The following is a 56,527-nucleotide window of genomic DNA, read 5'->3' on the forward strand; positions in this document are numbered from 1 at the left end:
TCAACCGCGCCCGCCGCTTGCCCGTCCGCTACGAACGCCGCGCCGACATCTACGAGGCCTTCACGTTCCTGCAGGCAAGCCTCATCACCCTCCGCCAGATCAGGCGGTTCTGTTAGGCGCTCTAAGCCATAAGATTTCCCGATAGCCTCCCCGGAAAATCCGTCTCGATCCCGGGCGGACCCTCGGCCAGGATGTCGCTCAAGCAAGACAACCCGGGAGGGATCTGATGGCCCGCAAGGCGCGCAGGCGGCGGACCGCCGCTCTCGGACGGGGGCGGCCGTGAACCCCGCCACCGACGGCCCCCTCGCGGGCATCCGGGTGCTCGACCTGTCGCGCCTCGTCGCCGGCAACATGCTGAGCCTGCAACTCGCCGATTTCGGCGCCGACGTGATCAAGCTCGAGCCCGACCGCGGCGACCCGCTCCGGCACTGGCAGGAGAACGGCATCCCGGCCTGGTGGACGGTCTACGGCCGCAACAAGCGCTCGATCCGCCTCGACCTGCGCGAGCCCGACGGCAAGGCGGCGTTGCGCCGGCTGGTGCCGACCGCCCAGGTGCTGGTCGAAGGCTTCCGCCCCGGCGTGATGGAGGCGGCGGGCTTCTCGCCCGAGGCGCTGCTGGCGCTCAATCCGAGGCTGGTGATCGTCCGGGTCAGCGGATTCGGCCAGACCGGGCCTTACGCCCAGCGCCCGGGCTTCGGCTCGTTGATCGAGGCGATGAGCGGGTTCGCCGCCAAGAACGGCTTTGCCGACAAGCCGCCGGCCCTGCCGAACCTCGCGCTCGCCGACATGGTGGCGGGCCTGTCCGGCGCCTTCGCGACGCTCGCGGCGCTGCGGGTGGCGGAGGGGCCGGACGGCGCCGGGCAGGTGGTCGACCTCTCGCTGCTCGAACCGCTCCACGCGACGCTCGGGCCCGACGCGGCGATCCACCGGCTCACCGGCCGCGTGCCCTCGCGCGTCGGCAACCGGGTCAGCATCACCGCGCCGCGCAACGTCTACCGCACCCGCGACGGCGAGTGGCTGGCGCTCTCGGCCTCGACGCAGGGGATGGCCGCCCGGCTGTTCTCGGCCATCGGCCGGCCCGACATGATCGCCGATCCGCGCTTTGCCACCAATTCCGCCCGGCTCGACAACGTCGAGGAGGTCGACGCGATCGTCGGCGGCTTCATCGCGGCGCGGGACCTCGCCGACAACCTGGCCTATTTCGAGGAGGCGGAGGTCACGGTCGGCCCGGTCTACGATCCGGCGGGCTTCGCCGAGGACCCGCATGTGAAGGGCCGCGGCGTCCTCGTCGAGGTCGACGACCCGGAGCACGGCCCGGTGCCGATGCACGCGCCGTTCCCGCGCCTGTCGCGCACGCCCGGCCGGATCCGCCGCCTCGCCCCCGCCCTCGGCCAGGACGAAGCCGAGATCGCCGCCGAACTCAACCAGACGGAGATATCCCGATGAGGCTGCGGTCCCTGCTGTTCGCCCCGGCCGATTCGGCCCGCAAGGCCGAGAAGGCGGTCGCCTCGGGGGCCGATGCCGTCATCCTCGACCTCGAGGACAGCGTCGCCCCCGCCGCCAAGGACGAGGCCCGCGGGCAGGCCGCTTCGATCCTGCGCGACCGGCCGGACGCGCTGATCGTGCGGATCAACCCCCGCGGCACCGCCTGGTATCTCGACGACCTCGCGGCGATCGTCCCGGCCCGGCCGGCCGCGATCCTGCTGCCGAAATGCACGTCGCCGGCCGATCTCGCGATGCTGGCCGGCCAGATCGACGTGCTGGAGGCCGCCGGCGGCGTGCCGGCCGGCTCCGTCGGGGTGCTGCTGCTCGCCACCGAGACGGCGGAATCCTTGCGCGACATGAACTATGCCGGCGTCTCGCCGCGCCTGCGCGCCCTCTGCTTCGGCGCCGAGGATCTGTCGGCCGATCTCGGCATCGTCCCGCGCCGGCCCGACGGCACTCTCGCGGCGCCGGTCGCCGCCGCGCGCGACCGGCTGCTGATCGCGGCCGCCGCCGCCGGGGTCGCGGCGATCGACACGCCGTTCCCCGATCCGCGCGACCCCGCCGGCTTGCAGGCCGAGACCGAGGCCGCCGCGGCGGACGGGTTCTCGGGCAAGCTCTGCATCCATCCGGGCCAGCTGGAGGCGGTGACGGCCGCCTTCACCCCGGCACCCGAGCGCGTCGCCTGGGCGCGCGAGGTGGTGCGGCTTCTGGAAGGCAGCGGGGCGGGGGTCGCTGTGCTCGACGGGCGGATGATCGACATCGCCCACCTGAAGCTTGCGCGCCGCGTGCTCGCGATGGCGCCCGAGGGGTCCCGTCCATGATGCGCTTTCCGAAAACCAGCCGCGCCGCCGTGGTGCGCGCGTTCAAGGCGCCGGTCTGCATCGAGGAGGTGCCGGTGCCGCAGGAGCTGGAGCCCGGCACGATCCTCACCAAGATCGAGACCTGCTCGATCTGCGGCACCGACGTCCATCTCTGGCAGGGCTCGCTCGCCCTCAAGGTCGACCTGCCGGTGATCATCGGCCACGAGATGGTCGGGCGCATCGTCGCGATGGGCGCCGGCACCGACCGCGACTCGGTCGGCCAGCCGCTCCGGGTCGGCGACCGCATCACCTGGACCCATACGGCCTGCGGCCGCTGCTACTTCTGCACCGTCGCCCGCGAGCCGACCCTGTGCCAGTACAGCCGCAAGTACATGTACGAGCGGATGGACGTGGCGCCCTACCTGCTCGGCGGCTTCTCGGAATACGGCTACGTCCTGCCCGATTCCGGCCGGGTGAAGGTGCCGGATTCGGTGCCGAACGAGCTCGCCAGCATGGCGAGCTGCGCCTTCCGCTCGGTGATGAACGCCTTCGATGTCCTCGGCCGCGTCGATCCGACCGACACCGTGGTGGTGCAGGGCGCCGGCCCGCTCGGGCTGCTCGCCACCGCGGTCGCCAAGATCTCGGGCGCCCGCCGGGTCGTGACGCTCGGCGCCCCGGCAGCGCGGCTGGCGCTCGCCCGCGATTTCGGCGCCGACGAGGTGCTGTCGATCGAGGAGACGGGCCACGCGGAGCGCCTCGACCGGGTCCGGGCGCTGACCGACGGGCGCGGCGCCGACGTGGTGATGGAGTTCACCGGCCACCCGGCCGCCTTCGGCGAAGGGCTCGACCTCGCCCGGCGCGGCGGGTCCTACGTCGTGGTCGGCCAGCTCGGTCAGGGCACGACGACGATCGCACCCTCGACCATCGTGGCGAAGAACCTGCGGGTGCTCGGCTCGTTCTCCGGCCAGGCCAAGGCCTACTGGAAGGCGCTGCAATTCGTGGCGGAGCACCAGCACGAGGTGCCGTTCCACACCATGGTCACCAACCGCTACAGCCTCGACCAGGTCGATACGGCGCTGACCCGGATGAAGAACTTCGAGGAGATCAAGCCGATCATCGCGCTGTAGCAGGCCGCCCTGCTTCACCGTCGATGACCTCCACCGCGTCATTCCGGGTCCGGGCTCTCGCCTCCGGCAAGCCCCGGAATGACGACGGACACCGACAATAGGTCTCGGTGCCAGACATAATCCAAGAACAATCCAAGAAAAGACCCAGGCGGATCCCGCCGCCAACCCGAAAACACATCAGGAGGAACGATGTCGCGCGCCCCCCTCTCGCGCCGCGCCGTGGTCGCCGGCACGCTCAGCGCCGGCCTGATCGGCGCCGGCATACCCCTGCGCCACGCCCGCGCCGCCGAGTTCGTGTTCAAGCTCGGCACCGACGTGCCCGACACCCATCCGATCAACATCCACGCCCGCAAGGCCGCGGACGCCATCCGCGAGCAGACCAACGGGCAGGTCGACCTCCAGATCTTCTCCAACAACCAGCTCGGCGGCCAGAGCGACATGCTCTCGCAGTTGCGCTCCGGCGCGCTCGAATGCTTCGCGCTCTCGGGCGTCAACGTGCTCTCGACGATCATCCCGACCTCGTCGATCTACGGCCTCGGCTTCGCCTTCCCGGATTACGACGCGGTCTGGCGCGGCATGGACGGGCCGCTCGGCCAGCACTTGCGCGGCCAGATCGAGAAGGCCGGCTTCGTCGTCATGGAGAGGATCTGGGACAACGGTTTCCGGCAGATCACCAACAGCGTCCGGCCGATCCGCGAGCCGAAGGACCTGCAAGGCCTCAAGATCCGGGTGCCGGTGAGCGCGCTGTGGACCTCGCTGTTCCGCTCGCTCGGCGCCGCGCCGACCAGCCTCAACTTCGCCGAGGTCTATTCCTCGCTGCAGACCAGGGTGGTCGACGGGCAGGAGAACCCGCCGGTGATCATCAACACCGCCAAGATCTACGAGGTGCAGAGATACTGCTCGGTCACGAACCACATGTGGGACGGCTGGTGGTTCCTGATCAACCGCCGCGCCTGGAACCAGCTGCCACCGGAGACGAAGGAGATCTTCGCGCGCAACGTGAACGCCGCCTGCCTGGAGGAGCGCAAGGACGTGGCGCGGTTGAACGCCTCCTTGCGCGAGGAGCTGGTGGCGAAGGGCCTCGCCTTCAACGACGTCGACACCGCGCCGTTCAAGGAGGAGCTGCGCCGGAGCGGCTTCTACGCCGAGTGGCGCAAGCGGTTCGGCGACGAGGCGATGGGCCTGCTCGAGACGGCGGCCGGCAGGCTCGGCTGACAGCCGGTCTGGCACCGGCGCGTCAGGCGAGCAGACCCGAGGATTGCAGTCCGGCGGCGGAGCGACGAGAGAGGCCTGAGCAGTCCTCCTCGCTCCGCCGCAGGACGAACGTCATCGACAGGCCTTGATCGTCGTCTTGCCGCTATGGGCCATCGTATAGCTCTTGTTCTCGGATCTGAACATCATGGTGAGAGTCAGCTCGATCGGATCGCCGACTTTCGGCGACGCGCCGCTGCCTGCCACGACCGTGCCGACCCAGAGCGGCGGCGGCACGGGATAGGTGGACATCTGGACGATCGAGTTGTTCGACACGGCGACCCCGGCCGAGGCGACGAGCTGACAGCTGAACTCGTCGATGCTGGTGTCGCAGAAGCCAGCGCCGAACGTCCCGGCCGTCGCCCGCACGGAGGTGCTGTTGACGACGATGCTGACGTTCAGCGGATCGGCCGTCGCGTTGCCGACATTCGCGACGGTGACCGTGGCGGGCTCCTGCGTGCCGCAGGCTCCGACGACCCGGTCGCCGTCCAGGAAAACCTTCGCTTTCTGATCGAAGTCGTAGAGATTCCCGAGGTTCACGGTGACCGCCTGGACCTGATCCATCACGGTCCGACTCGTCCAGTCCGACTGCGTGAAGGGAGCCAGCGGAATCAGCCTGAAGTCGACCGCGGCGCCGGACAGCGAGAGGAGCGAGACGTGATGCAGATGTCCCGCATTGGCGCTGCCGTCCTTGATGTCGCCGCCCGTCGAACCAACCACCCAGTAGCGGATGCCGCCGAGAGCCGTGTCGGTCTGATTGTAATGGGTGTGGCCGGCGATGACGGCTTTCACCGGATAGCGCGCCAGCAGCTCGTGTACGCGGGACCAGCCCGTCCAGTTGTACCAGAGTGGCTGATGCGTGAAGACGATGATCCCGTCCTTCCCCTGTGCATGCGCTTCCAGATCCCGCTGCAGCCAGGCAAACTGGTTGTCCGAGATCTGCGAGTAGAACACGTTGCCCCAGCGCGGATCAGTGTATAGATGCTCGAGGCTGTCGAGCGCAATAAAATGCCAATTTTTTACATCAAATGAGTAATATAATTTGTCCTTTACCAGCGGGTTGAGGGGCGAGTAAAGTTGCTTGTAGAGGGTTTCGCGCGATCTATCAGTGGAATTCTGAAGATATCTTGTCGGGTTGACGTCGTGGTCGCCGGGCGTCGTGTACCACGGCATGGTCAAGGTCTTCAGGATCGATGTCGCCTGACCAAAGCGCGCGGTGATCTGCTCGGGTGTCTCCGTGCTCTCGATGAGGTCACCGACGTGCAGGACGACGTCCGGTTTCCGGTCCAGGCTGTTGATGGCGGTGACGCCCTGCTTCAGGACTCGATACGATGCGTCGAGATCGGTGGCACCCGTCTGGTCGCCGATCACCCCGATGACGATGGGATCGGCGCGCGCCGCGGTCGCGCCCGGTCCCTGGAGCGCGAGCCATGCGGCCGAGAGCGGACCGAGTGCCGTACAGGCGAGGCGCACGAACGTCGGGATTCCTGCATTCATGACAGCGACTCCCACCACAGGAACTGGACGACGGCATCGTTGTAGTCGCGGTCGACCTGATCTTCCGACAGGACGACTTGGATGTTCATCGTCGCGACGCTGCAGCCGCCCGGCAGGAGGGCGGATTCCTGCCAGGTCCGGCCACCGTCCGAGGAATGCTGGATGTCGACCGTGGCCGAAACATCCTGGCTGCCGGACGGCGTCTGAAAGAAGGTCGAACCAATCTGCTTGTTGTTTTCCCCCGATCCCTGCCAGACGATGGCCTGTCCCCCCGGTGGCGTGATCGTCACGCGTTGGATGTCGCTCGCATTGGTGAACGCCGCCAAGAACACATTGGTGGACGGAGGCAGCAAAATACTGGCAGGCATGGCGTTCCTCTGCATGAAATATCTTGTCTTGCATCAATATCATACAAATTACGGAATTGGTGTAAAGTCGCATTTTGGAAAATGTCTTTTTTGCCGGTGCCGCGCCTGGTGGAAAATATGTTCATGGGCCCATTTGTCTTTGGTGTGGTCTCGATCAATAAAAAATAGGCTATGTGTTTATTTATCTTTCGGCTCTCCAACCTAAAACATCGCAATGCTGTAATCTACAAATAACGATAAGCCGTATTTCGACAATATATGCTAGGAAATATTATGAACGATCTTGGTGCCATGACATGGTGACCGGCAATCGCGCGATGAGTGCGGTGCCGGCAGTCCCTGCGAGACCGGGCCGCGGCCTGCCTCACCCGTGCCGCCGGCTCCAGAACAACCGTTCGGCCCACCGGGTCGCGAGGCGCCGGTCGGAGCCCAGGCAGGGTTTGGTCACGCGCCCGCTCGACGGCATCATCCGGTCGCAGCAGCCCATCGCGGGGAGGCTGTACCGCTCTTGGCCTTCGCGCAGTGACCTTTTCTGGCGAGAGCTTCGGTCGTGCCCCACTGCCTGGTCTGTTCCGCGGGCGACTGCAAGGAACTGGCCCGCGATTTGCACCTTATGCGTCATGTTTGAATTCGCGCCCGAACTGCTCTCGCTTCATTCGAGGGATGTCTTGTTGGGCTATTGCATCATGGGCTCGCTGACGGTTTTACTATGGCGCATATTGAGTACAAAATAAGATTAAATTCTGAATTTTCCAGCACGATCGCGATCGGTCGCGTAGATAGGGATAGCCTTGTGGTGGCTTCGGCCTCGGGGGTGAGCATCGACAAGGCCCGTATCTTCGCTAAGATTAACGACGCTCTCGCTCATCATCGGGTGCGTGAACCGTCGATGCTGCGGGACCTTCGTGCTGTGAGGCCGACCGAGATCGAGACGATCAACAGCGCGATCGTGCAAGTCGTCGAGGCTCAAGATCTGCCGGTCCCGATCGACCGGACGATCACGCCGCTGGTGCGGCTCACGCGAGGCGTGGTCGAGCAGGTCTAACGCGTTCCTGACGTCCCCACGGTTTGAAAATCACCGTCAGTCGTTGATCAGTTCACGCGAACGAGACGAGGTCAGAAACAGGTCTCTCAGACCTCTGGAAAGTCTGTTGTTGGATGCCTGGCGGACGAATAGGTTGCGGGATTGAGCATCCAAAGGTGGCGCTACCCTGCCATCCGGCAACAAGCTACTGAAGCGCCGCTTTCCACGCCGAGCGGTCATTCCAGCGTCCGAACCGCCCATCTGCCGTAGCCTCCATTCAGCCGGGGGCGTGTTACCAGGTATCAGCGGGCATCTGCTCCCCGGACCGATGCGGCCGCGGTAACCGACGGCCGAGGCTCGCTCCGAGTGCGAGGGTGCTCTGGATTACTGAACTCTGCCTTTCCGCATCGGGACCTCCGACAAGCCCGCTCTGCCTCAACCCATATATGTACGCTTGAGCATATATGGGGAAGCGGACGATGCTGGCTGATGGGTCACTCGACGGTGGACGGGCGTCGCGACAGGCTTTCCTTTTCCCTGGAGCGGCGTTGTTCCTCGGTCGGGCTAGGGCGTCTCTGCAAACTCACGTCAGCCAGAGCATGGTCATGCCGAGGGTGACCATGGCGAGGTCGTTGGTGGCGCGCTTCTCGTAGCGGGTGGCGATGCGGCGGAAGTCCTTGAGGCGGCAGAAGACTGCTTCGACCCGCCAGCGATCGCGATAGCGCCGCTTGTCGAGGCGGATCTTGCGCTTGCGGGCGCGAGTGCCGGGAATGACCACGCTGAGGCCCTGCTGGCGCAGGTCCTGGCGCAGCCAGTCGGCGTCGTAGCCCTTGTCGGCGATCAGCCGGCGTACCGGGCCGGGCGCCTGGGCCAGCACGGCGGGCGCGGTCTTCACGTCGCTGGCGTTGCCGGGGGTGAGGTGGATGACGCCCGGGCGGCCGATCACGTCGGTGAGGACATGGATCTCGGTGGTCGGGCCCGCCCGCGAGGGGCCGATCGCCTGGTGGCGGTCCCCCCTTTTGCGCCGTGGGCGGCGCGCTGGGCTTTGACGTCGGTCGCATCGAGGGCGGCGGCCTCGCCCGACCATCCGGCTTTGGCGAGAGCCGCCAGCATGCTGGTCCAGAAGCGCCGGCGCGACCACCTGTTGAAGCGGTTGTAGACGGTGGTGGGAGGACCGTACGCGCTCGGGCAGTCCTTCCAGCGACAGCCGGACTTGATGACGTGCGGGATGCCCGACAGGATGGTGCGGTCGTCCTTGCGATGCGCGCCGGGCTGGTTGGTGGGCATGAACGGCGCGATCGCCTGCCACTGCTCGTCAGACGGCCAGAACAGCTCTGCCATAGCCTCCTCCATCTGGAGACGCTCTGGAATCATATTTTGCTCATCATCTTGATCGGGTTTAGACCCTAGCCCTACGACCGAGATCTCCAGCGCTGCCATATTGCTCCGAATAGGCTTCGGGCCTGGCCGACGAGCGTTCGTTACGAACGACCAGTACAACTGGTGTGTTCTATCTTCGATTGCACCTGAGGCACATCTGTTGCCTTACGGCAACTACCAGCTACTCCTTGATATGATATGGGGATAAAAATCAGATTGTCATAGTTCAAACAAGCAAGATTTTATGTTGAGATGCAATATCATAGAGCGCTGAGAGCGCAGGATCTGTAGCTATTTTAGAGAGGCAGGCATCTTGCGTAAATGCGATTAGTAGCCTTCTTGTCGCTGCTCGATGACGGTCGCGTCTCGTGCCGCACCGGAGGATGTGAGTTTGCTGCTATGTCGGGAGGGTTGATCGACACCCTGTATCGAACCGAAGGGGTCCGACTGCAGCGCTTCCTCCTGCGCATGCTGGGCAATCACGCTGACGCTACCGATGCATCGCAAGAAACCTATCTGCGCCTCGTGAAGGCGCTGTGTGCAACGGACATCGAGCACCCGCGAGTATTCCTGTTCTTCGTGGCGCGCAACGTCGCCATCAATCTTGGCAAGAGACGGCGGTTCGAGGCGAACCTTTTTCGATCTCTGGACGATAGTAATCTCGGTGATCGAGTGGATGACAGCGTCCGAACCGAACAGCAAGTGATCGCACGCCAGCAGCTCCGCTTAGTCGCATCAGCTATCGATGAGTTGCCGCCTCGCTGCCGGGAGACGTTCATACTGAGCGCTTTTGATGGTCTCACGAACGGCGAGATCGCCGCGAAACTGGGTGTCAGCCGCAACATGGTCGAGAAGCACCTCATGAAGGCGCTTCTCCATACCCGCCGCCGCTGCGCAGATTTTTTCTAATTGAGATATCAGGACTCCGTGCGCTCAGCGGTCTCTATGGATGGGACGGCTTCGGGTCGTCCGAGCCGGGTAGATCCACTCATCAGCATGACCGCTCGCACACCGCCTGAAAAATCGGACGAGACCGGGGACAACCCCGTCTATGAGGCTGCAGCCCTCTGGGTCGCCCGGCTCTCCTCCGCCGACGCAACGGACGCGGATCGTGAGGCCTTCGCAGTCTGGCGCGCCACCGATCCAGCCCATGAAGCCGCTTATGCCGAGATGGAGTCCTGGAGGCGGACGATGGGACAGGTGCCCGATCCGCGCCGAAGCAAGCCTAAGGCAGCACCTGGTCTCATCATCGTCGCGGCCCTCGGCCTCGTCGGGATCCTGGGCTGGCAGCTCGGGCTGGTCGATCGACTACGGGCCGACGATTGGACCGACGTCGGCGAGATCAGGAGCACCATCCTCGCGGATGGAAGCCGGGTCGACCTCAACACCGATACGGCGATCGCCTTGCACGACACACCGCGTGAGAGAGGGGTTGAGCTGCTCCGTGGCGAGGCGGTGTTCGACGTCGTACCGGACCCACAGCGTCCCTTCGTGGTGCGCGGACACGGTATTCGTGCCCGGGCTGTCGGGACGCGCTTCTTCGTCCGCGCGGACGGCATTGCCGACCCGGTCGGCGTAGCAGAGGGACGCGTCGACGTCGCGACTGGGTTGGGCCACGTCCTGCTGCAGGCCGGCGAGGTCGCCTCGCAGGACGCGACCGGCCGCCCCGTCGCTCGCACGAGCGACGTAGCGCAAGCAATCGCGTGGCGGGAGGGCAGGCTCGTCTTCTCCGGTCAGCCTCTCTCGCAGGTCCTCGCCGAACTCGGGCGGTATCGCCGGGGCCGCATCCTGCTCACCGATGCGGCGATCGGCGAACGACGGTTCAGCGGTACGCTCGATCCCCGCGACACCGGTGCAGCGCTCGCGATCCTCTCCGCCACGATGGGGATCCGTGTCATCAACCTCACCCCACTCCTGACCCTGGTCCGGTAGCGATCAGACGGCAGCACAAAAACTTCGCCGGAGGAGGTCAGGAGTTCGGCGGCTCCCCTGTCTACCGTTGAAGGGACACGAGACGCGAGACGCGCACCGTCCCTGGTGGATCGATGGGGTCGGCGATGGACGTGCGGAGTCAGGGTATCGTGTCACGGGGGCTGCAGGGTGCAGCCTTGGCAGGGGTGTCACTGCTCGCGCTGAGCAATGCCGCGATGGCACAGGACCGGACCTTCGCGCGTCCACTGCCGGCCTCCGATCGGGTCGACATCATCCCCGTCTCAGCTGGGCAGGAAGCATCCACCATCGCGTCCAGTGCGACACGCGTCCAGGTCTCGATCGCACCGGGCCCATTGGAGCCGGCCCTGACCGCATTGTCCGGCCAGACGCAGCTCAGGCTCGCCTACCGGACCACGATTACTGAGAACCTGGCGACGCAGGGTGCTGAGGGTCTCTTCGCGCCGCTCGAGGCGCTGGCCAAGGTTCTCGAGGGTACCGGCCTGACCTACCAGGCGGCCGGCCCCTCGACGATCACGCTCGTCAACCCGCGCTTCGTCCAGTTGCCCGGCCCGGCCCCGACTCCGGATGTCGCCCTCGACACCATCACGGTCGAAGGCAACGCGTCGGCCATCGCCGCTGTTGGCGGCGATCCGGGTGCGGTCGGCTTCGTCGCCACCCGCACCAGCGCCGGCACAAAGACCAGCACACCCCTGATCGAAGTGCCGCAATCGATCTCCGTGATCACTCGCGCCCAGCTCGACACCCAGAATGTCCAGAGCGTCACCGAAGCTCTGCGCTACGTCCCTGGCGTATCGGTCGAGTCCTACGGCTATGACCCGAAGGGCTTCGACTGGCTGTTCATCCGGGGCTTCAACGCCCAGGCGACGAGCGACTTTCGCGATGGCCTGCGCCAGCTCAACACAAGCTACAGCTTCTTCCGCACCGAGCCCTATGCGCTGGAGCGCATCGAGGTCCTGCGTGGACCGTCCTCGACGCTTTACGGGCAGAGCGACGCCGGCGGCATCATCAACCGGGTCAGCAAGCGCCCGCTGCTCACGCCGATCAATGAGGTCCAGTTCCAGCTCGGGAATTTCGGGCGGGTCGAGGGGATGTTCGACCTCACCGGCCCGGTCAATCCCGAGCGCACCCTGAGCGCCCGGTTGATCGGCGTCGCGCGCTCCAGCGACACCCAGTACCGTTACGGCAACGGCGCGGAAATTCCGGACGACCGGCTCTACCTCGCACCGTCCTTCACCTGGGCTCCCGACGCAGCCACGAGCCTGACGGTGCTCGCCGACGTCCTGCGTGATCGCTCGGGCGGTACCGTCACCTTCTTCACCCCGAACGCCCGGCCGACCAAGCTGCTGATCGGCGATCCGAGCTTCAACCGCTTCGCCCAGGATCAGGCGACGATCGGCTATCAGTTCGAGCACCACTTCGACGATGTCTGGTCCGTCCGGCAGAACCTGCGCTACGGCCATGTCGAGCTCGGGCTCAACAATCTGCTGCTCGGCGGCCTGACATCAACGGGCCTCAGCCGCATCGCGCGCCGCTTCGACGAGCGACTGGATGCCTTGGCGGTCGACAACCAGGTCGAGGCGCGCTTCGCCACCGGCTTCCTCAGGCACGACCTTCTGCTGGGTCTCGACTACACCCGCTCGGACGGCGACGTGCGCCGCTTCACCGGAGCAGCCCCGAGCCTGGACCCGTTCGCGCCGGTCTACGGCCGGTTCGTCCCGACCCCGACGACCCCGCTCCTCAACTACCGCGAGGTGATGAACCAGCTTGGTGTCTACGCTCAGGACCAGATCAAGGTTGGGGACTCCTGGATCCTGACGCTGGGCGGACGCTACGACGACGTCACGCTCGATACGCAGAACCGTCTCACCGCGACCGATACCAAGCTCGATACCGGTGCCTTCAGCGGCCGCGCTGGCCTGACCTACCTCACAGGCTTCGGCCTCGCGCCTTACGTCAGCTTCGCCCAGTCCTTCGTGCCGAATACCGGCGTCTCCGCCCCCGCCGCCGGTGCGCGGCCCTTCGACCCGTCCCGGGGCGAGCAGTGGGAGGTCGGAGTCAAGTATATCCCTCAGGGCTGGAACGCGCTGTTCACCGCTGCCCTGTTCGACATCACCAAGACGAACGTCCTGACCACGGATTTTGCCAATCCGGGTTTCCAGATCGCGACCGGTGCGATCCGCTCGCGTGGCATCGAACTCGAGGGACGGATCGGCCTCACCGAGGGCTGGGATGCCGTTGCGTCCTTCACCTACCTTGATGCCGAAGTCACGAAGGACACCCGGGCGATCATCGGCAACCGCCCCGCCATCGTGCCCAACTACTCAGCCTCGGCCTGGCTCAACTACACGGTCCAGACCGGCTGGCTGCGGGGTCTCAGCCTCGGCGGGGGGGTGCGCTACGTCGGCGATTCCTTCGGCGATGCCGCCAACACGCTGCGGATCAAGGAGCGGACGTTGCTCGACGCAGCCGTCAGCTACACCACCGGCAACTGGCTGTTCTCGGTGAATGCGACCAACCTCGCCGACCGGCAATACATCACCACATGCACCTCGCTGTTCGATTGCTATCCCGGCGTGCGCCGTACGGTGATCGGCCGGGTCAAGTACGTCTTCTGATGCCGATCCAACGTCTGATGACGATCCGCCTGCGGCGGCCGCAGAGCGGGCCACGCCGCCGGCTCTGGTCGCGTATCCATACCTGGAGCAGCGTCGTCAGCACGGCCTTCATGCTGATGCTGTGCCTGACCGGGTTGCCGCTGATCTTCTATCACGAGCTCGACGAGGCGTTCGGCACCGCGCCGGAACTGCCGGTCCTGGCGGCCGGCACACCGCATCTCCCCCTCGACCGGCTCGTTGAGACGGCACAGACGCTGCGACCGAAGGAGGCTCCACAGTTCCTGCTGATCGATCGCGATGAGCCGGACCTCGTCTTCGTCAGCCTCAGCCGGGACCTGCGTACCTCGCCCCCCGAGAGCTTGTTCGCCATGGATTGGCGGGTGGCGCGCGTCGTCCAGGAACCCAAGCTGCGGCCGAGCCCGATCGCCTGGCTGCTGAAGCTGCACGTCGACATGTTCCTGGGCCTCGGCGGCAAACTCTTCCTCGGACTGATCGGCGTGCTGTTCGCCCTTGCGATCGTATCGGGGGTCATTCTGTATGGGCCGGCGATGCGAAAGCTGCCCTACGGCACGGTGCGTCGCGACCGCACCCGGCGGATCTACTGGCTCGACTGGCACAACCTCGTCGGCGTCACCACGCTCGGCTGGGCCATGCTCGTGGCCGGGACCGGGACCGTAAACACCTGGGCCGACCTGATGCTGAAGCTGTGGCAGCGCGACCAGCTCGCCGCGATGACGGCTCACGATCGAAGCTTGCCGGCCACCGGTCGGCGGATACCGGTCGCCGACGCGGCGGCGGTCGCACTGGCCACGACACCGGGCAAGACCCTTCGCTTCATTGCTTACCCGGGAACGGCCGTCAGCAGTGACCGGCATTATGCCGTGTTCCTCGCCGGGGCGACGCCGCTGACCGGACGCTTGCTCGACATCGTCCTGGTGAATGCGCAGACCGGCCGGATCGCGGCTCACGCCGCGATGCCCTGGTACGCGCAGGCCGTGTTCCTGTCGCAGCCGCTCCACTTCGGCAATTACGGCGGCCTCCCGCTCAAGCTGCTCTGGGCGGTCCTGGATCTGGCGACGATTGTGGTGATCGTGACGGGCCTCTATCTCTGGGTCGGCCGTCACGTGACCAGCCGACATCACTTCCGCCTCAAAACGCCCGTCGACGCGAACGGTCGATCGGAGGGGGCGCAATGAAGCCTCGGCCATCCCTGCCACCGGTCTGGCCGGGGCCCGTCGGGATCAATCTCCTGATCGGCGCGTGCCTCGTCGCAGCCCTGGCCACCGACGGCGTCGTCGACCTTGTTGCCAGCGCGGTGATGGCGATCGTTCTGAGCGTTGCAGTTCTTCTTCTACCGATACGTTACCAACGACGACGGGTCGACCGCCATGCTCGAAGAATTTCGATTTCGCTTCCCAAAAACTAAGCAAGCCGCACTGCCAAGCGGAGGATGCAAGGATCTGATTTTTTGGAATGCCAATGCGCATGTCCGCCCTCGGACGGCAGTCCTGTATCCGCCCCTACTGTTCAGCCTTGACACTATCGAACTGCTGCTCCTCAACCCCATGCGACCATTCCGTATCCCAGGCTCTGGTGCACGAAAAACAAGTGTTTGCCGACAGCGGCTACGGCAACCCGGCCGCACGCCAGCCCTCGACGGGGAAAATGCGCGACAAACCCTGTCGGATTGATGCTATGTGCGGAAACGGGTTTGGAGGGGTTTCCGTACATGCTGGTCGGGTACATGCGGGTGTCGACGGCCGACGGGCGCCAGTCGGTCGACCTCCAGCGCGACGCGCTGATGGCCGCCGGCGTCGACGACCGGCACCTCTACCAGGACCACGCTTCCGGATCCCGGGACGACCGGCCCGGGCTGAAGGCCTGCCTCACCTATCTCAAGGCGGGCGACACCCTCGTGGTGTGGAAGCTCGACCGGCTCGGCCGCAGCCTCCCACACCTCCTGGAGGTCATGGGCGACCTGCGGAAGCGCGGGGTCGCCTTCCGCTCGCTCACCGAGGCGATGGACACCGGGACACCGCACGGCGAGCTGCTGTTCTCGCTGTTCGGGGCGCTGGCGCAATTCGAGCGCCAGCTCACCCGGGAGCGTGTGGTCGCCGGGCTCGCAGCAGCCAAGCGCCGAGGGCGCCGTGGCGGCCGACCCCCGACGATCGGCGGTGAGCAGCTCGAGCAGATCACGGCAGCGCTCGACGGTGGCGCCAGCAAGGCCTCGGTCTGTCGGTCGTTCAAGATCGCCCGCTCGACGCTGATCGACACGCTCGAGCGGACCGGGTGGCAGCGGCCGGCCGAGTAGCCTGCGTCGGGGCTGCGCCGTACTGTCCGCTCGGGTGATGTCCGTTTGGTTTCTGTCCGTTGGATTTTCCAACCCTTGCGGACGTATTTGGCGGGTCGTGCCATTGCCACTGCGGTATGCCCCTATGGACGGTCGGAATGACCAACGGACTCCCTGAAGCGTAGCCGGCGTATACGTCGATGAGCTAAGGTCGGTGATGAATGAGGGCTAGTTCCAGCTCATGGACATCGTGATCGAGAGCCTATTGGATGGTGCACGACGCGCTCGCGGGCACGTCGCTATCATCGACGTATTCCGCGCATTCACCACGGCAGCTGTCGCCTTGGCGAAGGGTGCATCCGAGGTCGTCATGGTTGGATCGGCAGACGAGGCTCTGGCTCTCCGTGCACAGGGGCGGGTGCAGCTGTGTATGGGCGAGATCGGCGGGCGGGCGCCGCCTGGCTTTGATTTCGGTAATTCGCCCTACGAGGTATCGGCGGCTGACTTGGCAGGCTGCGCGATCGCGCAGCGGACCGGGGCGGGGACGCAGGGGATCGTTGCGGCTGCGCAAGCGACGCGGCTCTACGCAGCTTCGTTGGTGACCGCGAGCGCGACAGCCCGCGCACTAGTGCGTGGCACGCCCGCCGCTGTGACGCTCGTCGCCATGGGAAACAACGCCGTCGTGCGTACCGATGAGGATGAGATTTGCGCGCTTCACCTGCGCAACCTCATTGAAGGCCGTCCCGGACATGTCGAGGGGGCCAGGCAGATGATCTTAGCGAGCCGCGAGGCATCCTACTTTGGTGATCCGACGCGCCCGCATCTCCCGCGAGCTGATCTTGATATTGCACTGGACATCGACCGTTACGATTTTGCGATCCGGGTTGAGCTTGACGATGGTTACCCTGTTGGCCGCGCTGAGAGGGCGCAGTAGGCTGCTCAGCGCGGCATGCAAGCCGACCCCCTCAAACGAACCGCTTATCCGCGCACAAGCGCGTCGACTGCAGCCAGGGTCCGCAACGAGTGCAGGCTGTGTGAAAACTCGGGCGAATCCGTTAATTTTAGGATAATCTCCTTCGCCGCCGTCGTTCGAGCATCCTGAATAGCAACAGAGAGGCCGTCGGGATGTCTATACCCGCGCTGCTTAAAACGACGCTCAAAATTCGTTAGGGTATGCCCCTATGGACGGCCGGAATAACGAACGGAGCTCGGAGCACCGCGCCTGCGATCCGCTATGGTGGCTCGCCGTCATCGCGTTCTGGTGCTGATCGAGTCCTGACCCTAGCCATTGGGTTAGCCTCCGCTTATGGTAAGCTATGGCTATCACAGCGGCCTCTCTCGCCATCGCCGCGCTCGGCGATCCGACACGGCAAGAGTGTGGTCCGTCATGCGGTGCACCATGGTGGGCGAGCCTCAGCTTCACACGTTCGGCCACACGACCCGATATTGCGAAAATCTGCGTTGGGATCACATATTGCATCTGCGATCTTCACTGAGGCTTGCTCCAGGGTCGACCTGCAAGCGAGGCGCAGCCGCTCTCGCAGTATGCGATTACCAATCCATAATAGCGGAGAGATTGCCAGCTGCGACGTGCAACCGGGGCACGAAAACATCGGCCAGTGTATCGACGCTAATGCGGGCCGTCGATGCGCTCGCATTCAGGGATGCGATGGTGCGGCCGGATTGCCCTACAATCGGCACAGCAACCGACCTGATCCCGATTTCGAGCTCTTCATCAATGATCGCGTATTTCTGGCTTCTTACCCTTGCCAGCTCCTCGTGAAAGCGCGACACTTCCGCGATTGTTTTGGGCGTCATTTTTTTGAGTTCATGCTGGGAGAGCCAGTGCTGAAGCTGCTCATGTGGCAGAGATGCCAACAGTATGCGTCCCAGGGAGCTGCAATGGGCCGGCAGCCGCGTGCCGACATCGATCCCGGACGAGTACAGCCTGCGAACCTCGAAGCGGGCGACGTATACTACGTCCGGTCCGTCGAGAACGCCGACTGACGACGACTCGTTCAACGCGTTGGTCACGTCACGGATGATGGCCTTGGCCGCATCGCCGAGGCCCAACGGGTTTAGATAGGCATTACTGAACTGCAGCACCTTCGGCGTGAGCCAGAAGAAGCGACCATCTGTATCGATGTAGTTCAACGACCGCAGCGTCAAGAGCAGGCGCCGCGCCGTCCCCCGGCTCAACCCGGTGCGCGCCGCCACTTCCGAGAGGATCATCCGTCCGCGGCGCGGCCCTCCATGCTCGGGGCTGAAGCTCGCGAGCACGTTCAGCCCTCGCGCCAGCGCTTCCACGAAATCCGGCTCACGCCGCCCTTCCTCACCGGACACGAGGGGCGGCATCCCTGCGCCGGAGCCTCCCTCCCGTCCTTCGCTTCGCGTTCCTCGTGACATGGTCGTGCGCTTTCGGTCTGCACCCGGATTGACTTCATCCTGCCACTGGCGTTCTATCATACGAACAATTGTCCGTACAGCGGACATTTTGCGATGGCGCTCGATCCTGGGGAGGGCAGCAGCATTGCGAGTCGATGCATTCCATGGGGCATCGTGCCCAGCCGTCCTTGGCACTACGAGGAGCGCGAGCGCCCTCGCGTGCATCGAGCCGGTGGCGTGCCGACATGATCGATAAGTTCGTCGCCTCAGTCGTCGACGCGCTGCACGGCATCGAGGATGGATCGACCATCTTGCTTGGCGGTTTCGGGGCCGTCGGCCAAGCCACCCACCTGATCGAGGGATTAATCGAGACTGGTGCGAAGGATCTAACGGTCGTCGCCAACAATGCCGGCTACGGCCGGGTCGGCCTCGCGCGGCTCCTCGAGGCCGGGCGTGTGCGTAAGCTGATCTGCAGCTTTCCTCGCATCGCTGGCTCTACAATCTTCGAGAGCCTCTACCGGGCAGGTCGGCTAGAGCTAGAACTCGTTCCTCAGGGCACGCTCGCCGAGCGCATGCGCGCGGCCGGAGCAGGCGTGCCGGCCTTCTTCACGCCCACCGGCGTTGGAACGCGCCTCGCCGAGGGTAAGGAAACCCGCGAGGTCGGCGGCCGCATCCACGTGCTCGAATATGCCCTGCCCGGCGATGTCGCGCTGGTTGAGGCCTGGCAGGCGGATCGGTGGGGCAATCTCCGGTACCGGGCGGCAGGGCGCAACTTCAATCCGGTTGTCGCGATGGCAGGCCGCCTCACCATCGTTCAGACCCAGCACGTCGCAAAGCTCGGCGAGCTCGATCCAGAGACGGTCGTGACGCCCGGCATCTTCGTCGACCGCGTCGTGCACCTGCCCCACGGCGACCCGGTTCTCTGACAGCGAGCGTGAGATGTCCCGACCTACCGCAAGCTGGACCCCGTTGAGCCGCACCGAGATGGCGGCGCGCATTGCGCGCGACATCCCGGAAGGCTGGTACGTCAACCTCGGGATCGGCGTGCCGACGCTCGTCGCCGACCACGTCCCGATCGAGCGCGAGGTCATCTTTCACGCCGAGAACGGCATCCTCGGCATTGGACCGGCGCCCGACGCGGCGCATGTCGATCCGTGGCTGATCAATGCCGGCAAGCAATACGTCACCCTGCGCGCGGGCGGCTCCTACATCCATCACGCCGACAGCTTCGGGGTGATCCGGGGGGCCCATCTCGATCTGTGCGTGCTCGGCGCCTACGAGGTGGCCGAGACCGGCGACATCGCGAACTGGGCCACCTCGGAGCACGACACGGCGCCGGCGGTCGGCGGCGCGATGGATCTCGCCGTTGGTGCCCGGCGGCTCTGGGTCGCCATGGAGCACACCACGAAGGAGGGCCGTCCGCGCCTCGTGCGCGCCTGCTCCTACCCGCTCACCGCCATCGGCGCGGTGGCACGGGTCTACACCAACCTCGCGGTCCTCGACGTCACTCCGGGGGGCTTCCGCGTCCTCGACATGGTGCCGGGCCTGACCCTCGACGACCTTCAGGAACTGACCGAGGCGACGCTGTCGCCCGCATCGTGACGCGGGCGGGATCGCGCCACACGATCCCGCCCGGGACTGGGTGAAGCGTCTATGCGTCGCCGGACCGGCGACCGTCCTGGCGGACAAGGCTGGGCAGAGCCGGTCGACACAAAAAACAAGGGGAAATGCTCATGATGAAGCGCCGTACTTTCCTCGCATCGGGCGCCGCGACGCTTGCCGCCTGGCGCGCCTTCGCCCAGACACAGAGCCACATCGTCGGCACCCTGTTTCCGATGTCCGGCAGCAATGCCGAGTTCGGGACGCTCTATACCAACGCGGTCCAGCTCGCCCTCGATCACATCACCGCCGACCGGATGCTGAAGAGCCCGATCGAGCTCCGCAGCCAGGACAGCCAGGCGACGCCGCAGGGCGGAGCGGTCGGCATGACGCGCCTCGCGACCGTGGACAAGGCGTCCTACGTCCTCCTCGGCTTCACCGGCGTATCGAAAGCAGCGGCGCCCATCGGGGGCCGCAACAAGGTCGTCATGATCAATGGTGGCGGGGTCGGCCCCGACCTCGCGACCTTATCGCCCTACTTCGTGAACATCATCCCGCTCGCCAACAAGGAGGTCACGGCCATCCTGCCCTGGCTCGCGAAGGAGGGGCTGAAACGCGTCGCCCTCATCTACGTCGATGATCCTCTCGGGCAGAGCATCAACCAGGAGTTCGCCGCCGGACTGCCGAAGCAGGGCGGCACTCTCGTCGGCGCCTTCAGCGTGCCTCCGACACAGCAGCAATTCGGAGCCATTGCCGCGCGCGTGCGCGACGTCAAACCGGACGCCGTCTATTTCGCGACCCCGATCGGCACGCAGCTCTCGCAGATGGCCAAACAGCTGCGCGACAACGGCATCACGCAGCAATTCGTGACTTACTCCGTCGGCAACCTGCCGTCGATCGTCGCCCAGCCGGAGAGCGAGGGCATGATCTTCACCGGCCAAGCCGCCGACTGGACCTCGAACGAACCGAAGATCAAGCGTTTCGTGGAGGGCTGGCGCACCAAGTACAAGGCCGAGCCGGTCACCTACGCCCTCAACTACTACAATGGATTGATGCTGTTCGCGATGCTGGCGCAGGGCCTGGAACGGGCCGGGACGCCGGTGACGGGCGAGACCCTGCTGGCCGAGCTGATGCGGGTCCGGACGTTCCAACTCGCCGGCGGCGAGGTGACGTTCGACGAGCACGCCAGCGCGTCGAGCGCCATCCAGATCAGCCGGGTGCACGGCGGCCGGAGCGAGAAGATCGGCTGACCCTCTCCTGTGACGGCCCACCGGATCCGACAGGTGAACACCATGATGAGCGCGCCGCTCCATGCCCGCGGAGGTCGCCTGAAGCGATGTTGATCCTGCAACTCCTCGCCTCCGGCATCCAGACCGGTGTCCTCTACGGCCTGACGGCGGCCGGGTTCGCGCTGATCTTCGGCGCCACCCGGGTGTTCCACGTGGCGCATGGAGCGACCTTCGTGCTGGCCGGCTATGCGTTCGTCCTCGGCGCGCAGGCGGGCCTGCCTTGGCCGGTCTCGTGCCTGCTCGCCCTCGTCGTGGCGATCGGCTTCGGTCTGTTCATGGATGCCTTCGTCTACCGGCCGATCCAGCGGCACGAGGGAGCGTTCTTCACGGTCTTCGTCGCCGCCTTCGGGGCGAGCCTCGTGGTGCAGAACCTGATCCAGTTCTGCGTCGGCCGCGGTTCGGTCTCGGTGTCGACGCCGCTCACCCGCGCCAGCGAGATCCTGCCTGGACTCTACGTCGCCCCAGTCTTCTGGATCGCGATCGGGGTCGCCGTCGCCCTCTTCGCGCTCGTGACGATGTTCCTGGACCGGACGGATGCCGGCGTCGCCCTGCGCGGCCTCTCGGAGAACCCGGAGCTGCTGCGCGCCTTCGGCCTCTCCTCCCGCCGTCTGTCGGCCCTCGCCTTCGGCATCGGATCGGCGATGACCGTCCCGGGCGCGATCCTGACGGCGGCGACGAGCGGCATCGAACCGGCCGCCGGCGCCCACGTGGTGCTGATCAGCCTCGCGGCGGCTGTGGTCGGCGGGATCGGCAGCCTGCGCGGGGCGGCCCTGGCCGGCCTGCTGCTCGGCATCACCGAGAACCTCATCATCGCGGTTCTGGACACCCAGTGGAGCGAGGCTGCCGGCTTCCTGGTGCTGTTCGCATTCATTCTCTTCCGCCCGAGCGGGCTCTTCGGGCAGGCGGTGAGACGATGACGGCCTACCTCCTCAACCTGGCGACGCTCGCCACGATCTTCGGGATCCTGGCCGCGAGCCTCAACGTGCTGATCGGCTATGCCGGCATCTTCAGCGTGGCCCACGCCGTGTTCTTCGGCGTCGGCGCCTATGCGGGGGCCCAGGTCGCGCTCAACCTCGTGCCGGACGTTCTGCTCGCCTCCCTGGCGGGGGGACTTCTCTCGGGGCTGTTGTCCCTCTGCCTCGCCCTGCCGGCGCTTCGGGTTCGCGGCGAGTACTTCGTCGCCGCGAGCCTCGGGCTGCAGATGCTGGCGGTCACGGTCTTCAGCGAGGCGCATAGCCTGACCGGCGGCCATGGCGGTCTCGTGGGCATCCCGCCCGCGAGCCTGCTCGGGATCGATGTCTCCTCACCGTGGCGCTTCCTGGCCGTGTGCGTCGGCGCTCTCACCCTCTCCCTTGTCTCGATCGCCATCCTCATGCGCGGTGGCTTCGGCCGCGGCCTGATGGCCATTCGCGACAGCGAGAGCGCGGCAGAGGCCCTCGGCAAGAACGTCCCGGCTCTGAAGACAATCGCGGTCGCGATTGGCTGCAGTCTCGCCGGTGTGGCCGGAACACTCTTCGCGTTCCAGCTCGCCTTCATCAACGTCGAGAGCTTCACGCTCGAGCAGTCCGTGCTGCTCATGGCGATGGTGATCATCGGCGGCGCCGGGACCTTGCTGGGGCCGCTCGTCGGAACGCTGCTACTGCTGCTGCTGCCCGCCGTCCTGTCATTCATCCCGTTCATTCCGGCCACCGAGATCGGGACCGTGCAACAACTCGTCTACGGGCTGGCAATGACGCTCCTCATGATCTTCCGCCCGGCCGGCCTCGCCGCGCCGTCGACGGGACGCCGCTGATGCCCGGGTCGCTGTTGTCGGTCCGCGGGCTCTCCAAAGAGTTCGGCGGGGTCAAGGCCATCCAGTCCGTCGACATGGACCTGGTCGAGGGCGTGGTCACGGCCCTCGTCGGCCCGAACGGCGCGGGCAAGACCACTCTGTTCAACCTGATCTGCGGGCATATCAGCCCGGATGCGGGGGAGGTGCAGCTCGCCGGCCGCCCGATCCGGGGGGAGCGGCCGCATACGATCGCGCGGCTCGGGATCGCGCGCAGCTTCCAGGATCTACGGCTGTTCGGCCGGATGTCGGTGCGGGACAATGTCCTGTCGGCGCTCGAGCCGACCGCTTGGCTCTGGCAGCCCGGCGGCCGCCGCGCCGCGAGGGCCCGGCTCCACAAGACCGAGGCGGCGCTGGAACGCACCGGACTTTCGGCTCTGGCAGGGGCGCGGGCCGTCGACCTGTCTTATGCCGAGACCAAGTTCCTCTCGCTCGCCCGCATTCTGGTAACGGAGGCGCGGATCTGGCTGCTGGACGAGCCGGCCTCCGGCCTCGATCCGGTCTCGCGCGCCCGCTTCGTCGCGCTGCTCAAGGAGGCCGTCGCGGCCGGCGTGACGGTCTGCCTGATCGAGCACAATCTCGACATCGTCACCGAACTCGCCGACCGGATCGCCTTTCTCGACCGGGGTCGCAAGCTGGCCGAGGGCGAGCCGGCCGCGATCCTCCGGGATCCCGAGCTGATCGGCATCTATTTCGGGGAGCCGCGCCGATGAAACCTGCGGTCGATAAAGCCCTCGGCCGGCTTCGAGCGTCCGGTCCCGCTCCGTCGCCCGCTGGCCTCGTGCCGGCGATCGCGGTGGCGGGACTGTCGGCGGGCTATGGCGGCCGCCCGGTCCTGTCGGACTTGAGCCTCTCCGTGCCGGAGAGCGAGGTGCTGTGCCTGATCGGGCATAACGGCGCTGGCAAGTCGACGCTGCTGAAGCTGCTCTTCGGACTGCATCCGCCGACGGGCGGAACGATCCGCCTGCGCGGGACGGAGCTGGTACCGCATCCGAGCGCCATGGCGGCTGCCGGCATCGCCTACGTTCCGGAGGGACGCGGCGTCTTCCCGGGTCTCACCGTCAAGGAGAACTTCCGGCTCGCCCTGTGGTCCGCCGGCCTCAAGGGCGGCGAGGCGGCGGCCCGGACCGAGGAGGTCCTAGTCATCCTCCCGCGCATCAAGGAATTCTGGACCAAGCGCGCGGGCCAGCTCTCCGGCGGCCAGCAGCAGATGGTCTCGATCGGGCGGGCGCTGCTCTCGCGCCCCTCCATCCTGCTGCTCGACGAGCCCTCGATCGGGCTCGCACCGAAGCTGTTCCAGGACCTCATGGCTCCGATCCGCGCGCTGCAGCAGCAGCGCGGCATGACGATCCTGCTGGTCGAGCAGAATGTCGGCGAGGCCTTCGCGATCTCCGACAGCGTCGTGGTGATGAAATCGGGTCAGGTGATCGAGCGCGGCGTGCCGGCCGATTTCGCGGACCATGCCAGGCTCATGGAGCTGTTCTGATGCAACGACATCTTGCGCCGGGGCGTGCCGGGCAGGTGCGGGCGCTCTGCCGCTCCACCGGAACGCGACGCTGCAGCGACGAGAGCAGCCCTGCGGCCGCCTGATCGACAGGAGGGATGACGATGAACTGGATCGAGACCGACGGCGTCGGCCTGCGCTACGAGCTGACGGGATCCGGCGCGGGCACGCTGGTCCTCATCCACGAGATGGGCGGCACGCTCGAGGGTTGGGACCTCGTCCTGCCACTCCTGCAGGGCTCCCGGGCTGTCCTGCGCTACGACACCCGCGGGGCGGGCCTGTCGACGAAGCTGCGCGGCACAGCGAGCCTCGACGCGATGGCCGACGACGTCGTCGCTCTGCTCGACGCGCTCGGCCGGAATGATCCGGTCACGGTCGCAGGTGGCGCAGTCGGCGGCGCCATCGCGCTGCACGTCGCGGCGCGTCACCCTGGGCGAGTCAGAGCCGTGGCCGCTCTCGGTCCCGCCACCGGGATCCCGGAGGAGCGGCGGCCCGCCATCCACGCCCATGCCGACCGGGTCGAGCGGGAGGGCATGATCGGCGTGGCCGACGACGATCTCGCCCGGTCCTATCCGCAGAGCCTGCGGAGCGATGCCTCGCGCTATCGGCGTTTCCGGGCGCGCTGGCTCGCGAACGATCCGGGCAGCTACGCCGCGATCTACCGCATGCTGTCAGGGCTCGACATGGCCGCCGAGATCGCCGCCCTGCGTCTGCCGACGCTCTTCCTCGCCGGCACGCAGGACCCGTTGCGCCCGCCCGCACTCATCGAGCCCTTGTCGCGCACCGTCGCCGGCTCCCGCTTCGAGGCCATCGAGACGGGGCATTTCATGGCGACCCAGACTCCCGAGCGGGTGGCCGCTTCGCTCAACGGCTTCCTGGCCGCGACCGGCGGCTGAGTGACGCCCGGCTCGAACACCACAGGTGAACCGACATGAAGCTGCACTGGTCGCCACGCTCGCCCTATGTCCGCAAGGTGCTGATCGCCGCCCACGAGATGGGTCTCGGGAGCCGCCTCGACTGCGTCCGCACCACCGTCTCGCCCTTCGCGCCGGCCGAGGACCTCTGGGACGACAACCCGCTGAACAAGCTGCCGACGCTCGTCCTCGACGACGGGACGGCGATCTACGACAACCGCGTGATCTGCGAGCACCTCGACACGCTGCACGACGGCCCCAGGCTGTTTCCGCAGGGCGGCCGTGAGCGCCTGATCGCGCTGCGCAACCAGGCCCTCGGCGACGGGCTCCTCGACGTGCTGATGATGCGGCTGATCGAGCGCCTGCGGCCCGAGGAGCGCCGCTCGCCCGAGATCGTCGTGTCGAACGAGCGCAAGACGGCGGCGGCGCTCGACCGGCTCGAGAGCGACGTCGCGCTGCTGACGACCCGCCCGTACGACATCGGCCATGTCGCGATCGGTACGGCCCTCGGCTACGTCGACTTCCGCTTCGCAGACGATGGGTGGCGCGACCGGCGTCCTAAGCTGGCGGCCTGGCATGCGGGCTTCGACGCGCGGCCCGCCGTGTGCGCCTGCCCCGTCCGCGACGACTCCTGACGACACCGTCGCCCCGCCCGGGAGAACCCCATGATCCAGTCCCGCACCATCGGCGACGCTCGCGTCACCCGCGTCCTCGAATATTCCGGGCCGACGCACGACCCGGCCTTCCTGTTCCCCGACCTGCCGCAGGCGGAACTCGACGCCGAGGCGCGCTGGCTCGCGCCCAACCACTACGTGCCGCGCATGAACCGCCTGATCGTCACGATCCAGCTCTGGATCGTGCATGCGGGCGGCAACGTCATCGTGATCGACACCGGCGTCGGCAACGGCAAACCGCGGGGCGCGGCGCGGATGAACAATCTGAATGGCCTCGTCTTGCCCTGGCTCGAGGCCGCAGGTGCGGCCCCCGACCAAGTCACTCACGTGGTCCACACCCACCTGCACAGCGACCATATCGGTTGGAACACGATCGAGGTCGACGGGCGCTGGGTCCCGACTTTCCCGAACGCACGCTACCTGGTGCCGAGGACCGATTTTGACCATTTCCAGGCGGCCCTGGCCAAGGGCCCGGATCCCATCATCGACAATGCCTTCCGCGACAGCCTGCTGCCCCTCGTCGAGACGGGCCTGGTCGACTTCATCGGCGACGACACGCGGGAGGTTGCGGGCTGCCTTGCGGTCGAGCCGGTGCCGGGTCACAGCCCCGGCATGCTGAGCTACCGCCTGCGCTCGAACGGCGAGGAGGGCCTGTTCAGCGCCGACGTGTTCCACAGCCCGCTCCAGATCACCCGGCCGGAGCTGAACACCCGCTACTGCATCTTCCCTGACAAGGCGCGCGAGAGTCGCGCGGCGCTTCTGGCCCGGGCCAGCGAACGCAACGCGCTGATCATGCCGATGCATTTCGGAGCTCCCCACTGCGGCTACGTCCGCCGTGAGGGCGAGGGCTACCGGTTCGAGGGAGCGGACTGGCCCGCGCTGGTGCTGCCGCGCTGAGCGGCGGCGACGACGACTCAACGACGAGCAGAGGAACGCCGCGTGGTCAGAACCCCGAAACCAATCCAGTCGGATATCGCCTGGAGCACGTCCGACCGGATCACCGTCCGCGGTAAAAGCCTGCCGGACGAAATCCTGGGCCACATCAACCTCGGGGACATGGCGTTCCTGCAGCTCACTGGCCGGATGCCGACGCCCCAGCAATCGGCGGTGTTCAACGCCGTCGTCATCACGTTGGTGGAGCACGGCATTACGCCCTCGGCGATCGCGGCCCGGATGACCTATGCGGGGGCGCCGGAGTCGCTTCAGGCCGCCGTCGCGGCCGGTCTGTGCGGCTTGGGAACGGTCTTCGTCGGCAGCATGGAGGGCGCCGCCCGCTTGCTCTACGAGATCATGCCCGAGGAGGCCGATGCGGACCTCGATGCCGTCGCCCGCGAGACCGTCGCCCGGTACCGGGCCGAGAAGCGGATCCTGCCGGGCTTCGGGCACCCAATCCACAAGCCAGTCGACCCGCGCACGCCGCGGCTTTTCGCGATCGCGGCCGAGAACGGCATGGCCGGGCGCTACGTCGACCTCATCCAACGCATCCACGCTGAAGCGGAGCGTGCCTCGGGCAAGCCGCTGACCCTGAACGCAACCGGCGCGCTCGGGGCGCTCTGCTGCGAATTCGGCTTCCCATGGCGGATCGTGCGCGGCTTCGGCGTGATGGCGCGCGCCATCGGCCTCGTCGGCCACATCCTCGAGGAAGCCGAGAACCCCATGGCGATCGAGATTTGGCAGCGGATCGAGGACGAGGCCAGCAGCCACATGCGCCCGGCCTGAGCGCCGTCCGCCATCGGAGCATGATGAGGAGAAGGAAAAACCGGCTCTCCGAAGGCATCGTGCGCTGACAAAGGCACAGAGCACGTTGCTGTTTCCGAAAAAACAACGTGCTTTCGAGAAACAACGACTCCTAGAGGCGAACGTGAACGACATCGCAGACGAACCTGACGACAGTCTCGCGGAGATCCGGGAAGAGGTGCGCAAGCTCTGCGCGCGCTTTCCTGGCGAGTACTGGCGCAAGCTGGACACGGTGCGCGGGTACCCGACCGAGTTCGTTCAGGCGCTGACCGAGGCCGGCTACCTATCGGTTCTCATTCCGGAGGAATACGGCGGATCGGGCCTCGGCCTCTCCGCCGCCGCCGCAATCCTTGAGACCGTGCAGGAAGAGGGCTGCAACGGCGCCGCCTGCCACGCCCAAATGTACATCATGGGGACGATCCTCCGGCACGGCTCGGAGGAGCAGAAGCGCCGCTACCTGCCGAAGATCGCGTCGGGCGAGTTGCGGCTCCAGGCCTTCGGCGTCACCGAGCCGACGAGCGGCACCGACACGACGGCTCTGCGCACCACGGCGCGCCGCGAGGGCGGACATTACGTGGTCAATGGCCAGAAGATCTGGACAAGCCGAGCCGAACACTCGGACCTGATGCTGCTCCTGGCCCGAACCACGCCCAAGGATCAGGCTGCCAAAAAGACCGCCGGCCTATCGACCTTCATCGTCGAGATGCGCGACGCTCTCGGCAACGGCCTCTCCATCCGGCCGATCCGCTCGATGATGAATCACAATTCCTGTGAGGTGTTCTTCGATGGCCTGAAGGTGCCGGCCGAGAACCTGCTTGGTCAGGAGGGCCAGGGCTTCCGCTACATTCTCGACGGGATGAATGCCGAGCGGTTGCTGATCGCCGCCGAGTGCATCGGCGACGCCAAATGGTTCACGAAGCGGTCGGTCGCCTACGCCAAGGAGCGCACCGTCTTCGGGCGGCCGATCGGCCAGAACCAGGGCGTACAGTTCCCGATCGCGCGCGCCTATGCGCAGATGCGGGCGGCCGAGCTAATGGTGCGGGAAGGCTGCCGCCTGTTCGAGGCCGGAAGGACGCCCGGCGAGCAGGCCAACATGGCCAAACTTCTGGCCGCCGAGGCATCCTGGGCCGCCGCCGAGGCCTGCATCCAGACCCATGGCGGCTTCGGCTTCGCCGAGGAATACGACGTCGAGCGCAAGTTCCGTGAGACACGCCTGTACCAAGTCGCCCCGATCTCGACGAACCTCATCCTGGCCTACCTGTCCGAGCACGTGCTCGGTCTGCCGCGCAGCTACTAAAAACACGGTGCTGGCTCAACGCGGACAGCAACAGGCTCTCGCACTGCACCGACACATGAGGAGTGCGGGAAGCCGCTTTTCTTGCTCCGCATCATGCTCCGGGGCCGCATCCGATCACGAAACCACGCCATCCGATCACGAGACCACGCCCGCCGCGGCGCAAAGGGAGGGCGCAATGTCGGAACGCTACGAGACAATCACCTTGGCCCGACCCGCCGATGACGTTCTCCTCGTCACGCTCAACCGGCCGGCCGCGGCAAATGCTCTCAACACCCGAATGGGCCTCGATCTGCTCGACCTCTTCACTGAAATTGCCGCAAGCCCGGAATTCTGCCGTGCGGTCGTCCTCACGGGCGCCGGACAGAAAGCCTTCTGCGCGGGCGGCGACCTCAAGGAACGGAACGGCCTCACCGATGCGGCCTGGCAGGCGCAGCACCTGATCTTCGAGCGCATGGTGAAGGCGCTCATCGATTGCCCGATGCCGCTCATTGCAGCCGTGAACGGTTCGGCCTACGGCGGCGGCTGCGAGATCGCGCTCGCCTGCGACTTCATCTATGCCGCACGGGGCGTGCGCTTCGCCCTTCCGGAAGTGACGCTCGGCATCATGCCGGGGGCGGGCGGGACGCAGACCTTGCCACGCGCTCTCGGCGAGCACCGCGCCAAGGAACTCCTGCTGACGGGACACCCCTTCGCGGCCGAGGATGCCGCCGCCTGGGGAATGGTGAACCGCCTCTGCGATCCTGCCGCCCTCGTGTCCGACGCGATCGAGACCGCTTCGGCCATCGCCGCGAATGCGCCGATCGCGATCCGCCAAGCCAAGCGCGCGATGCACCACGGGCTGGGCCTGAGCCTCGCCGACGGCATGCTGTTCGAGGTGGAGGCCTATAACCGCATGGTTCCTACCGAGGACCGTCGCGAGGGCGTCCGGGCCTTCAACGAGAAGCGCAGGCCCGTCTTCGTCGGGCGCTGACATTCGGATCGTGCCGCGCCTCAGCGAGGCCGGAACACGGGTCCTCAGGAACCGATGGACGGAGGGACCACCTCATGAGCAGCGCCCGCCCCACCTTCAGCATGACACCGCGCTCGCCCCGGCTCACGCTTCCGCCGTTGTCCTGCAATGCCCATTGTCACATCTTCGGTCCTGCCGCGACCTTTCCCTATGCGGTCCCGCGAGACGCCGCCCCGGCGGATGCGCCCAAGGACGTCTTCCTGGCGCTTCAGCGTCATCTCGGCCTCGATCGCGCGGTGATCGTCCAGACCCTCAATCACGGCTACGACCACGCCGCCGCCATCGAGACGATCGAGGCCGATCCAGGCAATCATCGCGGTATTGCCCTCGTGCCGCTAGACGTCGCCGACTCCGAGTTGGCCAGGCTCAACGCTCACGGCTTCCGGGGAGCGCGCTTCCACCTGACGCACACGATGCCGGGGACGGAGACCATCGACGACATCGTGCGGTTCGGGGACCGCCTCGCGCGGTTCGGCTGGCATCTCCAGCTTCATATCAACGGCGAGCAGATCCCGGATTGCGCCGCGGCGATCCATCGTTCGGCCGTGCCCGTCGTGATCGACCACATGGCCTATCCCGATGCCTCGGCCGGGCTGGACCAGCCGGGCTTCATCGCCCTGCTGCGGCTCCTCGAGGACGAGAACGTCTGGGTGAAGATCAGCGGCTGCGACCGCGCCACGCGTGCAGGGCCCCCCTACACTGACACGATCCCTTTCGTGCAATCCCTCGTGGCGCAGGCGGGCGACCGCGCCGTGTGGGGCACGGACTGGCCGCACACCAAGCTCGACGGCCCGATCCCGGATGACGGTCTCCTGGTCGACCTCCTCGGCGACATGGTCCTCGATCCCGCCGAGCGGCACCGCGTGCTCGTCGACAACCCCGGTCAGCTCTACGGCTTCCCGTAAGCACGTCCCAACGCGATACGAGACCTGACAATGACGATCCTCATCACAGGTGCCGGCGGCCATATCGGGCGGCGACTCGTCGACGCGCTCGCGGCCCGGGGAGAGACCGTGGTCGCGGTCGATATCATCGACCTGCATCGCACGATCGACCGACCTGATCTCGTGACGTTCCGGCGCGGCAGCGTCGCCAACATGAGCGAGGTGCTCGACGTCATGAAGACCCACCGCATCGAGCGCATCTTCCATCTCGGCGCGATGCTCAGTGTCGTATCCGAAAGCAATCACTGGGAGTCGCATCAGATCAACGTGCAGGGAACGATGAACGTCCTCGAAGCGTCCCGTATTCTCGGCGTTAAGCAGGTCTTCTTCGCCAGCAGTCGCGGTACTTACGGCCTCGACACCGGCGACGTCGTAGACGATTTCACCGTCCAGCGCCCGACACTATTCTACGGATCCGGCAAGCTTTACGGCGAGGGTGTCGGCCGCTGGTACAGAGCGAAGTTCGGGTTGGATTTCCGGGCTCTGCGCTACCCCACGATGATGGCGCCGGGGGTGCGCACGGCGGGACATTGGGCCCCATTGATGATCGAGGACGCCATCCAAGGCCGCGCTCACGTTGCGCAGGCCTCCCCATCCGATCTCGGAGCCTTCCTCCACGTGTCGGACGCGGTCCGCGGGACCTTGGAAATCATGAACGCACCTGCCGAACGTGTCGGGCGGGTGGTCTACAATTTAGCAGGAATTCAAAATCTAACTTCAGCGCTGGAGATGGAGGCCGCTTTAGTCCGTCGTTTCCCCGAATTCACTGTCAAGTATGAACGAGAGAACGGGCCGCGCGCGACGTACAGCAAATTCAGCGACTCCCAGGCGCGGCACGATTGGGGTTGGCGACCCGAAATTGACGATCTTGATAAGCTGATCTCAGCTTTCGAAAAGATCGTGTCCCGTAGCGTGGTGTAACTGCGTGTGGTCCACCACGATGACCGGCAGGGCCGGACTGGTCGGACTGCGAGGTTTGGCAGGCTGACGGGAGGATCATCGCCGATCGGGGCGATGCTTTCCAGGGTCATGTAGCGGCAACGCTGCACGGCCGATTCGTCGTTTTGCTCCAGCAAGATCGCGCCGACGAGCCTGCGGATCGAGGGCTCGTCGGGGAAGATGTCGACGACCTCGGTGCGCCGCTTGATTTCGCCGTTGAGGCGCTCCAACGGATTGGTCGAGTGCAGCTTGGCCCGATGGGCGGCTGGGAAGCCCATGTAGGCCACCACGTCGGTCTCCGCCGTGTCCATGAGGGCCGCCAGCTTCGGGACCTTGGGCCGGATTGATCGGCGATCCCGACCCGCAAAGATCAGCCGCGTCAGCCCGACTTCGACAAGGCCGCCTACCGGGAACGCAACAAGGTCGAGCGGCTGATCAACCGGCTCAAGCAGTATCGCCGCATCGCCACCCGCTACGAGAAGCGCGCCACCAACGACCTCGCCATGGTCACTCTCGGCATGACCATGCTCTGGCTGACGCGAGTTTGCAGAGACGCCCTAAGGCGCTGTGCGATCGGCCTGCAAAGGCGAAGTTGGTTAGGGGGTTGGTTGGCTGAAGGAGCCAGCGATGACCTCACCCTTGTCCGTCGGTCTGCGTGAGCGCGTCGTGTCTGCCGTCCTGGCAGGCGCGTCCTGCCGCCAAGCTGGCGAGCGGTTCGGCGTCAGCGCCGCCAGCGTCAGTCGCTGGCACGCCCGCCATCTCCAGGACGGCCACGTCCGACCCAAGCCGATGCGCGGAGACCAGCGCTCGCAGGTCATCGAGGCTCACGCCCCGCGGATCCTGAGGCTGTGCAAGGAGCGCGGCAACATCGTGCTGTCGGAGTTGCGCGACGCTTTGGCCGAGCAGCGCGTCACCACCAGCACCCGCAGCCTGTCGCGCTTCCTGGCCCGCCATCGCATCACCCGAAAAAAGGGGCTCTCCACGCCGCCGAGCAGGACCGTCCGGACGTAGCGCAGGCGCGCCAGGCGTGGTTCGAGGGTCAACTCGATCTCGATCCGGACTGTCTGGTATTCATTGATGAGACGGCAGCCTCGACCCGGATGGCACGTCGCTACGGATGGGCCCCGCGCGGCCAGCGCTGTCGCCTGCCGATGCCGTGCGGGCACTACAAGACCACCACCGTCACGGCGGCCTTGCGCACGAGCGGCTTGACCGCGACGGCGATCTTCGAGGGCGCCACCAACGGCCATCGCTTCCTGGATTACATCACCGACACCCTGGTCCCGGTACTCCAGCCCGGCGACACGGTGATCCTCGACACCCTCCAGGCCCACAAGGTAGCGGGCGTGCGCGAGGCCATTGCGGCGGCGGGCGCGCGGGTGGTGTACCTGCCGCCCTACAGCCCGGAATTCAACCCGATCGAGCAGGCCTTCGCCAAACTCAAAACCTTGCTGCGCACCGCAGCCGCGCGCACGGTCGAAGACCTGCATGCTGCGATCCGCCAAGCCTTCGCAGCCTTCACCCCGCAGGAGTGTCGCAGCTACCTTGATACAGAAGGCTACCAGACAGACTGCTACGTTTCAGCCTGATCGGGCAATGCTCTAGGTTGAACCCGTGCTGGTCGTTCTGTGCGAGCACGTGGCTGTAGCGGGAGGCCAGGAGCACGGGGATGTGGGGCATACGCCGCCGCATCTCCCTCGCGAGGGCGAGGCCCCCCATGCCCGGCATCACCACGTCCGAGAACACGACGTCGAAATCCGCCTCTTCGCTTCCCAGCCGGTCGAGCGCGGCATGGAGGTGCCCAGGAGCTGACGGCGGCAGGGCGGCTCCCAAGGCATCGGTTCCATGGGCCGGCGGCCCCGGGCAGCCGGGTCGACGTTGGCTGCGGTCTCGCCGAAGCGTTCTCAGTGTGCAACGTCGCGGTCTCGCATCGCTTCGATGTCGGCGATCAGCCCCGGTCCCGTCGGATGCCAGCCCAATCGGTCCCGCGTCCACGCGCTCGACGCGGACATGTCCATGCCGGCGAAGGCGTCGAGCCACTCGAAATGCCGGGCCGCCTCCTCCGGCGGCACGGACGCGACCGGCAGGTTCAGCCCCCGGCCGAGCGCCTCCGCGATGGCGCGGGTCGGGACGCCCTCCTCGGCGACCGCGTGGTAGCGAGTACCCGCCTCCTGCTGCTCCAGGGCCAACCGGTAGAGGCGGGCGACGTCGAGCACGGGAGCGGCCGACCACCGGTGCGTCCCGTCCCCGACATAGGCCGAGACGCCCTTCCGGCGGGCCAGTTCGGCGAGGTAGGTGACGAGGCCTTGCTTGACCGTATCGTGCACCTGGGGGAGCCGCACCACGGACACCTTGACGCCCGCCTCCGACAACGCGGCGCCCGCCAGTTCTGAGGCGATCCGCGGGTTCGGATACTCGGCGTTGAAGACGTCCTCGGTCGCCGGCAGGCCCGGGGCGGGGCTGCCGAAGCCAGTTCCGGAGGTGATGATCAGAGGTCGATCCGAGCCCTTGAGGGAGGAACCCAAGGCCTCGATGACGCGCCGGTCCTTCGCGCAATTGGCGACGAAGTGCGTGAAGTCGTGGTCGAAGGCGGTGTGGATCACGCCGTCCGCTTCGGCGGCGCCGCTGCGCAGGCTGTCCAGATCCTGCAGGCTCCCGAGGTGCGGCTCGGCCCCCGCGTCGCGGAGCGCCTGGGCGCCCTTCGCCGAGCGGGTCAGCCCGAGGACCTGATGGCCGGCGGCGAGGAGTTCCGGAACGATAGCCGAGCCGATGAAGCCGGTCGCGCCGGTGAGGAATACGCGCATGGAGTGCCTGTCCGAAGTGGCGTGGAACCTCATTGTCGCGCCAGCCCGCATCCGGTTAAAGGAGTGAGCTCATCCCGGTATAATCACCAACAGGATCGCGATGCCGTCCATCTCGGAGAACCTGCTGGGAGACTACCTCCGGGATCGGCGGACAAGGCTCGACCCGGCCGCCTTCGGGTTCTCCGGGCGTCGGCGGACGCCGGGCCTACGCCGGGAGGAGGTCGCCCAGCGCTCGAACATCAGCGCGACCTGGTACACGTGGCTGGAGCAGGGACGCGGCGGGGCCCCCTCCGCGGACGTGCTCAACCGCATCGCCTCCGGACTGATGCTGACGGAGCCGGAACGCGAGCACCTGTTCATGCTAGGGCTCGGGCGCCCGCCCGAGGTCCGCTACCGGCCCGTCGAAGGCGTGACACCGCGCCTGCAGCGCCTCCTGGACACGCTCGAGGCGAGCCCTGCGCTGGTGAAGACTGCGACCTGGGACGTCATCGCCTGGAACGCGGCCGCCGCCGTGGTGCTGACCGACTGGGATGAGGTCCCGTTCCGCGAGCGAAACATCCTGCGCCGCATGTTCGGCGACCCGCGGGTGCGGAGCGCGCAGCACGACTGGGACAGCGTGGCGCGCTTCGTGGTCGGCGCGTTCCGGGCCGACGCGGCGAGGGCCGGCGCCACCTCGGAGGTCGGCCGCTTGGTGGAGGAGCTCTGCCGCACGAGCCCGGAATTCGAGGCGCTCTGGCGGGAGAACGACGTCCGGGTCCACGGTGACGGGGTCAAGCGCCTGCAGCACCCGACCCTGGGCGAGATCGAGCTGGAATACTCGGCCTTCGCGGTGGACGGGCAGCCAGAACTCGGCATGCTCGTCTACAATCCGGTCCATAAGACCGTCGCAGACGGGATCCGCGCCCTGGTCGCCGCACGCCCCTCCGGCCGGCAAGGCCGTTCGTGAGGTTGCCCGGTTAGAATTGGCAGGGTTCAAAACCTCAGTCCAACGTCCACTCTTTCCGCTCGCGATCCCAGCGCAACGGCGGTCGGGCAGCTTTGGCCTCAGCGAGCCAGGCGGCGCGGCGGGCGAGCTCCGCCTGGGTGGCGCGATACCCCATGCCGATCATGGCGCTGGAACTCGAACGCTTCGGATGCGAGGTGACGTTCCTCGATCGTCCGATCGGACGGGATCCGCACGACCAGCTGCTGTTGCAGATCCGCGGTGCCGTGGCAGAGTACGAGCGCACGCTGATCGCGGAACGGATGCGGCGAGGACGCCAGATGCGCCTGCGTGCCGGCAGCCTGCTTCCCTGGACCCGAGCGCACTACGGGTATCGGCTCGATCCCGACCGGCCGCGCGCCCCGGCCGGGGTTCGGCTGGAGCCGGCCGAGGGCGCCATGGTCCAGCAGGTCTTCGCCCGCTACATCGAGGAGGAGGCCAGCCTGTTCGGCCTGGCCAACCATCTGCGGGCTCTCGGCATCGCCTCGCCGACAGGCCGCCCCCGCTGGAGTTCGGCCTCGCTGCGCGGCCTGCTGACGAACCCGGTCTATACCGGCCAGGTCTTCGCCGGCCGGTGGCGCAGCAGACCCCCGCGCATCCGCCGCTCGGCGACGCATCCGATCGGACGCCCCTCGACCACGTCGGTGCCGGTACCGGCGGAGCAGTGGCTGCCGGTCGCCACCGTCCCGGCCCTCGTCAGCCCCGCGCTGTTCGCGCAGGCGCAGGCCAAGCTGGCGCAGAACCGCGCCTTCGCCCGACGCCACAACACCCGGTACAGCTCCCTGCTGCGCGCCCTGGTGAGCTGCGGAGTCTGCCAGTCGAGCTGCCTGTACCGGACGATCCATCCCGGCGACGACGACTATCTATGCCGCGCCAAAGGGCATCCGCGCCGCAGCGGCCGCGCGTAGCCCTGCCCGGCGCGCTACGCACCGGCCCATCAGCTCGATGCGCTGGTCTGGCAGGATCTGTGTGCTCTGCTGAGAGAGCCCGAGCAGATCGCCGCGGCCCTGGCCTGGGCCCATGGCGGCGGCTGGCTGCCGCAGGATCTGCAGGCCCGGCGCGATCAGCTGCGGAAGGGGCGCCGTGGGCTCGAGCAGCAGGTGGATCGTCTGACGGAGGCCTACCTACAGGGGATCATCCCGTTGCCGGAATACCAGCGCCGCCGTCGCGTGGCGGAGGAGCACCCGCAGGCTCTCGCGGCGCAGGCCGAGCAATTGGAAGGCCAAGTCGACAGACAGGCGCAACTGGCCAACTGGGCGGGATCGGCCGAGGCGTTCTGCCGTCGCCTCCAGGATGGTCTGGCCGGCGCCGACTTCGCGCAACGCCGCCGAGTGGTGGAACTGCTCGTCGACCGGGTCGTGGAGGCTGAGGTCGAGATCCGCTACGTGGTACCCGTCGGCCCGGACGGCGAGCGCGGACGCTTTTGCCAATTACGGAAGGACTATTTCGATCCGCCAGCGGTCACGGTAGCGCCGCTTATCGAGGCGGATCTTGCGCTTGCGGGCGCGGGTGCCGGGAATGACCACGCTGATGCCCTGCTCGTGCAGGTGCTGGCGCAGCCAACCGGCATCGTAGCCCTTGTCGGCGATGAGCCGGCGCACGCGACCGGGCGCCTTTTCCAGGACGGCGGGGGCGGTCTTCACGTCGCTGGCGGTGCCGGGCGTGAGGTGGATGACGCTGGGGCGGCCGATCACATCGGTGAGGACGTGGATCTTGGTAGTCGGGCCTGCCCGCGATGGGCCAATCGCCTGTTCGCGGCCCCCCTTGTCCGCCGTGGGCGGCGCGCTGGGCTTTGACGTAGGTTGAGTCGAGACGGCGGCCTCGCCCGACCATCCGGCCTTGGCCAGGGCTTCCAGCATGCCGGTCCAGACGCGGCGGCGCGACCACCTGTTGAAGCGGTTGTAGACGGTGGTGGAGGGACCGTACTCGCTCGGACAGTCCTTTCAGCGGCAGCCGGACTTGATGACGTGCAGGATGCCTGAGAGGATCCTGCGGTCGTCCTTGCGACGAGCGCCGGGCTGGTTGTTGGGCATGACCGGCGTGATCGCCTGCCATTGCTCGTCCGACAGCCAGAACAACTGTGCCACAGCCTCTTCCATCTGGGAGGAGTGTGGAATCACCGTTCACTCGTCAACGAAATACCTTGAATGGGTTTAGACCCTGATCACAACTCTGGCCGTTCCTCGCGCACTGCTTTGCCGATCGCGCCTACCGGGGAGGGCGGGTCGGCACAGCCACCACCATCACCGTCGAGATCGTTGAGCCCGAGGACGGGCAGACAGGCTTTGCGATGCAGCCAAGACGCTGGGTGGTCGAGAGCACCCGGGGCTGGATCGGCCGTTGCCGCAGAATGGCGCGCGATCACGAAGCCACCGGATCGTCCGCACTCGCCTTCTTCGTGCTGGCCGCTGCCATGATCCTCGTGAGACGACTCGCACAAGCCTTATGAAACGGGGTCTGAGTCGACCAGGCTGCCTGACAAGTTACTCCGTCACCGAGCGCTTACGCTGGTGCAGAGGGGCGCAGTTGAGCAAGGCACCGTCAGCACGCTCACGCGCAGGGGATCAGAGGCGACGGCGACTACGTGCAACGAGGGTGGAATGAAGGGGAGTAGGGGTTTCGGCATTACGGCGGATCTTGGCGGTCATCACCCTGGTCCAATCCCACTGCCGGCAAGCTGGGCCTCTGCATCACTCGAAATGCTGGACAACCAGACTTCGGTGCCCATTGACATCCTTCACCGAGCGGAGATCCGTCGCGCCGGCTCAGGTCTTCGTCCCTCCGAGGGTTGGGATGGCTGCGATGAGGCGACGCGTATAGTCATGCTGCGGCTGGCGGAAGATCTCCCCCGCAGTTCCGGTCTCGACCAGTTGGCCGCGATGCATGACGATCAGCCGATCGGCGATGAGCCGCACGAGGCTCAGGTCGTGGGTGACGAAGATGTAGCTCATCTCGCTCGCGTCGCGCAGGGACAGGAGCGTCTCGACGACGTGGGCCTGCAACGACGCATCGAGTGCCGAGGTCGGCTCGTCGAGGATGAGCAGCTTCGGTCGCAGCACGATCGCCCGGGCGATGTCGACCCGGGCGCGCTGGCCGCCGGAGAGCTGGTGGGGCATGCTCGCCAGCAATGACTCCGGCAGCCCGGCCCGGTGCGCGGCCTCCCGCACCAGCTCCGGGAGCGCGGCCCGCTCGGCCGGCGTCCCGAGGCGCCGTACCGGATCGGCGATCGACCGGAAGGCCGTGAAGCGCGGGTTGAGGCTCGCCAGGGGGTCTTGGAACACCATCTGGATGCATCGGCGCTGCCCGGTGCGAGCGAAATGCCGGCCCGACAGGCCGCTGATGTCCTGGTCTTCGAACACCACGCTGCCCGAGGTCTGGGGGATCAGTCGGGCGATGATGCGGGCGAGGGTGGACTTGCCGCTGCCCGATTCGCCGACGAGGCCCAGGATCTCGCCCTCGCGCAGGTGGAAGCTCACCCCGTCGACCGCGCGCAGCCCGGTGCCTGGCGGGCCGTAGACCTTGGTCACCGCTCCGATCTCGAGGAGCTTGCGCCGGGGCGGCGCCTCCGCGGCGGCCTCCACGCGCCGGACGGGGCCCACCGTCACGACGACATCCCCGCATGGCTCCGGATCGCCGCCCGCCATTCCTGCGCCGTGCCCTTGCCGGCGGGCAGGGCATCGATCAGCATCCGCGTGTAGGCGGCCGCCGGGGCCGTGAACAGACGTCCGGCCGGGCCCTCCTCGACGACGCGGCCCTTGCGCATCACGCAAACCCGGTCGCAATACTGGCTTGCGAGGGCGAGGTCGTGGGTGATGAACAAGGCTGCCACTCCCCGTTCGCGGCAGGCAGCCATCAGCAGATCCATGACCAGCTTCTGCGTTGTCACGTCGAGGGCGCTCGTCGGCTCGTCGGCAATGATCAGCTCGGGCGAGCAAGCGAAGGCCGCCGCGATCATGATCCGCTGGCACAGACCGCCCGAGAGCTGCGACGGATAGGCCTCGAGGCGCCGCTCCGGGTCGGTGATGCCGATCTGGCCGAGCAGCGCCGCGATGCGGCCTCGCGCCGCCCGACGGGTCAGGCGGCCGCCGTCATGGGCGATCAGGATGTCGCACAGGGTGTCCCCGACGCGGCGGATCGGGTTGAGGCCGGCCTTGGCGTTCTGGAAGATCATGGCGACCCGCCGGCCGCGGATCCGCCGCATCGCCCGCTCGTCGGCGCGCAGCAGGTCGCTGCCGTCGAGCCGGACCGACCCGGCGGCGATCCGGGCCTGCGGCGGCAGGAGCCGCATCACCGACAGGCCGGTCATGCTCTTGCCCGATCCGCTCTCGCCCACCAGAGCGAGGCACTCGCCGCGCCCGAGGCTCAGCGACAGCCCGTCGAGGACGCGCACCGGCCCGTCCTCCGCGTCGAAACGGACGGCCAGGTCCTCGATCTGGAGCAGCGGGTCCATCAGCGGCGTCTCCGGGGATCGACGAGGTCACGCACCGCATCGCCGATCACGCTGAAGCAGAACACCGAGAGCACCAGGGCGAGTCCCGGGAAGGTGACCACCCACCACTCCCCCGACAGCATCAGGCCCGCCCCCTCCTGGATCATCACGCCCCATTCGGGAGTCGGCGGTGCGACGCCGAGGCCGATGAAGGCGAGGCCCGAGGTGTTGAGCACCGCCCAGCCGAGATTGAGGGAGATCTGGACGATCACCGGCGGCAGGCAGTTCGGCAGGAGGAAGACGAAGATCACCGAAAGCGGCGCGGCGCCGTTGATCACCGCCGCCTCGACGTAGCCGATCCCGCGCCGGGCCGCGACCTCGGCCCGGGCCAGGCGGAAGTAGAACGGCACGTTGATGATCGCGGTGGCGAGCACGACGCTCTTCACCGAGTTGCCGAACACCGCCACGAGGGCCATGGCAGCGATGAACAGCAGGAACGCCATCATGACGTCGATGAGGCGGCTCAGTACCCGGTCGCCGAGGCCGCCCGCATAGCCGCTGACCGCGCCGAGGGCGGTGCCGGCGGCGGCCGCGAGCGCCACCGCCGAGACCGCGATGGCGATGTCGAGCCGCGTCGCGACGATCACCCGGCTGAAGATGTCCCGCCCGACATGGTCGGTGCCGAACGGGTGGGCGAGGGAGGGCGGCGCCAGGACCAGCGGGCTGGTGGCGAGCGGGGGATAGGGCGCGATCCACGGGCCGATCGCCGCGAGGACCAGCAGCAGGACGACGACCGCGAGGGCGAAAGCCGTGCCTCGGCCCTGCCGGGCGAGGACGGCGAGGACGGGGATCCGGGCGGGAGCGGCGGGGATGGAGGCGGGAGAGGTCACGGGCCGCTCACCCGTTCACGTCGACGCGCGGATCGATCGCCGCGGTCAGAAGGTCGATGACCAGGGTCAGGATCACGAACATCACCGCCACGATGAGCACGAAGGCCTGAACTGGCGCGTAGTCGACCCCGAGCAGCGCGTTGATCGCGTAGGCGCCGATGCCCGGCCAGGCGAACAGCTTCTCGATCATCACGTTCGCCCCCAGCATGGTCGACAGCACCATGCCCATGGTGGCGAGGACCGGCAGCATCGCGTTCGGCAGGGCGTAGGAGATCAGGATGCGCGCCCGTGTCAGCCCGAAGGCGCGGGCCGTCATCACGTAGTCGCTGTCGAGAGCGTCGATCATCGCTCCCCGCATCATGCGCAGGAGCGGGGCCACCGCGAAGATCGCCATCGAGGCCGCCGGCAGCAGCATCTTGCAGAAGGCGCGCCAGGCGAGGCCGGGATCGCCCTCGATCAGGGCGTCAACGGTCATCAGGCCGGTGACCCGGGTCGGCGGGATGTCGGAGCCCGGCAGGCGGCCGATCGGTTCCGGGGCGATTCCCGCCAGGTAGTAGAGGAGGTAGATCAGCAGCAGGCCGAAGAAGAAGCCCGGCATCGCCGCCGTGGTCGAGGACACGGCGCGGCAGGCCTGGTCGAGGGCGCCGCCGCGGTGGAAAGCCGCCAGGACGCCGAGGGGCAGGGCGACGCCGACGCCCATCGCGAAGCCGAGGGCGGCGAGCTCGATCGTCGCTGGCAGGAGCCGGCGGAAATCCTCCAGCACCGGCTGGCCGGTGAGCAGCGACTGCCCGAGCTGGCCGTGGGCGAGGGCGTGCAGGTAGATCAGGAATTGCTCGAGCCAGCCGCGATCGAGACCGAGCTGCTGGCGCACCGCCCGGATCTCGTCCGGGCCGGCGCTGGGCGAGCTGGCATAGTAGATCGCCGGATCGCCAGGCAGGGCGCGCACCAGCGCGAAGGTCACCACCACCACGCCGAGGAGGATCGGGAGCGCGCCGAGGAGCCGAAATGCCACGACCTTCATGAAGTCACCTCCGTTCCGCGGGGCCCGGCTCCAGACCGGCCGGGTTCACGCCTTGACGAGGTGGCGCAGCTCGAGCGCACTGTGGAACATGTAGGTGTAGCCGCTGAGCCCCTTGCCGACCGCCACGTCGAGGAACGGCGACCACAGGGCCACCATCGGCACCTCCGCCTTGGCGATCTCGACCATCCGGCGCACCTTGGCCTCGTAGGTCGCCGGGTCGGTTTCGAACCGCGTCGCCATGGTTAGCGCCTCCATCTCCGGGTCGGCGAAGTTGCCGTAGTTCCAGCGCGACTTGCCGGTGTAGAAGATCCGAAAGAAATAGTCCTGGCTCTTCAGCCAGGCACTGCCTGTCGCCAGGAACATCGCGAGCTTCTTCTCGGCCTGGAGTGTGCCGATCTGGGCACCCGGCACCTTGCTGATCGCGACCCGGATCCCGACCTTGCCGAGCGATTCCTGGAGCAGGACCGCGACCGGCTCGGCCAGGGCCGCCTGCCCGGCATCGATCGAGAACACGGTCTCGAAGCCGCCGGCATGGCCGGCCTCGGCGAGGAGCGCCTTCGCCTTCGCGAGGTCGGTGTCGTAGGGCAGCGGCACCGGCCACTTGGCCGAGACGGTGGCGGCCTCGCCGCCGAACAGCGGCTTGCCGCGCCCGTACAGAGCCGAGTCGAACATCTGGCGGTACGGAAGCGCGTAGGCGACGGCTTGGCGCACCCGCCGGTCGTCGAACGGCGCCATCTGGGTGTTCATCGCCACGTAGGCGACGCTCGCCGGATTGTTGACGCCGACGATGCGGGTCCTGCCGGAGGCCCGCAGATCGGCGACGTCGCGGCCCGACAGGCCCCGGACGATGTCCGCCTCGCCGCGCTCGGCCGCCGCCCGGCGGCTCGACGCGTTCGTGGCGACTTGGAGCAGGATCCTGGCCTTGCCGGCGACCTTGCCGTTCAGCCATTGCGGGAAACGGTCGAGGATCACCTGCTGGCCCGGCTCGTAGCGGGCGAGCCGGAACGGGCCGCCGCCAGCGACGTTCGCCTTCAGCCAGTCCAGGGCGAAGGGATCCGCTTCGGTTGCGTGCTTGCGGCACAGGGCCGAGTTGAAGATCGCCGGGAACACGATAGCGAGGTTGGGCAGCGTGAAGCGGTCGGCCTTCTCGGTCTCGACCTGCAGGGTCATGTCGTCGATGACCGAGAACTGTGCCGGGTCGCGCAGGGAGCCCGAGGCGAGTTGCGCCTTCGCGGTCGGCACGCTCATGCAGCGGTCGAGAGACCACTTGGCGTCGCGCGCCGTGACCGGCGTTCCGTCGTGGAAGATCGCGCCCCGGCGCATGTGGAAGACGATGCGGCGTCCGTCGCCTGAGACCTCGTAGCCCTCCGCCGCCTAGCCGACAATCCTGTCGTAATCGTACGTGAAGGCACCGTCCTCGCCCTCGATCGGCTTGATGCCGAAGGTCACCAGGCGGTCGTAGACGTTCCAGGTGACGTTCACCGCCGGCGTGTTGTAGCCGGTCCCGGCCGGATCGAACGTGTTGGGCGCATCCTCGAGCAGGACGCGGATCACGCCGGATTGCTGGGCGAGGGCCGGCCCGGCGCCGAGCCGGAGAGTGGCGAGCGAGGCGCCGCCGGCGACGAGGAGGTCACGTCTGTTCATGCGTAGCGGCTCCAGCAAGTGAGGCGGGACGGTCCGGGTCAGTCCGAGGAGCGGCCGTAGCCGCCGCCGCCGCAGCTCTCGGCAACCACGAGGTCGCCGGCGCCCACGACGATGTTCGCTTTCCCGGCAAGCGCGAGCGTCTCCCCCGAGCTCCGCTCAAGCCGGACCCGGAACGGCGCACCGTCCTCGCCGCCCTCGAGGCCGTAGGGCGGCACCACCGCCCGCTCGAACATCGTGGTGAGCGAGACGCCGTCGGCTTGCACCCGGTAGCCGCGACAGACGCCGTCGCCGCCGGCATGGCGGCCGCGGCCGCCCGAGCCCCGGCGCAGCCGCTGGAACTCGACCGTGATCGGGTACTCGCTCTCGATCACCTCGGCGGGGGTGTTCATCACGTTGGCGAGGTGGACGCGCGTCGCCGCCATGCCGTCGCGATCGGCCCGCGCGCCCTCGCCGCCGCAATGCACCTCGTAGAAGGTGGACCAGCTCCCGTCGTCCCGGCGCGCACCGAAGATGAGGAGCCCGGCGGTAGTCGGCCCTCCGGCGCTCATCCGCTCCACTGCGAACGGCCGGAAGGCCTGGAAGATCGCGTCGGCGACGCGCTGGCAGGTCTCGTGGTTGCCGCCGACGACCGGGGCGGTGGCCCCGCCGTCGAGGATCGACCCCGGCCGGGTCACGATCCGCAGCGGCCGGTAGCAGCCGGCGCTGGGCTGGATCTCGGGGCCGAACAGCGCCTTCATCACGTAGAAGGCCGCCGCCCCGGCGATGAAGGGCGTGGTGTTGATCGGTCCTGGCACCGCGTCGGCGCTGTCCGAGAAGTCGAAGGTGATCTCGTCGCCCGCGATGGTGGCGGTGACCCGGATCGGCTGCGGCGGGCCGCCATGGCCGTCATCGTCCATGAAGTCCTCGCCGCGATAGACGCCATCCGGCAGAGCGGCGATCGCCGCGCGCATCTGTCGCTCGGCGCGGGCGTGGATCGCCTCGAAGGCCTCCACGAGGAAGGGGGCGCCGTAGCGGCGGTCGAGCTCGGCGAGGCGTCGCGCCGCGACCGTGGTGGCGGCGATCTGGGCGAGGATGTCGCCGCGTCGCTCTTCCGGGCCGCGGACGTTGGCGAGGATGAACGCCATCACCCGCTCGTCGATCGCCTCCCCGGCGACGAGGCGAACCGGGGGGATGCGCAACCCCTCCTGCCAGGCGTCCACCGCCGCCGCGTAGTAGCTGCCGGGGGCCGCCCCCCCGATATCGGCCCAGTGGGCGAGGCTGATCGCGAAGGCGTACAGGGTCGTCCCCGAGAAGACCGGACGGATCAGCTTGACGTCCGGGAGATGGTTGCCGCCGACCTCCGGCGTGTTGACGATCCAGACGTCGCCCGGCCTCATCTCGGCGGGCCGGACCACGGCGAGGAACTCCCGGACCGTGAAGGACAGGACGCCGAGATGGACCGGCACGTCCTGGCCCTGGGCGATCAGGAATCCTGCCGCATCGGTGAGGGCGGAGGAATGGTCGCCGGCCTCGCGCAGGAGCGGCGAGCGGGCCGCCCGCATCACCACCATCGACATTTCCTCGGCGATGGCGGTGAGCGCGTTGCGCGCCACCTCGAGGGAGACGGGATCGATGATCATGCGGGCAGCCTCACGGCGATGAAGAGGTCGTCCCGGTTCTCGCGCCACAGCACGTCGCCCGGCGGCACCACGATCGTCGACCACTCGTCCTCGATGATCGCCGGCCCGGCGATGCGCAGGCCCGCCGGCAGGGAGCCCCGCGCGTAGACCGGCGTCGGATGGCGCTCGCCGGTCTCGTAGGTGACGAGGCGCTCGCCCTCTTGGAGGGGGCCTGCCGCCGGTTCCGCCGGGGAGGGCGCGTGCGCGGCTCCGGCCGGCGCGGCCTTCCCGGGGGCGGCGACCTCGGTGCGGATGTTGACGAGCTCCCAGGGTTCGCCGGTGGCGTAGCCGTAGAGGGCCCGGTGCGCGGCGTCGAACTGGGCGCCAAGGGCCGCCGGGTCGCCGAGGGCGGGGTCGGTGATCGGCGTCTCGTAGCTCTGCCCGCTGTAGCGGATGCCCGCCACGTGGCTGGTGGCGAGCCGTTCCGGCGGGTAGCCAGCCCGAGCCAGGGCCCCCGCCAGCTCCGACGTCTGGGCCGCCACCATCCCGTCGAGCCGGGCCTGGTCCCAGGCGGTCGAGCGGACGTTGACGGTCATCTGGCGCGAGAAGCTCATCCGCGCATCGACGCAGCCGAGGGCCGAGAAGCCGGAGGAGAATTCCGGCACGACGATGCGGCCGATGCCGCACAGGCGGGCGACCTCGGCGGCGTGCATCGGACCCGCACCGCCGAAGGCGATCAGCGCAAAGTCGCGGATGTCGACCCCGCGCTCGACCGTGGCGCGACGCAGGGCGCGGGCCATGTTGGCGTGGACAACCCGGACGATGCCGACCGCCGCCTCGGGGATGGCGAAGCCCATCTCGGCGGCGAGCCGGCCGATGGCCGCCTCCGCCGCCTCCGGCGACAGGGTCACGGCCTTGCCGAGGGTGCGGCCGGGATTGAGGTAGCCGAGGAGCAGGTCGGCATCCGCCACCGTGGCGGCCTCGCCGCCCCGGCCGTAGCAGGCCGGTCCCGGGCTCGCCCCGGCGCTCTGCGGCCCCACCGTCAGGGCGCCGGAGGAGAGCCGCGCGATCGAGCCGCCGCCGGCTCCGACCGAATCCACCGCCACCATCGGCAGGCGGATGCGGCGTCCGCCGAGTTCGCGGTTGAGGGCGATCTCGGCCTTGCCATCGACGATCAGGCAGACATCGGTGGTCGTGCCGCCCATGTCGAAGGTGAGCGCGTGGTCGATGCCGAGGCGGTCGGTGGCGAAGCGGCTCGCCGAGACCCCGGCGGCCGGGCCCGACATGGCGAGCATCAAGGGCCGCTCGGCGATCAGCTCCGGTGCCGCCATGCCGCTCGCAGAATGGATCAGGTGCAGCCGGCTCGCCTCCGGCCGGCGCTCGGCGATCAGGGCGAGGTGCCGGGTGATCCGCGCCATCATCATCGCGTTGAGCGCCGTCGTGCTCATGCGCTCGAATTCCCGCGCCTCCGGGCTGATCTCGTGGCTGAGGCTCACGAACGGGATCGCCTCGCGCAGGCGCTTCCCGAGCCGGACCTCGTGCTCGGGATTGGCGTAGGCGTGGATCAGGCAGACCGCGACGGTGTCGAGGCCGGCGGCCAGGATCTCGTCCACCACCCGCTCGATCTCGGCTTCGGTCAGGGGCTCGATCACCCGGCCGTCAGGGCCGACGCGTTCGCGGACCTCGAACCGGCCGGAGGCCGGGATCAGCGGTTCGGCCTTCGGCGGCAGGTCGAGGCGATAGAGATGGCGGCGCGAGCCGCGGCCGATCTCGATCGTGTCGGAGAAGCCCCGCGTCGCCACCAGGGCGGCTGGGCGGAAGCGCTCCTCGACGATGTCGTTGGTGACGATCGTCGTGCCGTGGACGATCTCGTCGACCTCCGGCCAGGTCAGGGATACCGCCGCGATGGCGTCGATGATCGCCCGGACCGGCTCGGCCGGGCGGCTCGGCGCCTTGCCGGAGCGGCGCGTGACGCCGTCCTCGGCGACGGCGATGACGTCGGTGAACGTCCCGCCGATATCGATGCCCAGCCGCCAGCCCATGCAAATCTCGAAAAACTGAAAATAATCTCGTTTTTCGAATATCTCGAGGAGGCGCGGCGGTGTCAAGGCCGGCTTGGCGGGACTTGGCGCGCGGCCGAAGAGCCTGGACTGGACCCAAGCACCTGGTCTTGTTCAAGTTCTATGCCAGGATGGGGGATCGTGCGGCGGTGGGGGCACCGAGAGGATTCTCGGGAACCGGAAAAAATATCCGCGGGATCGAAGCCGGCGCGCGGGTCCGCGGGCGATCCGTCGCGACAGCGGTCGCGACCTCGCTCTCGGGTGCCGGTGGTGTATCGGCGGAGAGGCCTGGCCCTACCGGGCGCCGCGCAGGGCCTGAGCGAGCGAGCGGGCGGCCTCGGTGAGGGCAGCCTCGACCGTCGCGCGGTCGACCTGCGCGAAGCGCTCGGCGAGGCCGAAGATCGCGACCGCGTAGGCGAGCCCGGTGCGGTCGTCCTGCACCGGCGCGGCATAGCTCAGGATGCCAGGGTCGAACTCGTTGTTGCAGACGGCGATCCGCCGCTCCCGGGCCTCCGCGAGGTCGGCCCGGATCGCGTGCTCCTCGACCTTGGTCGCCGCCGTGAAGGCCCGGCGCGGGGCCTTCAGGTACGCGTCGATGAAGGCGTCATCCTGGAGGGAGAGCAAGATCTTGCCGGACGCGGCGGCATGGAGCGGCATGCCGCGGCCGGGCTGGGCGTAGGCCTTGCCGAAATCGTCCGGATGGCTCGTCGCGATCAGCTCGACCTGGTCGCCGGTGAGCTTGGCCAGGAATGCTGTTTCGCCGAAGCGTTCCACCAGCGCTTTCAGCACCGGTTCGGCCACCGTCACCACATCGGCGCCGTCGCTCATCAGGTGGGCGAGGCGCCACACCCGCTCGCCGAGCCCGAACGAGCGGGCATTGACCTTGCGCACCAATCCGAGGCCGAGCAGCGTGCCGAGCTGGCGGTGGGCGGTCGCCACCACGAGGCCGCTGCCCGTCGCGATCTCGGTGAGGCTCAGGCCCTCGGGGGAGGCGGCGAGCAGTTCGAGGATTCGGAAGGACCGGCCGAGCGGCGAGTCGTCGGCGTCGCTCGTCATCAAAAGCCTTCCGGAGTCGCCGTTCGGTCGGCAGATCTGAGTAGGTTCGCGACAGCGGTCACCAGTACTGCGATAAAACCCTGCGCCACATCAGAAACCTAAGCGGACGAAGCGCCGGCCCGCCGACGCGAGCCTGCTTAGGGGCAGGCCGCGTGGGCTGTCAACCGAGGCGGTTCGGCCCGCGCCGGGCCCGCTCCGCGTCACGCCAGGGTCCAGTAGACCTTCGCGACGATGCGCCAGATGCCCTCGACCTTCAGCAGGGTCAGCTCGTTCACGAAGCGCCGCGGCAGGTAGCAGTCGCGGACCCGCGCATGGGCCATTCCCGGGCCGGTCACCGTCAGGGCCAGGATCTCGTCGTCGCGGGCATCGCCGCGCGAGGCCGGCGAGGGCCGGCCGGCGACCCGGGCGAGGTACGGCTCGTGGTCGATCGTCGTGACCGCCCCGTCCTCCCCGACGGTGTAGAGCCGGCAGGCGGGATGGAACACTCGCCGGAAGCCCTCGACGTCGCCGTCGTAGAGCGCATCGAAATAGGCCTGTACGGCGGCGCGGACCGCGGATTCCTCGTTCATCGTCGTCGTCCTTCGTCGGGTTCGAGGGTCAGGCGGCGTGGCGCGCGTGGTGCCGGTCGGCCACCGCGAGGGCGCGGTCGAGGGCGCCGAGGAGCCTGTCGAGATCGGCCTCGCTCATCAGCAGCGAGGGGGCGAGGAAGAGCGAGGTCTCCTCGCCGCTCGTCCCGATCACGACGTCCTCCGCGAGGGCCGCCGCCGCGACGAGCGATGCGACCGGCGTCCCAGCCGAGGCGGCGGTCCAGTCCCGCCAGTGCGGGCCGTGCAGCTCGATGGTCCAGTGCAGGCCGCGGCCGTCGACCCGGGCGACGGAGGGGTGGGCGGCCGCGATCGCCACGAGGTTGCGGCGCATCATCGGCTCGAGGGAGGCGACGCGCTCCAGCAGGCCGTCGCGCCGGATCACCTCGAGGGTGGCCAGCACGCAGGCCATGGCGATGGGATGGCCGCGGAAGGTGCTGTAGGCCTGCCAGGCCGCGCCGTCGAGGCGCTCGACCATGGCGCGCGACAGGATCACGGCGCCGATCGGCGCCCCGCCGCCGGCCAGCGACTTGCCCATCGTCACCATGTCGGGCCGGCTCTCGCCGCCCTGGAACGCGAACCAGCGCCCGGACCGCCCGGCCCCGGTCACGACCTCGTCGGCGATCCACAGCGCGCCGGCGCGCCGGGCCGCCCGGGCGACCTGATCCTGGTAGGCGCCGTCGTGGTAGATGCCGCCCTGGCTGTAATCGACGATCACGCCCGAGACGTCGCCGAGCATGGCCGCCATCGCGTCCTCGCCCTGCTGCGCCAGGAGCGGCACGCGCTCGCCATAGGCCGAGGCCAGGGGCGCCGACAGCACCCGCACCGGAGCGGAGGCGGAGCAGAGGCTGACGCGCCCGTCCCGGTGCGACAGGCCGCCGTGCCAGTGGGGCTGCACCGTCACGTCGCGGGACAGGCCGGTGAGGCCGTGATAGGCGCGCTCCCGGGTCGCGATGGCGCCGCGGCCGGTGGCCGCCTGGGCGAGCGACAGGGCGAGGTCGTTGACCTCCGAGCCCGACAGGCCGAAGCGCACGGCGCCGACCCAGTCGTGCTCGCCCGCGAAGGCGAGCTCGACCAGCGCCTCGGCCGCCGCCTCGCGCTCCTTCCAGAACCAGCCCTCGCTGCACGCCGGATAGTCGGCCGCCCGGTGGATCGCCGCGACGATGTCCGGGTGGCGGTGGCCGAGGGCGCCGCCGGAATTGCTGCCGTCGAGAACCTTCCGGCCGTCGTCGAGGTGGAAGTACGAGCCGTCGCCGCCGATCACCGCGACCGGGGCCTCGTCGCCGGCATTGAGGCCGGTCATCAGCAGACGTTTCATGCGGGCAGCTCCTTGCCTTGCAGATTCGGGAAGGGCGTCAGGCGGCCGGTCCGGCCGCAGGCCGGCGCAGGCCGGCGCAGGGGGACGAGCAGGGCCGCGAGGCGGGTCGCACCCGCCACCGGCCAGGCGACGCGCGGTCCGTGCCGGGCGGCGAGGTCGCGGACGGCGCGCAGAACCTCGGCGATCTGGGCGAACAGGAACCGCTCCCCGGCCCCGGCCAGGGTCAGGTCCGACGCCCGCCGGTAGCGGGACAGGTCGGGCCACAGCCGCCTGGCGTCGTCGTCATGGTCGTAGAAGCCGGCGCCGGCGCGCCGTCCGGCCCGGCCCTCGGCCAGCAGCTCCAGGATCACGCCTTCGCCCGGATGGTCCCCGGGTGGCTCCCCGCGCCCCGGCGATGCCCTCGGCCGCAAGCGACAGGGAGGCGTCGTCGATGAGGGCGAGAGGCGCGGCCAGATAGCCGGCCTGGAGGGCGGCGTTCTCCACCAGCGCCGGCGCGACGCCCTCGCCGACCATCGCGGCGGCCTCGTTGACGAACGCCCGGAGGACCCGGCCGGCGAAGAAGCCGTGCCGGTCCCGGACCTGGATCGCGCCCTTGCCGAGGAAGCCGGCGTCGTCGTGCGCCCGGGCGAGGGCCGCCGCGGCGCTGCGCCGCCCGCGCACGATCTCGACGATGCCCCACAGCTCGACCGGCGAGGCGATATGCAGGCCGACGAGGCGCGACGGGGCGGCGAGCCCGTCGGCGAGGCCGTCGATGGAGAGCGCCGCGGTGCTGGTGGCGAGGAGCGCCTCCGGCCGCAGCATCGCCTCGAGACGGCCGAGGACGTCGCGCTTGAGCGCGGCCGCCTCGCCCATCGCCTCGACGGCGATGTCGGCGGGTGCGAGCGGGTCGAGGCCGTCGACCGGCGCGATCCGTCCCAGCAGCGCCGGCAGGTCGCCGGGCGCCGGCGCGCCGCGCCGGACCGCGCTGGCCCCGATCTCCGCGACGGCCGCCACGCCCTGCTCCGCCGCCGTCCGGTCGACATCGGCCAGCAAGACCGAAGCCCCCTTAAGAGCGAAGGCGTAGGCGATGGCAGCCCCCATCGTCCCGGCACCCGCGATGGCGGTGACCCGCGGTGGGGCGGCGACCGGGATGTCGGCCGAGCGGGCGGGCGTTCTGCCGGGTCGGCGGACTCGATGCCGGTGAGGACCGCGTCCAGCTCGGCCTTGAACAGCGCGCTCGTGCGGTTGGCGCGACTCTCGGGATTGTCCAGCGTCACGACGAGGAGGCCGTCGGGACGCCGGTGGGACTGCAGGTAGCGCATCACGCGGCGATCCGCTCGAGGATGGCGGCGGAGGCCATGCCGGCGCCGATGCAGAGCGTCGCCAGGTCGTAGCGCTCCCCCGCCGATCCATCTCGTCGACCAGCGTGCCGACCAGCGTGGCGCCGAGGGGATGGCCCATCGCGATGGCGGCGCCGTTGACGTTCACCCGGTCCGGATCCACCCCAGTCTCGGCTAGGAAGTGGAGGACGACCGACGCGAAGGTCTCGTTGACCTCGAACAGGCCGATCGCCCCGAGGGGGAGACCCGCCCGGGCGAGCGCCTTGCGGGCCGCGAGCGCCGGCCCGGTCAGCATGATCGTCGGCTCGCAGGCGATCGTGGCAACGGAAATGATGCGAGCCCACGGCGTCAGGCCGTGGGCCGCCGCGGCGCGCGGGCTCGCCACAAGGGCGAGACCGCTCCGTCGACGATGGCCGAGGAAATGCCCGCGGTGTGCCTGTGCTCGATCGCGGCGACGCGGTCGCCGTAGCGGGCGCAAGGCGACGGCATCGAAGCCGCTCCGACCCGCCTCGGCGAAGACCGGCGCGAGGGCAGCGAGGGACTCAGGCGTCGTGCCGGCCCGTATCGCCTCGTCGCGCGCGAGCAGGACCGACCCTAACGCATCGGTCACGGGCACGACGGAGCGCGCGAACCGGCCCTCGTCCCAGGCCTGCGCCGCCAGGCGGTGGGAGCGGGCCGCGTAGCGGTCGAGGTCGGCGCGGGAGAAGCCGCCGAGGGTCGCGATCAGATCGGCGCTGATTCCCTGCGGCACGTAGTCGAGCGCCGCCGAGGTTCGAGGATCGAATTGCCAGGCGCCGCCATTCGAAAATATCGGCACCCGCGACATCGTCTCGACGCCCCCGGCCAGGACGACCTCTTCCCAGCCGGAGCGCACCTTCTGGGCAGCGAGGTGAATCGCCTCCAGGCCCGAGGCGCAGAACCGGTCGATCTGCAGTCCGGGCGGAGCAGAGTCCCAGTCGTTGAGCAGGGCGGCGGTCCGGCCGATCGGCCCGTCCTGCTCGCCGACCGGCGAGACGCAGCCGATGACCACGTCTTCGATCGCCGCCGGGCCGAGGCCGGTGCGCCGGTGCAGCGCCTGCATCAGGTCGGCGAGGAGCCGCACGGGCTTGACCGTCGCGAGGGCGCCTCCGGCGCGGCCTCGGCCACGCGGCGTGCGGATCGCCTCGCACAGCAGGGCATCGGCAACGGGCGGCATCCGGGCCTCCCTCCGGCAGCAGGACGGGCGGTCTATGTCACATATTTTTGTAATTTGCAAATTTATTCCGATTTACGGTAATTCAGCCCGGGCGGTCCAGGGTCGCCCATCGTCGGAGCGTCCGATGACTAAGTCCGTGGAGCCGCGCGCCGCCCGCTTCGCGCGGATGGAGCATTATCTGCGCCACCATGCGGCGACGCAGGGCGAGGCGCCGGCCCTGCTGTTCTACGGCGCGGTCCTGTCCTACGCCGAGATGTGGTGGCGCACCGCCGCTCTCGCCCGCCACCTGACGACGGCCGCGGGGATCCGGCCGGGCGATCGGGTGGCGATAGCGCTGCAGAACAGCCCCCACCTCGTCATCGCCTGCCAGGCGGTGCTGGTGGCAGTGGCGGTGGTGGTGCCGCTCAACCCGATGTACCGGGCGGCCGAGGTGGCAGCGATCCTGGAGGATAGCGGCGCCCGCCTGGCGATCGTCGGGGCCGAGCCGATCGACCGCTTCCCGGCTGACCTGACGCTCATCGCCGCCGTCTACGCCGACGCACTCCCGGCTCTGCCCCTGGGACCGCTGCCGCCGGTCCTGGCCGAGCCCGCGATGGTCCCGGCATCGGCCCGGATCATCGCCTTCGCGGCGGCGATTGCCGGGGAGGGGGCGCGGGGCGACGGCGATGACGAGGTCAGGGAGGGCGGGGTGATGCCCTACACCTCCGGCATCACCGGTCGCCCGAAGGGCTGCCCACACGGACATGCGGCGGTGATCCATACCGCCGAGGCGCAGGCGCGCTGGTATCGCCTCGACAGCGGCAGCGTGGTCACGGCGGTGCAGCCTCTGTTCCACGTCGCCGGGATGCAGGGCTCGATGCATGCCGGGTTGGCGGCCGGTGTGGCCCTGCTGGTCATGACGCGATGGGACGCGGCCGCGGCCCTCCGGCTGTTCGCCTGGGCCGGGGTGACGTTCTGGAACGCGCCGCCGACCATGGTCATCGATCTTCTCGCCCGGCCGGATGTCGATCCGGCGGCCTTCGCGGTTGCGGGTGGTCACCGGCGGCGGCTCGGCGATGCCGGGGCTGGTGGCCGCCGAACTCGCGACGCGGTTCGGCCTCACCTACATCGAAGGCGACGGCCTGAGCGAGAACATGTCGCCGACCCACCTCAATCCGCTCGACCAGCCGCGCGCCGGCAGCATCGGCGTGCCGATGGCGAGGTCGGCGAGATCATGGTGGCGGGGCCACAGGTCATCGTCCGCTACTTCTCGAATCCGCAGGCTGACGCAGAGGGCTTTGCCATCGTGGCGGGGCGCCGGTTCCTGCGCACCGGCGACCTTGGGCGGCGCGACGCCGACGGCTACTTCTACGTCGTCGATCGGCTGAAGCGCATGATCAACGCCAGTGGCTTCAAGGTGTGGCCGAGCGAGGTCGAGGAGGTGTTGCACCGCATCCTGCCGTGCGGCTGGCCTGCGTGGTGGGCGCGCCCGATCCGTACCGGGGAGGGACCGTCCAGGCCTACCTCGTGCTCAAGGACGGCGGCGCCGCGGATCCAGCAAGCATCGTCGCGTTCTGCCGCCTGCACCTCGCCGCCTACAAAGTGCCGCGGCGCGTCGCCTTCGCCGAGAGCCTCCCCCTCGGCGGATCGAACAAAGTCGATTGGCGGGCCCTGAGCCTCAGGGCTCGGGCCGTCATGGAGGGCCTGCCATCGTATCCGGCTCTGTGCACCCGCCTCCAGCTCCGGCGTGCTGCGGGCGATGGCATGGTCGCGCCGGGTGGGACGAACGGCAGAGCCAGGGAGAGGTGGAAGGATGCGCAGCCGGGCATGAGCCCCATGAAGCCCGCGTTCGACGGCCTGCCGCATGGTGGTGAGCAGATGCCATCGATCGGCGACCTGCTGCGCCTGGGGAGCGCCAAGGCTTGCACCTCGAGCATACTCGGTCGAGCGATCACGGGCGACGAGTGCGACGCCGGATTGCCGTTCGAGCCAGCCGGCCACCGTGGGTGCGGTGTGATCCGAGAGGAGGTCGACGACGCGGTGACGGTCGAGATCGACGACGATCGTGCCGTATCGGCAGCCCTTCCGGATCGCCCAGTCGTCGATCCCGACCCGGATGGGAGCGAGCGCGTCGGGCATCGGCAGGCGGGTGACGAGCCGCAGCACAGCCGCGCGGCTTGCTGGCGTATGGAGGTGCGCAAAGAGACGCGCGCCCGCCTGCACCGCCGCAGGCGATGTCGACCCTGGCCTGCGCCTCGCCAAGCCGCCGCGTGCGCCCGGCGCGCGGAGGCTCAGGGGCGCCTCGGCGAAGGTCCGGCGTCGGCAGGTCGGGTTGAGGCAGTAGAACCGCCGTCCCTCGATGCGGAGCCTGGTCTGCGATGTCGATACCGGCAGGTCGACGGGTTGGCGGTGGTAGCGGCTATGGACGGACCAGCTGGCACGACCGCAGTCGGGGCATCGACCATCAGCCGCGTCCAGCCGCATCGGGATGACGAGGTGATCCTCGTGTCGCTCGACGAACCGCGCGACCCGGCACTCGGAGATGGCGAAGGGAATGTTCATGCCATCCACGATGGGGAGGCTGGGTCAGCTTATCACCGGCCCGAGGCAGTCCACCGCCATCCACGCTAAGCGATATTGGTGGCAAATTCAGCACGGCACAGTCAAGCTGCAAGCGAGTGCAGCCGTGAAAAGGATGAGTTCCGAGTTCGCGCCTTCGGTTCGTCCGCGTGCCAACGCAGTAGCCGCACCAAGTTCATCGCCGCTGCCGTCATCAAATCAGCAAGGTGCGTCTTTGCGTGTCCGAAGTAGGGCGTCCGTCGGAGCCGAGATGACCGCACGCCTTGCGCGATCGTGCCCTCGATGCCGGCTCGCCGGGCGTACTCGGCTGCGAAGTCGGCGGTCTTCTCCCGCTCCCGCCTGACCCGCAACGCCTCGTGTCGAGCTTCGGGACGGATCGTGATCGCCCGGCGTGCCGACTTCGCGCGTGTGCAGTGCGGCCGCAGCGAGCAGTCCCCGCAATCGCGGACCGCAAACTTGATCTTGATGACCGGCGTCGTGCCGTGGACGAGCGTGGACGTCCAGCTCTGGCTGTCCCTCCCGCCCGGACACGCGTGAGGAGGCCGCCGATGCTGCGCGAGGCCACCGCGGAGGCGAGCCGGGATATCATGGTCGAGGACCGCATCACCAAGCGGCACAGGCATGTCTTCGCCGTCTCCCCGGCGATCCGGGCCATGGAGGCGCTCCAACGCCTCGACCTGCCGCGACGGGCTTGCCGTCTCGAACCTGGTGCAGTGGGCGCGGGGTGACGCGCCCGCTGTTGGCCGCCACATCAGCCTCCACCGGAATACGGTCGGCGCGATTTATGGCGAGATGGCGCTGGGTCGCGAGCCCAAAGGCCGATACTGAGCACGCTCCCTCAAACAGAGGGTCAGAAGAGCACGCCGACGAGTGCCGCCCCTCGTCGTGCCGCTCGGAGCGATTGGACCTTGTCCTAGGTCTACGTGGAGCGGAGGCTGTTCCACCACGGTGAACGGCCGGATCGGATCGGCCGAACGGTCGGTCGCGTCACCCGCCGGAACGCTCAAGCCAGGGGATCAGGGAAGCCGGATCCTTGCCCTCGACCTGCGCCAGCTTGCGAATGCCCTCCTCCAGGGTTGCCCTCCGGTCGTCGGAGAGCCGTGCGGCGCCGAGGGCAAGGAACCTGCGCCATTTCGGCCCGCGGCCATGCGCATCCGTC

The 56,527-nt window shown here is 68.2% G+C and carries 50 protein-coding genes and 11 pseudogenes (1 of these 61 cut by a window edge); 35 read left to right on the plus strand and 26 right to left on the minus strand.

Annotated elements, in window-relative coordinates:
• From FF100_RS30010 to FF100_RS30030, 5 genes and pseudogenes are all read left to right on the plus strand, one after another.
• A pseudogene (locus FF100_RS30010) lies at positions 1-116 on the plus strand (IS5/IS1182 family transposase); the annotation flags it as partial.
• 163 nt (positions 117-279) lie between these two features.
• Positions 280-1,446, plus strand: a complete 1,167-nt coding sequence (locus FF100_RS30015; RefSeq protein ID WP_139039601.1) for a CaiB/BaiF CoA transferase family protein — start codon at positions 280-282, stop codon at positions 1,444-1,446.
• Positions 1,443-2,306 (plus strand): HpcH/HpaI aldolase/citrate lyase family protein, encoded by an 864-nt coding sequence (locus FF100_RS30020; RefSeq protein ID WP_139039603.1) that lies wholly within the window; start codon positions 1,443-1,445, stop codon positions 2,304-2,306. Before FF100_RS30015 ends, FF100_RS30020 begins: the two co-directional genes overlap by 4 nt.
• Entirely contained in the window at positions 2,303-3,412 is a 1,110-nt protein-coding gene (locus FF100_RS30025; RefSeq protein WP_205825064.1) for a zinc-binding dehydrogenase, read from the plus strand. Before FF100_RS30020 ends, FF100_RS30025 begins: the two co-directional genes overlap by 4 nt.
• Before the next feature lie 189 nt (positions 3,413-3,601).
• Positions 3,602-4,627, plus strand: a complete 1,026-nt coding sequence (locus tag FF100_RS30030; protein ID WP_139039605.1) for a TRAP transporter substrate-binding protein — start codon at positions 3,602-3,604, stop codon at positions 4,625-4,627.
• Positions 4,628-4,738: 111 nt separating this feature from the next.
• Here FF100_RS30030 and FF100_RS30035 read toward each other — a convergent pair whose 3' ends face one another.
• A complete protein-coding gene (locus FF100_RS30035) occupies positions 4,739-6,160 on the minus strand; it encodes a metallophosphoesterase family protein (protein ID WP_139039606.1) in 1,422 nt (473 codons plus the stop codon).
• Complete coding sequence (locus FF100_RS30040) at positions 6,157-6,543, minus strand: fucose-binding lectin II (RefSeq protein WP_139039608.1); 387 nt, start codon at positions 6,541-6,543, stop codon at positions 6,157-6,159. Before FF100_RS30040 ends, FF100_RS30035 begins: the two co-directional genes overlap by 4 nt.
• A gap of 694 nt (positions 6,544-7,237) precedes the next feature.
• On the opposite strand from FF100_RS30040, the gene FF100_RS30045 reads away from it, so the two are divergent.
• A complete protein-coding gene (locus tag FF100_RS30045) occupies positions 7,238-7,573 on the plus strand; it encodes a ketopantoate reductase C-terminal domain-containing protein (protein WP_139039609.1) in 336 nt (111 codons plus the stop codon).
• A gap of 562 nt (positions 7,574-8,135) precedes the next feature.
• Here FF100_RS30045 and FF100_RS30050 read toward each other — a convergent pair.
• Positions 8,136-8,893 (minus strand): IS5 family transposase gene (locus FF100_RS30050; protein ID WP_425463368.1). Its coding sequence is split into 2 segments (ribosomal slippage): positions 8,136-8,567 and positions 8,570-8,893, totalling 756 coding nucleotides; the frame shifts between segments, so codons are not numbered across the junction.
• A 378-nt stretch (positions 8,894-9,271) separates the two neighbouring features.
• Between FF100_RS30050 and FF100_RS30055 the strand changes: the two genes are divergently transcribed.
• The 6 genes from FF100_RS30055 (at position 9,272) to FF100_RS30080 (ending at position 16,724) form a co-directional block, all read left to right on the plus strand.
• Positions 9,272-9,841: an RNA polymerase sigma factor gene (locus FF100_RS30055; protein ID WP_246102547.1), complete on the plus strand. Its 570-nt coding sequence runs from the start codon at positions 9,272-9,274 to the stop codon at positions 9,839-9,841.
• Positions 9,842-9,928: 87 nt separating this feature from the next.
• A complete protein-coding gene (locus FF100_RS30060) occupies positions 9,929-10,864 on the plus strand; it encodes a FecR family protein (protein WP_139039613.1) in 936 nt (311 codons plus the stop codon).
• A 374-nt stretch (positions 10,865-11,238) separates the two neighbouring features.
• Positions 11,239-13,500 (plus strand): TonB-dependent siderophore receptor, encoded by a 2,262-nt coding sequence (locus tag FF100_RS30065; RefSeq protein ID WP_205825066.1) that lies wholly within the window; start codon positions 11,239-11,241, stop codon positions 13,498-13,500.
• Between the two features lie 17 nt (positions 13,501-13,517).
• Positions 13,518-14,696 carry a PepSY-associated TM helix domain-containing protein gene (locus FF100_RS30070; protein ID WP_139039615.1) on the plus strand — a complete coding sequence of 393 codons (1,179 nt, stop codon included), beginning with the start codon at positions 13,518-13,520 and terminating at the stop codon, positions 14,694-14,696.
• Positions 14,697-15,229: 533 nt separating this feature from the next.
• Positions 15,230-15,811 (plus strand): recombinase family protein, encoded by a 582-nt coding sequence (locus FF100_RS30075; protein ID WP_139039616.1) that lies wholly within the window; start codon positions 15,230-15,232, stop codon positions 15,809-15,811.
• 220 nt (positions 15,812-16,031) lie between these two features.
• On the plus strand, positions 16,032-16,724 hold the full coding sequence (locus FF100_RS30080; protein ID WP_139039618.1) for a 2-phosphosulfolactate phosphatase: 693 nt from the start codon (positions 16,032-16,034) through the stop codon (positions 16,722-16,724).
• A gap of 617 nt (positions 16,725-17,341) precedes the next feature.
• On the opposite strand, the gene FF100_RS30085 is transcribed toward FF100_RS30080, so the two are convergent.
• Entirely contained in the window at positions 17,342-18,145 is an 804-nt protein-coding gene (locus tag FF100_RS30085; protein ID WP_171070391.1) for an IclR family transcriptional regulator domain-containing protein, read from the minus strand.
• A 278-nt stretch (positions 18,146-18,423) separates the two neighbouring features.
• Here FF100_RS30085 and FF100_RS30090 point away from each other — a divergent pair, with 278 nt between their 5' ends.
• From FF100_RS30090 to FF100_RS30160, 15 genes are all read left to right on the plus strand, one after another.
• Entirely contained in the window at positions 18,424-19,101 is a 678-nt protein-coding gene (locus tag FF100_RS30090) for a 3-oxoacid CoA-transferase subunit A (RefSeq protein ID WP_205825070.1), read from the plus strand.
• Between the two features lie 13 nt (positions 19,102-19,114).
• A complete protein-coding gene (locus tag FF100_RS30095; RefSeq protein WP_139039624.1) occupies positions 19,115-19,777 on the plus strand; it encodes a 3-oxoacid CoA-transferase subunit B in 663 nt (220 codons plus the stop codon).
• Between the two features lie 134 nt (positions 19,778-19,911).
• Positions 19,912-21,024 (plus strand): ABC transporter substrate-binding protein, encoded by a 1,113-nt coding sequence (locus tag FF100_RS30100; RefSeq protein ID WP_205825068.1) that lies wholly within the window; start codon positions 19,912-19,914, stop codon positions 21,022-21,024.
• An 86-nt stretch (positions 21,025-21,110) separates the two neighbouring features.
• Positions 21,111-21,980, plus strand: coding sequence for a branched-chain amino acid ABC transporter permease (locus FF100_RS30105; protein ID WP_139039628.1), 870 nt, complete (start codon positions 21,111-21,113; stop codon positions 21,978-21,980).
• Positions 21,977-22,855, plus strand: coding sequence for a branched-chain amino acid ABC transporter permease (locus FF100_RS30110; RefSeq protein ID WP_139039630.1), 879 nt, complete (start codon positions 21,977-21,979; stop codon positions 22,853-22,855). The genes FF100_RS30105 and FF100_RS30110 overlap by 4 nt, the downstream gene beginning before the upstream one ends.
• A complete protein-coding gene (locus tag FF100_RS30115; RefSeq protein WP_139039632.1) occupies positions 22,855-23,604 on the plus strand; it encodes an ABC transporter ATP-binding protein in 750 nt (249 codons plus the stop codon). The genes FF100_RS30110 and FF100_RS30115 overlap by 1 nt, the downstream gene beginning before the upstream one ends.
• Positions 23,601-24,377 (plus strand): ABC transporter ATP-binding protein, encoded by a 777-nt coding sequence (locus FF100_RS30120; protein WP_139039634.1) that lies wholly within the window; start codon positions 23,601-23,603, stop codon positions 24,375-24,377. Before FF100_RS30115 ends, FF100_RS30120 begins: the two co-directional genes overlap by 4 nt.
• A 122-nt stretch (positions 24,378-24,499) precedes the next feature.
• Complete coding sequence (locus FF100_RS30125) at positions 24,500-25,291, plus strand: alpha/beta fold hydrolase (RefSeq protein WP_171070392.1); 792 nt, start codon at positions 24,500-24,502, stop codon at positions 25,289-25,291.
• 35 nt (positions 25,292-25,326) lie between these two features.
• The gene (locus FF100_RS30130) at positions 25,327-25,944 is read left to right on the plus strand and encodes a glutathione S-transferase family protein (RefSeq protein WP_139039638.1); all 618 of its coding nucleotides are present in this window, start codon (positions 25,327-25,329) and stop codon (positions 25,942-25,944) included.
• A gap of 30 nt (positions 25,945-25,974) precedes the next feature.
• Positions 25,975-26,880, plus strand: a complete 906-nt coding sequence (locus FF100_RS30135; RefSeq protein ID WP_139039640.1) for an MBL fold metallo-hydrolase — start codon at positions 25,975-25,977, stop codon at positions 26,878-26,880.
• Between the two features lie 42 nt (positions 26,881-26,922).
• Positions 26,923-27,702 (plus strand): citryl-CoA lyase, encoded by a 780-nt coding sequence (locus FF100_RS30140; RefSeq protein WP_139039642.1) that lies wholly within the window; start codon positions 26,923-26,925, stop codon positions 27,700-27,702.
• 151 nt (positions 27,703-27,853) lie between these two features.
• Positions 27,854-29,017: an acyl-CoA dehydrogenase family protein gene (locus tag FF100_RS30145; protein WP_139039692.1), complete on the plus strand. Its 1,164-nt coding sequence runs from the start codon at positions 27,854-27,856 to the stop codon at positions 29,015-29,017.
• A gap of 175 nt (positions 29,018-29,192) precedes the next feature.
• Entirely contained in the window at positions 29,193-29,987 is a 795-nt protein-coding gene (locus FF100_RS30150; protein ID WP_139039644.1) for an enoyl-CoA hydratase/isomerase family protein, read from the plus strand.
• A gap of 74 nt (positions 29,988-30,061) precedes the next feature.
• Entirely contained in the window at positions 30,062-30,931 is an 870-nt protein-coding gene (locus tag FF100_RS30155; RefSeq protein WP_205825069.1) for an amidohydrolase family protein, read from the plus strand.
• Positions 30,932-30,961: 30 nt separating this feature from the next.
• The gene (locus FF100_RS30160; RefSeq protein ID WP_139039646.1) at positions 30,962-31,891 is read left to right on the plus strand and encodes an NAD-dependent epimerase/dehydratase family protein; all 930 of its coding nucleotides are present in this window, start codon (positions 30,962-30,964) and stop codon (positions 31,889-31,891) included.
• A 56-nt stretch (positions 31,892-31,947) separates the two neighbouring features.
• On the opposite strand, the pseudogene FF100_RS30165 reads toward FF100_RS30160, so the two are convergent.
• Positions 31,948-32,253: pseudogene (locus FF100_RS30165) on the minus strand (transposase); the annotation flags it as partial.
• A gap of 9 nt (positions 32,254-32,262) precedes the next feature.
• Between FF100_RS30165 and FF100_RS30170 the strand changes: the two are divergent.
• Positions 32,263-32,448: pseudogene (locus tag FF100_RS30170) on the plus strand (transposase); the annotation flags it as partial.
• A gap of 88 nt (positions 32,449-32,536) precedes the next feature.
• Positions 32,537-33,498 (plus strand): IS630 family transposase gene (locus tag FF100_RS30175; protein WP_139039648.1). Its coding sequence is split into 2 segments (ribosomal slippage): positions 32,537-32,873 and positions 32,873-33,498, totalling 963 coding nucleotides; the frame shifts between segments, so codons are not numbered across the junction.
• Here the strand turns inward: FF100_RS30175 and FF100_RS30180 are convergent.
• Both FF100_RS30180 and FF100_RS30185 read right to left on the minus strand, forming a co-directional pair.
• Positions 33,428-33,697: pseudogene (locus FF100_RS30180) on the minus strand (response regulator); the annotation flags it as partial. The gene FF100_RS30175 and the pseudogene FF100_RS30180 sit on opposite strands and share 71 nt — an antisense overlap.
• A gap of 116 nt (positions 33,698-33,813) precedes the next feature.
• Positions 33,814-34,713 carry an SDR family oxidoreductase gene (locus FF100_RS30185; RefSeq protein WP_139039650.1) on the minus strand — a complete coding sequence of 300 codons (900 nt, stop codon included), beginning with the start codon at positions 34,711-34,713 and terminating at the stop codon, positions 33,814-33,816.
• A 100-nt stretch (positions 34,714-34,813) separates the two neighbouring features.
• Between FF100_RS30185 and FF100_RS30190 the strand changes: the two genes are divergently transcribed.
• Both FF100_RS30190 and FF100_RS30195 read left to right on the plus strand, forming a co-directional pair.
• Entirely contained in the window at positions 34,814-35,659 is an 846-nt protein-coding gene (locus FF100_RS30190; RefSeq protein ID WP_171070393.1) for a helix-turn-helix transcriptional regulator, read from the plus strand.
• Between the two features lie 137 nt (positions 35,660-35,796).
• Positions 35,797-36,603: a recombinase family protein gene (locus FF100_RS30195; protein WP_139039654.1), complete on the plus strand. Its 807-nt coding sequence runs from the start codon at positions 35,797-35,799 to the stop codon at positions 36,601-36,603.
• Positions 36,604-36,819: 216 nt separating this feature from the next.
• On the opposite strand, the gene FF100_RS30200 is transcribed toward FF100_RS30195, so the two are convergent.
• The 3 genes and pseudogenes from FF100_RS30200 to FF100_RS38100 form a co-directional block, all read right to left on the minus strand.
• Positions 36,820-37,125, minus strand: coding sequence for a hypothetical protein (locus FF100_RS30200; protein WP_139039656.1), 306 nt, complete (start codon positions 37,123-37,125; stop codon positions 36,820-36,822).
• Positions 37,126-37,623 (minus strand): annotated as a pseudogene (locus FF100_RS30205) (IS5 family transposase); the annotation flags it as partial. It abuts the gene before it with no gap.
• 15 nt (positions 37,624-37,638) lie between these two features.
• Entirely contained in the window at positions 37,639-37,815 is a 177-nt protein-coding gene (locus FF100_RS38100) for a transposase (RefSeq protein ID WP_246102549.1), read from the minus strand.
• 47 nt (positions 37,816-37,862) lie between these two features.
• Here FF100_RS38100 and FF100_RS30210 point away from each other — a divergent pair.
• Positions 37,863-38,144, plus strand: a pseudogene (locus FF100_RS30210) (IS5/IS1182 family transposase); the annotation flags it as partial.
• Positions 38,145-38,460: 316 nt separating this feature from the next.
• On the opposite strand, the gene FF100_RS38105 reads toward FF100_RS30210, so the two are convergent.
• From FF100_RS38105 to FF100_RS38115, 13 genes and pseudogenes are all read right to left on the minus strand, one after another.
• Positions 38,461-39,300: an ABC transporter ATP-binding protein gene (locus FF100_RS38105; RefSeq protein WP_246102551.1), complete on the minus strand. Its 840-nt coding sequence runs from the start codon at positions 39,298-39,300 to the stop codon at positions 38,461-38,463.
• On the minus strand, positions 39,297-40,145 hold the full coding sequence (locus tag FF100_RS38110) for an ATP-binding cassette domain-containing protein (RefSeq protein WP_246102553.1): 849 nt from the start codon (positions 40,143-40,145) through the stop codon (positions 39,297-39,299). The genes FF100_RS38105 and FF100_RS38110 overlap by 4 nt, the downstream gene beginning before the upstream one ends.
• Complete coding sequence (locus tag FF100_RS30220; protein ID WP_139039696.1) at positions 40,145-40,975, minus strand: ABC transporter permease; 831 nt, start codon at positions 40,973-40,975, stop codon at positions 40,145-40,147. The genes FF100_RS38110 and FF100_RS30220 overlap by 1 nt, the downstream gene beginning before the upstream one ends.
• A 46-nt stretch (positions 40,976-41,021) precedes the next feature.
• Entirely contained in the window at positions 41,022-42,035 is a 1,014-nt protein-coding gene (locus tag FF100_RS30225) for an ABC transporter permease (protein WP_139039658.1), read from the minus strand.
• Positions 42,036-42,080: 45 nt separating this feature from the next.
• A pseudogene (locus FF100_RS30230) lies at positions 42,081-43,394 on the minus strand (ABC transporter substrate-binding protein); the annotation flags it as partial.
• A gap of 15 nt (positions 43,395-43,409) precedes the next feature.
• Entirely contained in the window at positions 43,410-43,679 is a 270-nt protein-coding gene (locus FF100_RS30235; protein ID WP_139039663.1) for a hypothetical protein, read from the minus strand.
• Between the two features lie 38 nt (positions 43,680-43,717).
• Positions 43,718-45,298, minus strand: a complete 1,581-nt coding sequence (locus FF100_RS30240) for a hydantoinase B/oxoprolinase family protein (protein WP_139039664.1) — start codon at positions 45,296-45,298, stop codon at positions 43,718-43,720.
• Positions 45,295-47,319 carry a hydantoinase/oxoprolinase family protein gene (locus tag FF100_RS30245; protein ID WP_139039666.1) on the minus strand — a complete coding sequence of 675 codons (2,025 nt, stop codon included), beginning with the start codon at positions 47,317-47,319 and terminating at the stop codon, positions 45,295-45,297. Before FF100_RS30245 ends, FF100_RS30240 begins: the two co-directional genes overlap by 4 nt.
• A 312-nt stretch (positions 47,320-47,631) precedes the next feature.
• A complete protein-coding gene (locus tag FF100_RS30250; RefSeq protein WP_139039668.1) occupies positions 47,632-48,393 on the minus strand; it encodes an IclR family transcriptional regulator in 762 nt (253 codons plus the stop codon).
• 200 nt (positions 48,394-48,593) lie between these two features.
• On the minus strand, positions 48,594-48,962 hold the full coding sequence (locus FF100_RS30255) for a nuclear transport factor 2 family protein (protein ID WP_139039670.1): 369 nt from the start codon (positions 48,960-48,962) through the stop codon (positions 48,594-48,596).
• Between the two features lie 28 nt (positions 48,963-48,990).
• The gene (locus FF100_RS30260; protein WP_139039672.1) at positions 48,991-50,295 is read right to left on the minus strand and encodes an aminotransferase class III-fold pyridoxal phosphate-dependent enzyme; all 1,305 of its coding nucleotides are present in this window, start codon (positions 50,293-50,295) and stop codon (positions 48,991-48,993) included.
• The gene (locus tag FF100_RS30265) at positions 50,292-50,645 is read right to left on the minus strand and encodes a hypothetical protein (protein ID WP_139039674.1); all 354 of its coding nucleotides are present in this window, start codon (positions 50,643-50,645) and stop codon (positions 50,292-50,294) included. Before FF100_RS30265 ends, FF100_RS30260 begins: the two co-directional genes overlap by 4 nt.
• Positions 50,578-52,809 (minus strand): acetyl-CoA C-acyltransferase, encoded by a 2,232-nt coding sequence (locus FF100_RS38115; protein ID WP_246102559.1) that lies wholly within the window; start codon positions 52,807-52,809, stop codon positions 50,578-50,580. The genes FF100_RS30265 and FF100_RS38115 overlap by 68 nt, the downstream gene beginning before the upstream one ends.
• Before the next feature lie 166 nt (positions 52,810-52,975).
• Here FF100_RS38115 and FF100_RS38705 point away from each other — a divergent pair.
• Both FF100_RS38705 and FF100_RS38710 read left to right on the plus strand, forming a co-directional pair.
• Positions 52,976-53,767: pseudogene (locus tag FF100_RS38705) on the plus strand (AMP-binding protein); the annotation flags it as partial.
• A 500-nt stretch (positions 53,768-54,267) separates the two neighbouring features.
• A pseudogene (locus FF100_RS38710) lies at positions 54,268-54,384 on the plus strand (hypothetical protein); the annotation flags it as partial.
• 300 nt (positions 54,385-54,684) lie between these two features.
• Here the strand turns inward: FF100_RS38710 and FF100_RS38715 are convergent.
• Positions 54,685-55,350: pseudogene (locus FF100_RS38715) on the minus strand (transposase family protein); the annotation flags it as partial.
• Positions 55,351-55,451: 101 nt separating this feature from the next.
• Positions 55,452-55,898, minus strand: a pseudogene (locus FF100_RS30290) (transposase); the annotation flags it as partial.
• A gap of 18 nt (positions 55,899-55,916) precedes the next feature.
• Between FF100_RS30290 and FF100_RS37390 the strand changes: the two are divergent.
• Positions 55,917-56,096 carry a hypothetical protein gene (locus tag FF100_RS37390; RefSeq protein WP_171070390.1) on the plus strand — a complete coding sequence of 60 codons (180 nt, stop codon included), beginning with the start codon at positions 55,917-55,919 and terminating at the stop codon, positions 56,094-56,096.
• A gap of 259 nt (positions 56,097-56,355) precedes the next feature.
• On the opposite strand, the gene FF100_RS30295 is transcribed toward FF100_RS37390, so the two are convergent.
• Positions 56,356-56,527 carry the end of a GSU2403 family nucleotidyltransferase fold protein gene (locus tag FF100_RS30295; RefSeq protein ID WP_139039682.1) on the minus strand. The gene runs 926 nt beyond the window's last position, so only the last 172 of its 1,098 coding nucleotides appear in the window; its start codon lies off the right edge, out of view; it ends in the stop codon at positions 56,356-56,358.

The organism is Methylobacterium terricola, from assembly GCF_006151805.1.
GTDB lineage: Bacteria > Pseudomonadota > Alphaproteobacteria > Rhizobiales > Beijerinckiaceae > Methylobacterium > Methylobacterium terricola.

What these genes read in the sequence shown, in the direction of transcription:
- FF100_RS30020 (WP_139039603.1), top strand. Translation starts at nt 1,443, where the DNA reads ATGAGGCTGCGGTCCCTGCTGTTCGCCCCGGCCGATTCGGCCCGCAAG.
- FF100_RS30025 (WP_205825064.1), top strand. Translation starts at nt 2,303, where the DNA reads ATGATGCGCTTTCCGAAAACCAGCCGCGCCGCCGTGGTGCGCGCGTTC.
- FF100_RS30030 (WP_139039605.1), top strand. Translation starts at nt 3,602, where the DNA reads ATGTCGCGCGCCCCCCTCTCGCGCCGCGCCGTGGTCGCCGGCACGCTC.
- FF100_RS30035 (WP_139039606.1), bottom strand. Translation starts at nt 6,160, where the DNA reads ATGAATGCAGGAATCCCGACGTTCGTGCGCCTCGCCTGTACGGCACTC.
- FF100_RS30040 (WP_139039608.1), bottom strand. Translation starts at nt 6,543, where the DNA reads ATGCAGAGGAACGCCATGCCTGCCAGTATTTTGCTGCCTCCGTCCACC.
- FF100_RS30045 (WP_139039609.1), top strand. Translation starts at nt 7,238, where the DNA reads ATGGCGCATATTGAGTACAAAATAAGATTAAATTCTGAATTTTCCAGC.
- FF100_RS30060 (WP_139039613.1), top strand. Translation starts at nt 9,929, where the DNA reads ATGACCGCTCGCACACCGCCTGAAAAATCGGACGAGACCGGGGACAAC.
- FF100_RS30070 (WP_139039615.1), top strand. Translation starts at nt 13,518, where the DNA reads ATGACGATCCGCCTGCGGCGGCCGCAGAGCGGGCCACGCCGCCGGCTC.
- FF100_RS30075 (WP_139039616.1), top strand. Translation starts at nt 15,230, where the DNA reads ATGCTGGTCGGGTACATGCGGGTGTCGACGGCCGACGGGCGCCAGTCG.
- FF100_RS30080 (WP_139039618.1), top strand. Translation starts at nt 16,032, where the DNA reads ATGGACATCGTGATCGAGAGCCTATTGGATGGTGCACGACGCGCTCGC.
- FF100_RS30085 (WP_171070391.1), bottom strand. Translation starts at nt 18,145, where the DNA reads ATGCCGCCCCTCGTGTCCGGTGAGGAAGGGCGGCGTGAGCCGGATTTC.
- FF100_RS30095 (WP_139039624.1), top strand. Translation starts at nt 19,115, where the DNA reads ATGTCCCGACCTACCGCAAGCTGGACCCCGTTGAGCCGCACCGAGATG.
- FF100_RS30100 (WP_205825068.1), top strand. Translation starts at nt 19,912, where the DNA reads ATGAAGCGCCGTACTTTCCTCGCATCGGGCGCCGCGACGCTTGCCGCC.
- FF100_RS30105 (WP_139039628.1), top strand. Translation starts at nt 21,111, where the DNA reads ATGTTGATCCTGCAACTCCTCGCCTCCGGCATCCAGACCGGTGTCCTC.
- FF100_RS30110 (WP_139039630.1), top strand. Translation starts at nt 21,977, where the DNA reads ATGACGGCCTACCTCCTCAACCTGGCGACGCTCGCCACGATCTTCGGG.
- FF100_RS30115 (WP_139039632.1), top strand. Translation starts at nt 22,855, where the DNA reads ATGCCCGGGTCGCTGTTGTCGGTCCGCGGGCTCTCCAAAGAGTTCGGC.
- FF100_RS30120 (WP_139039634.1), top strand. Translation starts at nt 23,601, where the DNA reads ATGAAACCTGCGGTCGATAAAGCCCTCGGCCGGCTTCGAGCGTCCGGT.
- FF100_RS30125 (WP_171070392.1), top strand. Translation starts at nt 24,500, where the DNA reads ATGAACTGGATCGAGACCGACGGCGTCGGCCTGCGCTACGAGCTGACG.
- FF100_RS30130 (WP_139039638.1), top strand. Translation starts at nt 25,327, where the DNA reads ATGAAGCTGCACTGGTCGCCACGCTCGCCCTATGTCCGCAAGGTGCTG.
- FF100_RS30135 (WP_139039640.1), top strand. Translation starts at nt 25,975, where the DNA reads ATGATCCAGTCCCGCACCATCGGCGACGCTCGCGTCACCCGCGTCCTC.
- FF100_RS30150 (WP_139039644.1), top strand. Translation starts at nt 29,193, where the DNA reads ATGTCGGAACGCTACGAGACAATCACCTTGGCCCGACCCGCCGATGAC.
- FF100_RS30155 (WP_205825069.1), top strand. Translation starts at nt 30,062, where the DNA reads ATGAGCAGCGCCCGCCCCACCTTCAGCATGACACCGCGCTCGCCCCGG.
- FF100_RS30160 (WP_139039646.1), top strand. Translation starts at nt 30,962, where the DNA reads ATGACGATCCTCATCACAGGTGCCGGCGGCCATATCGGGCGGCGACTC.
- FF100_RS30185 (WP_139039650.1), bottom strand. Translation starts at nt 34,713, where the DNA reads ATGCGCGTATTCCTCACCGGCGCGACCGGCTTCATCGGCTCGGCTATC.
- FF100_RS30190 (WP_171070393.1), top strand. Translation starts at nt 34,814, where the DNA reads ATGCCGTCCATCTCGGAGAACCTGCTGGGAGACTACCTCCGGGATCGG.
- FF100_RS38110 (WP_246102553.1), bottom strand. Translation starts at nt 40,145, where the DNA reads ATGGACCCGCTGCTCCAGATCGAGGACCTGGCCGTCCGTTTCGACGCG.
- FF100_RS30225 (WP_139039658.1), bottom strand. Translation starts at nt 42,035, where the DNA reads ATGAAGGTCGTGGCATTTCGGCTCCTCGGCGCGCTCCCGATCCTCCTC.
- FF100_RS30235 (WP_139039663.1), bottom strand. Translation starts at nt 43,679, where the DNA reads ATGAACAGACGTGACCTCCTCGTCGCCGGCGGCGCCTCGCTCGCCACT.
- FF100_RS30240 (WP_139039664.1), bottom strand. Translation starts at nt 45,298, where the DNA reads ATGATCATCGATCCCGTCTCCCTCGAGGTGGCGCGCAACGCGCTCACC.
- FF100_RS30245 (WP_139039666.1), bottom strand. Translation starts at nt 47,319, where the DNA reads ATGGGCTGGCGGCTGGGCATCGATATCGGCGGGACGTTCACCGACGTC.
- FF100_RS30250 (WP_139039668.1), bottom strand. Translation starts at nt 48,393, where the DNA reads ATGACGAGCGACGCCGACGACTCGCCGCTCGGCCGGTCCTTCCGAATC.
- FF100_RS30255 (WP_139039670.1), bottom strand. Translation starts at nt 48,962, where the DNA reads ATGAACGAGGAATCCGCGGTCCGCGCCGCCGTACAGGCCTATTTCGAT.
- FF100_RS30260 (WP_139039672.1), bottom strand. Translation starts at nt 50,295, where the DNA reads ATGAAACGTCTGCTGATGACCGGCCTCAATGCCGGCGACGAGGCCCCG.
- FF100_RS38115 (WP_246102559.1), bottom strand. Translation starts at nt 52,809, where the DNA reads ATGCCGCCCGTTGCCGATGCCCTGCTGTGCGAGGCGATCCGCACGCCG.
- FF100_RS37390 (WP_171070390.1), top strand. Translation starts at nt 55,917, where the DNA reads ATGCTGCGCGAGGCCACCGCGGAGGCGAGCCGGGATATCATGGTCGAG.